At 69.3% G+C, this 48832-nt stretch carries 52 protein-coding genes, 4 tRNA genes and 2 pseudogenes; 24 read left to right on the top strand and 34 right to left on the bottom strand.

Going from position 1 to position 48832, the window contains the following annotated elements:
• Positions 1-351, top strand: a pseudogene (locus tag P0W64_RS18750) (LLM class F420-dependent oxidoreductase); the annotation flags it as partial.
• A gap of 16 nt (positions 352-367) precedes the next feature.
• On the opposite strand, the gene P0W64_RS18745 reads toward P0W64_RS18750, so the two are convergent.
• From P0W64_RS18745 to P0W64_RS18735, 3 genes are all read right to left on the bottom strand, one after another.
• Positions 368-928: a type 1 glutamine amidotransferase domain-containing protein gene (locus tag P0W64_RS18745; protein WP_275481684.1), complete on the bottom strand. Its 561-nt coding sequence runs from the start codon at positions 926-928 to the stop codon at positions 368-370.
• 35 nt (positions 929-963) lie between these two features.
• A complete protein-coding gene (locus P0W64_RS18740; protein WP_275481683.1) occupies positions 964-1536 on the bottom strand; it encodes a DNA starvation/stationary phase protection protein in 573 nt (190 codons plus the stop codon).
• A 222-nt stretch (positions 1537-1758) separates the two neighbouring features.
• Entirely contained in the window at positions 1759-2001 is a 243-nt protein-coding gene (locus P0W64_RS18735) for a CsbD family protein (RefSeq protein ID WP_275481682.1), read from the bottom strand.
• Positions 2002-2173: 172 nt separating this feature from the next.
• Between P0W64_RS18735 and P0W64_RS18730 the strand changes: the two genes are divergently transcribed.
• From P0W64_RS18730 to P0W64_RS18720, 3 genes are read left to right on the top strand one after another with little or no spacing between them, the layout of a single operon-like run.
• A complete protein-coding gene (locus P0W64_RS18730; RefSeq protein WP_275481681.1) occupies positions 2174-2392 on the top strand; it encodes a hypothetical protein in 219 nt (72 codons plus the stop codon).
• Entirely contained in the window at positions 2389-2805 is a 417-nt protein-coding gene (locus tag P0W64_RS18725) for a CBS domain-containing protein (protein ID WP_275481680.1), read from the top strand. Before P0W64_RS18730 ends, P0W64_RS18725 begins: the two co-directional genes overlap by 4 nt.
• Before the next feature lie 10 nt (positions 2806-2815).
• A complete protein-coding gene (locus P0W64_RS18720) occupies positions 2816-3070 on the top strand; it encodes a hypothetical protein (RefSeq protein ID WP_275481679.1) in 255 nt (84 codons plus the stop codon).
• Here the strand turns inward: P0W64_RS18720 and P0W64_RS18715 are convergent.
• From P0W64_RS18715 to P0W64_RS18650, 14 genes and pseudogenes are all read right to left on the bottom strand, one after another.
• Positions 3067-3519 carry a PPOX class F420-dependent oxidoreductase gene (locus tag P0W64_RS18715; protein ID WP_275481678.1) on the bottom strand — a complete coding sequence of 151 codons (453 nt, stop codon included), beginning with the start codon at positions 3517-3519 and terminating at the stop codon, positions 3067-3069. The genes P0W64_RS18720 and P0W64_RS18715 overlap by 4 nt on opposite strands.
• Positions 3520-3567: 48 nt before the next feature.
• Positions 3568-5028 (bottom strand): NAD-dependent succinate-semialdehyde dehydrogenase, encoded by a 1461-nt coding sequence (locus P0W64_RS18710; RefSeq protein ID WP_275481677.1) that lies wholly within the window; start codon positions 5026-5028, stop codon positions 3568-3570.
• Positions 5025-6323 (bottom strand): aminotransferase class III-fold pyridoxal phosphate-dependent enzyme, encoded by a 1299-nt coding sequence (locus P0W64_RS18705; RefSeq protein WP_275481676.1) that lies wholly within the window; start codon positions 6321-6323, stop codon positions 5025-5027. The genes P0W64_RS18710 and P0W64_RS18705 overlap by 4 nt, the downstream gene beginning before the upstream one ends.
• A gap of 61 nt (positions 6324-6384) precedes the next feature.
• Positions 6385-6657 (bottom strand): annotated as a pseudogene (locus P0W64_RS18700) (50S ribosomal protein L1); the annotation flags it as partial.
• Positions 6658-6744: 87 nt separating this feature from the next.
• Positions 6745-7176 (bottom strand): 50S ribosomal protein L11, encoded by a 432-nt coding sequence (rplK, locus tag P0W64_RS18695; RefSeq protein WP_126195094.1) that lies wholly within the window; start codon positions 7174-7176, stop codon positions 6745-6747.
• Between the two features lie 69 nt (positions 7177-7245).
• Positions 7246-8088 (bottom strand): transcription termination/antitermination protein NusG, encoded by an 843-nt coding sequence (gene nusG / locus P0W64_RS18690; RefSeq protein ID WP_275481675.1) that lies wholly within the window; start codon positions 8086-8088, stop codon positions 7246-7248.
• A gap of 64 nt (positions 8089-8152) precedes the next feature.
• Positions 8153-8548 carry a preprotein translocase subunit SecE gene (gene secE / locus P0W64_RS18685; protein WP_275481674.1) on the bottom strand — a complete coding sequence of 132 codons (396 nt, stop codon included), beginning with the start codon at positions 8546-8548 and terminating at the stop codon, positions 8153-8155.
• Positions 8549-8633: 85 nt separating this feature from the next.
• Positions 8634-8706 (bottom strand) — tRNA-Trp (locus P0W64_RS18680).
• A 135-nt stretch (positions 8707-8841) separates the two neighbouring features.
• Positions 8842-9267, bottom strand: a complete 426-nt coding sequence (gene hadB / locus P0W64_RS18675) for a (3R)-hydroxyacyl-ACP dehydratase subunit HadB (protein WP_275481673.1) — start codon at positions 9265-9267, stop codon at positions 8842-8844.
• A complete protein-coding gene (gene hadA, locus P0W64_RS18670) occupies positions 9254-9832 on the bottom strand; it encodes a (3R)-hydroxyacyl-ACP dehydratase subunit HadA (RefSeq protein WP_275481672.1) in 579 nt (192 codons plus the stop codon). The genes hadB and hadA overlap by 14 nt, the downstream gene beginning before the upstream one ends.
• A 136-nt stretch (positions 9833-9968) precedes the next feature.
• A complete protein-coding gene (gene rpmG, locus P0W64_RS18665; protein WP_275481671.1) occupies positions 9969-10136 on the bottom strand; it encodes a 50S ribosomal protein L33 in 168 nt (55 codons plus the stop codon).
• Positions 10137-10171: 35 nt separating this feature from the next.
• Positions 10172-10245 (bottom strand) — tRNA-Met (locus tag P0W64_RS18660).
• Between the two features lie 30 nt (positions 10246-10275).
• A tRNA-Thr gene (locus tag P0W64_RS18655) sits at positions 10276-10348 on the bottom strand.
• A 158-nt stretch (positions 10349-10506) separates the two neighbouring features.
• Positions 10507-10589 (bottom strand) — tRNA-Tyr (locus tag P0W64_RS18650).
• A gap of 148 nt (positions 10590-10737) precedes the next feature.
• On the opposite strand from P0W64_RS18650, the gene P0W64_RS18645 reads away from it, so the two are divergent.
• On the top strand, positions 10738-11229 hold the full coding sequence (locus P0W64_RS18645) for a YajQ family cyclic di-GMP-binding protein (RefSeq protein ID WP_275481670.1): 492 nt from the start codon (positions 10738-10740) through the stop codon (positions 11227-11229).
• Here P0W64_RS18645 and P0W64_RS18640 read toward each other — a convergent pair whose 3' ends face one another.
• Positions 11230-12291: an Lrp/AsnC family transcriptional regulator gene (locus tag P0W64_RS18640; protein ID WP_275481669.1), complete on the bottom strand. Its 1062-nt coding sequence runs from the start codon at positions 12289-12291 to the stop codon at positions 11230-11232.
• A 67-nt stretch (positions 12292-12358) separates the two neighbouring features.
• On the opposite strand from P0W64_RS18640, the gene P0W64_RS18635 reads away from it, so the two are divergent.
• Positions 12359-13762 carry an MFS transporter gene (locus P0W64_RS18635; RefSeq protein ID WP_275481668.1) on the top strand — a complete coding sequence of 468 codons (1404 nt, stop codon included), beginning with the start codon at positions 12359-12361 and terminating at the stop codon, positions 13760-13762.
• A 50-nt stretch (positions 13763-13812) separates the two neighbouring features.
• Here P0W64_RS18635 and P0W64_RS18630 read toward each other — a convergent pair whose 3' ends face one another.
• From P0W64_RS18630 to P0W64_RS18600, 7 genes are all read right to left on the bottom strand, one after another.
• Positions 13813-14685 (bottom strand): M48 family metalloprotease, encoded by an 873-nt coding sequence (locus P0W64_RS18630; RefSeq protein WP_275481667.1) that lies wholly within the window; start codon positions 14683-14685, stop codon positions 13813-13815.
• A gap of 18 nt (positions 14686-14703) precedes the next feature.
• The gene (locus P0W64_RS18625) at positions 14704-15645 is read right to left on the bottom strand and encodes a polyprenyl synthetase family protein (RefSeq protein ID WP_275481686.1); all 942 of its coding nucleotides are present in this window, start codon (positions 15643-15645) and stop codon (positions 14704-14706) included.
• Positions 15646-15749: 104 nt separating this feature from the next.
• Complete coding sequence (locus P0W64_RS18620; RefSeq protein ID WP_275481666.1) at positions 15750-16439, bottom strand: demethylmenaquinone methyltransferase; 690 nt, start codon at positions 16437-16439, stop codon at positions 15750-15752.
• 9 nt (positions 16440-16448) lie between these two features.
• Positions 16449-17603 carry a glycosyltransferase family 1 protein gene (locus P0W64_RS18615; protein WP_275481665.1) on the bottom strand — a complete coding sequence of 385 codons (1155 nt, stop codon included), beginning with the start codon at positions 17601-17603 and terminating at the stop codon, positions 16449-16451.
• A gap of 38 nt (positions 17604-17641) precedes the next feature.
• The gene (locus P0W64_RS18610; RefSeq protein ID WP_275481664.1) at positions 17642-18091 is read right to left on the bottom strand and encodes a DUF3592 domain-containing protein; all 450 of its coding nucleotides are present in this window, start codon (positions 18089-18091) and stop codon (positions 17642-17644) included.
• Positions 18088-19746, bottom strand: a complete 1659-nt coding sequence (gene menD, locus P0W64_RS18605) for a 2-succinyl-5-enolpyruvyl-6-hydroxy-3-cyclohexene-1-carboxylic-acid synthase (RefSeq protein WP_275481663.1) — start codon at positions 19744-19746, stop codon at positions 18088-18090. The genes P0W64_RS18610 and menD overlap by 4 nt, the downstream gene beginning before the upstream one ends.
• Positions 19747-19840: 94 nt before the next feature.
• Positions 19841-20263 carry a MarR family transcriptional regulator gene (locus P0W64_RS18600; RefSeq protein ID WP_275481662.1) on the bottom strand — a complete coding sequence of 141 codons (423 nt, stop codon included), beginning with the start codon at positions 20261-20263 and terminating at the stop codon, positions 19841-19843.
• Between the two features lie 74 nt (positions 20264-20337).
• On the opposite strand from P0W64_RS18600, the gene P0W64_RS18595 reads away from it, so the two are divergent.
• Together P0W64_RS18595 and P0W64_RS18590 are read left to right on the top strand one after the other, a co-directional pair.
• Positions 20338-21411 (top strand): AbrB family transcriptional regulator, encoded by a 1074-nt coding sequence (locus tag P0W64_RS18595; protein ID WP_275481661.1) that lies wholly within the window; start codon positions 20338-20340, stop codon positions 21409-21411.
• 61 nt (positions 21412-21472) lie between these two features.
• Positions 21473-22735: a saccharopine dehydrogenase NADP-binding domain-containing protein gene (locus tag P0W64_RS18590; protein ID WP_275481660.1), complete on the top strand. Its 1263-nt coding sequence runs from the start codon at positions 21473-21475 to the stop codon at positions 22733-22735.
• Between the two features lie 315 nt (positions 22736-23050).
• On the opposite strand, the gene P0W64_RS18585 is transcribed toward P0W64_RS18590, so the two are convergent.
• Both P0W64_RS18585 and P0W64_RS18580 read right to left on the bottom strand, forming a co-directional pair.
• Positions 23051-25453 carry an excinuclease ABC subunit UvrA gene (locus P0W64_RS18585; protein ID WP_275481659.1) on the bottom strand — a complete coding sequence of 801 codons (2403 nt, stop codon included), beginning with the start codon at positions 25451-25453 and terminating at the stop codon, positions 23051-23053.
• 65 nt (positions 25454-25518) lie between these two features.
• Positions 25519-26664: an enterochelin esterase domain-containing protein gene (locus P0W64_RS18580; RefSeq protein WP_275481658.1), complete on the bottom strand. Its 1146-nt coding sequence runs from the start codon at positions 26662-26664 to the stop codon at positions 25519-25521.
• 124 nt (positions 26665-26788) lie between these two features.
• Here P0W64_RS18580 and P0W64_RS18575 point away from each other — a divergent pair, with 124 nt between their 5' ends.
• Entirely contained in the window at positions 26789-27715 is a 927-nt protein-coding gene (locus P0W64_RS18575) for a 1,4-dihydroxy-2-naphthoyl-CoA synthase (protein ID WP_275481657.1), read from the top strand.
• Between the two features lie 94 nt (positions 27716-27809).
• Positions 27810-28664, top strand: coding sequence for a sensor domain-containing diguanylate cyclase (locus P0W64_RS18570; RefSeq protein ID WP_275481656.1), 855 nt, complete (start codon positions 27810-27812; stop codon positions 28662-28664).
• A 45-nt stretch (positions 28665-28709) separates the two neighbouring features.
• Here P0W64_RS18570 and P0W64_RS18565 read toward each other — a convergent pair whose 3' ends face one another.
• Entirely contained in the window at positions 28710-29129 is a 420-nt protein-coding gene (locus tag P0W64_RS18565) for an oxidoreductase (RefSeq protein ID WP_275481655.1), read from the bottom strand.
• A gap of 79 nt (positions 29130-29208) precedes the next feature.
• Positions 29209-30336 (bottom strand): BTAD domain-containing putative transcriptional regulator, encoded by a 1128-nt coding sequence (locus tag P0W64_RS18560; protein WP_275481654.1) that lies wholly within the window; start codon positions 30334-30336, stop codon positions 29209-29211.
• A 193-nt stretch (positions 30337-30529) separates the two neighbouring features.
• On the opposite strand from P0W64_RS18560, the gene P0W64_RS18555 reads away from it, so the two are divergent.
• The 5 genes from P0W64_RS18555 (at position 30530) to menE (ending at position 33996) form a co-directional block, all read left to right on the top strand.
• Positions 30530-31780 carry an inorganic phosphate transporter gene (locus P0W64_RS18555; RefSeq protein ID WP_275481653.1) on the top strand — a complete coding sequence of 417 codons (1251 nt, stop codon included), beginning with the start codon at positions 30530-30532 and terminating at the stop codon, positions 31778-31780.
• Positions 31781-31785: 5 nt separating this feature from the next.
• Complete coding sequence (locus tag P0W64_RS18550; RefSeq protein WP_275481652.1) at positions 31786-32088, top strand: hypothetical protein; 303 nt, start codon at positions 31786-31788, stop codon at positions 32086-32088.
• A gap of 7 nt (positions 32089-32095) precedes the next feature.
• Positions 32096-32407, top strand: coding sequence for a DUF3349 domain-containing protein (locus P0W64_RS18545; protein ID WP_275481651.1), 312 nt, complete (start codon positions 32096-32098; stop codon positions 32405-32407).
• 84 nt (positions 32408-32491) lie between these two features.
• Positions 32492-32869, top strand: coding sequence for a DUF3349 domain-containing protein (locus P0W64_RS18540; protein WP_275481650.1), 378 nt, complete (start codon positions 32492-32494; stop codon positions 32867-32869).
• Positions 32866-33996: an o-succinylbenzoate--CoA ligase gene (gene menE, locus P0W64_RS18535; RefSeq protein ID WP_275481649.1), complete on the top strand. Its 1131-nt coding sequence runs from the start codon at positions 32866-32868 to the stop codon at positions 33994-33996. Before P0W64_RS18540 ends, menE begins: the two co-directional genes overlap by 4 nt.
• Positions 33997-34000: 4 nt before the next feature.
• On the opposite strand, the gene P0W64_RS18530 is transcribed toward menE, so the two are convergent.
• Positions 34001-35332 carry an AarF/ABC1/UbiB kinase family protein gene (locus tag P0W64_RS18530; protein WP_275481648.1) on the bottom strand — a complete coding sequence of 444 codons (1332 nt, stop codon included), beginning with the start codon at positions 35330-35332 and terminating at the stop codon, positions 34001-34003.
• A 5-nt stretch (positions 35333-35337) separates the two neighbouring features.
• On the bottom strand, positions 35338-35970 hold the full coding sequence (locus P0W64_RS18525) for a TetR/AcrR family transcriptional regulator (RefSeq protein ID WP_275481647.1): 633 nt from the start codon (positions 35968-35970) through the stop codon (positions 35338-35340).
• 147 nt (positions 35971-36117) lie between these two features.
• On the opposite strand from P0W64_RS18525, the gene P0W64_RS18520 reads away from it, so the two are divergent.
• The 8 genes from P0W64_RS18520 (at position 36118) to P0W64_RS18485 (ending at position 45242) form a co-directional block, all read left to right on the top strand.
• Positions 36118-37650 (top strand): NAD(P)/FAD-dependent oxidoreductase, encoded by a 1533-nt coding sequence (locus P0W64_RS18520; protein WP_275481646.1) that lies wholly within the window; start codon positions 36118-36120, stop codon positions 37648-37650.
• Positions 37647-38546, top strand: a complete 900-nt coding sequence (locus tag P0W64_RS18515; RefSeq protein ID WP_275481645.1) for a metal-dependent hydrolase — start codon at positions 37647-37649, stop codon at positions 38544-38546. Before P0W64_RS18520 ends, P0W64_RS18515 begins: the two co-directional genes overlap by 4 nt.
• On the top strand, positions 38543-39451 hold the full coding sequence (locus P0W64_RS18510; RefSeq protein WP_275481644.1) for an SDR family NAD(P)-dependent oxidoreductase: 909 nt from the start codon (positions 38543-38545) through the stop codon (positions 39449-39451). The genes P0W64_RS18515 and P0W64_RS18510 overlap by 4 nt, the downstream gene beginning before the upstream one ends.
• A gap of 136 nt (positions 39452-39587) precedes the next feature.
• A complete protein-coding gene (locus P0W64_RS18505) occupies positions 39588-41396 on the top strand; it encodes an acyl-CoA dehydrogenase (RefSeq protein WP_275481643.1) in 1809 nt (602 codons plus the stop codon).
• A complete protein-coding gene (locus P0W64_RS18500; protein ID WP_275481642.1) occupies positions 41393-42202 on the top strand; it encodes a sulfurtransferase in 810 nt (269 codons plus the stop codon). Before P0W64_RS18505 ends, P0W64_RS18500 begins: the two co-directional genes overlap by 4 nt.
• A gap of 122 nt (positions 42203-42324) precedes the next feature.
• On the top strand, positions 42325-43179 hold the full coding sequence (gene panB / locus P0W64_RS18495) for a 3-methyl-2-oxobutanoate hydroxymethyltransferase (RefSeq protein WP_275481641.1): 855 nt from the start codon (positions 42325-42327) through the stop codon (positions 43177-43179).
• 55 nt (positions 43180-43234) lie between these two features.
• Entirely contained in the window at positions 43235-44104 is an 870-nt protein-coding gene (locus tag P0W64_RS18490; RefSeq protein WP_275481640.1) for a 1,4-dihydroxy-2-naphthoate polyprenyltransferase, read from the top strand.
• Positions 44105-44309: 205 nt separating this feature from the next.
• Complete coding sequence (locus P0W64_RS18485) at positions 44310-45242, top strand: PRC and DUF2382 domain-containing protein (RefSeq protein WP_275481639.1); 933 nt, start codon at positions 44310-44312, stop codon at positions 45240-45242.
• Positions 45243-45294: 52 nt separating this feature from the next.
• On the opposite strand, the gene P0W64_RS18480 is transcribed toward P0W64_RS18485, so the two are convergent.
• Entirely contained in the window at positions 45295-45696 is a 402-nt protein-coding gene (locus tag P0W64_RS18480) for a DUF4229 domain-containing protein (RefSeq protein ID WP_275481638.1), read from the bottom strand.
• Between the two features lie 333 nt (positions 45697-46029).
• On the opposite strand from P0W64_RS18480, the gene P0W64_RS18475 reads away from it, so the two are divergent.
• Positions 46030-46200 (top strand): BldC family transcriptional regulator, encoded by a 171-nt coding sequence (locus P0W64_RS18475; protein WP_275481685.1) that lies wholly within the window; start codon positions 46030-46032, stop codon positions 46198-46200.
• A gap of 120 nt (positions 46201-46320) precedes the next feature.
• Here P0W64_RS18475 and ccsB read toward each other — a convergent pair whose 3' ends face one another.
• The gene (gene ccsB / locus P0W64_RS18470; RefSeq protein WP_275481637.1) at positions 46321-47298 is read right to left on the bottom strand and encodes a c-type cytochrome biogenesis protein CcsB; all 978 of its coding nucleotides are present in this window, start codon (positions 47296-47298) and stop codon (positions 46321-46323) included.
• Between the two features lie 4 nt (positions 47299-47302).
• Positions 47303-48832, bottom strand: a 1530-nt coding sequence (locus P0W64_RS18465) for a cytochrome c biogenesis protein ResB (protein ID WP_275481636.1), incomplete at its 5' end; no start/stop codon positions are given.

Here is a 48832-nt window from a genome sequence, read left to right as displayed (position 1 = left end):
GCGGGCGGCGGGGCCCGGCTGCTTGCGGTGGAGCAGGCGTGCGTGATCGATCCCACCGCCGACGGCGACGAGTGGCGTCGCCGCGCGCACGATCACCTGAACGTCTACACAGGGCTTCCCAACTACCGCAGATCCTGGGTGCGCCAAGGCTTCTCGGAGGAGGACTTCGTGCGAGGGGGCAGCGATCGACTCAAGTCCGCGCTCGTCACCCACGGTCTCGACGCGACTGCCGCAAGGGTTCGAGATCACCTCGACGCAGGCGCCGACACGGTACTGCTCCAGGTGCTCGGGCCGTCGATGGACGTCGCACCCCGCGCAGACTGGCGCCTTGCCGCCGACGCCCTGCTGTAGTCGGCGGGCCGCAATGCTATTCCGCGCCCCGCAGTTCTGCGCGGAGCGTCGCGCAGAACTCCGGCAGGTCGTCCGGCATGCGACTCGAGATCAGCGTGTTAGGTCCCCTCGTGCAGGTGACCACGGCCTTGTCCGTCCAGTGCCCACCGGCGTTGCTGATATCTGTGCGCAAGCTCGGCCATGAGGTGAGGGAGCGTCCGTCCACGACTCCCGCCTCGACGAGGGTCCACGGCCCGTGGCAGATGACGGCGACCGGCTTGCCGAGTTCGAAGAACCGGCGCGTGAAGCCGACCGCACCCGGAATAGTGCGCAGGTAGTCGGGATTCGCCACCCCGCCAGGCAGGACGAGTGCGTCGAATCTGTCTGCAACGACGTCGTCCACCGTCATCTCGACCGGGAACGTGTCCGCGCGGTCGAGATGACGGTACGCCTGCACCGACCCCGCCTGTGTGGACACCAGGCACGGTGTGACGCCTATGCTCTCGACCGCACGCCAAGGCTCCGTCAACTCGACCTGCTCGACACCTTCGGGTGCGACCAGGAACGCGACCGTCTTGCCCTGCATGTCGTCTACCACGTGTCTCCTCCTTCTCGCTGTGCGGTAGCGGCGCCTCACGACTGCGCGCGTTGAGCGGCGGTCCGCTCCGTGTCCGCGCCAGCAGTCGTGAGGGTTCCGCTCGGACCCTCCAGATGCGCCCGCACGAACCAGTGGAACTGCTCGAGCCGGTGCGATTGCCCGATGAGCATGTCCTGAGTGACCGGGTCCGGGCCCTCCGTATCGGCGATCGCCCGCCGATGCGCCTCGATGACGCCCGCATAGACCACGTCGAGCGCGCCCATATGGGCGATGGCATCGGCTCGACCCAGGTCGTAGTCGTCCCAGCCACGCTGCGCCGCAAGCGCACCGGGAGTCCCGACCGGCACCCCACCCAGAGCGGCGATGCGCTCGGCGGTCTCGTCGGCCATCAGGCGCACGGCGTCGACCTGGGGATCGAGCATCGTGTGCACCGCGATGAACTGAGGCCCGACCACGTTCCAGTGGATGTGCTTGAGCGTCAACGCCAGATCGTTGAGCGCATTCAGCCGGTCCTGGAGGATGTCGACGACGGATCGTGCGTCGCCGTCCGCCATTCCAGGCACGGTGAACTCGATAGTGCCCGGGACGGGATGCTCTGTCGTGGTCATCTTGTGGTCCTTCCTGTCGCTCCGGTCGTCCACCCTGCCGGCTCGTGCCGACCGGGCAGCGCTTCCGAAAGGCCTACCCTGCTCGTCGTCAGCGCAAACCCGTACGGACGTCCACAACGTCTTCGCGGCCGCGTCGTCACGTCCCCCACGCCCAACGGGCACCCGCGCTCGACGTGCGGAGGTGGCGGATGCCCGACGGGCGCCCGCCACCTCGCCGGCCGGTCAGCGCTGCCGCTGCGCGTCGGCCTGCCCGGCCTCGGCGTTCTCGGCATCCATGCGCTTCTTCTCGGCCTTCGCCTCGTGCTCGGCCGCCTGACGCTGGTCGGCGGCCTTGTCCTGCTGGGCGCGGCCCTCGTCGACCAGGTCGTCCCGGCCGAACACGGTGCCGGCGGCTTCCTTGGCCTTGCCCTTCACGTCCTCGGTGAGACCCTTCGCTGCCTCCGCGGGGCCGGTGTTCTCTGCCATCGATATCCCTCCCTTTCATTTCGGGGTTTGACGGCTGGACGCCGGGTACCCACGAGTCCAGGCGCCAAACGTCCACGAATCCCACGGGACGGGGTTTGTCGCGCACGACCGCGGGTACCCGAAGGCCGACCCGGGACAGGCACCGGGCCGATCGCTCGGAAGGGAGCGCCACATGATCACACGCGGAACACGATTGAGTACCCCGTCGACCACGGGCCGGCGCGTGCAGTACCGCGTCGCGGCGATCCGCCGCGCGCCGTTCAGCTACGTCGAGCTCGAGCCGCTCGCCGGAGGTCCCAGGCGCACCGTCTCCATGCGGGTCGCCGAGAGTCTGCAGGCATCCGACGACTCCCGCCGACCGGTCCAGGCCGAGAGAGGAGAGACATCATGACGACAGCCCGCGAGATCATGCATCCGCGTGTCCAATGCGTCGACAGCACCGCCACCGCGCAGGATGCCGCACGCATCATGAACGAACAGCACGTCGGATCGTTGCCGGTGTGCGGCAAGGACGATCGCCTCGAGGGTGTCGTCACAGACCGCGACATAGTCACCAAGGTGATCGCCCGCGGGCACGATCCGGCCACCGTCCACGCCGGTGAACCGGCGCAGGGCGAGGCGGTCACCATCGGCGCCGACGACGACACGGGCGACCTGCTCGCCACCATGTGCCACCACCGGGTGCGGCGTATCCCCGTCATCGACGGTCACCGCCTCGTCGGCATCATCGCCCAGGCCGATGTCGCGCGAACGTTGTCCGAGCCGACCGTCGGTGACCTGATCACCGCTCTGTCATACGACTGAGGAGACGCGCATGACCACATGCCACACGTGCGGCAACGACTACGACGCCGCGTTCACGGTCATCCATAACGGAACCGCTTGGCAGTTCGACAGTTTCGAGTGCGCCATCACCGCTCTCGCCCCGACGTGTGCGTCGTGCGGATGCCGCGTCCTGGGGCACGGGGTGCAGGTCGACGCGGATGTGTTCTGCTGTGCCCACTGCGCGAGACGGGACGGCCACGGCGCCCTGAACGACCGCACCAGCCGGACTCGCGAGTCCGTCTAGCCCGTCTGTCGGCCCTCCGTCCGGGCGACACCGACGTCGCGGCTGCGCATACCGACGAGATGCGGCTCGGTGTCGAGGTCGCCCGGCAGCAGCGCGAGCGTGAGGATGCGCGCCGGATACACCCGAATGATCGGCCCGGCACCCGCGTGCCCCCTGGAGTCCTCGGGATCGGCGAGTGCCTCTCCGGTCCCCCGGATCTCGAGGAAGCGCACGCGCCACGGATCGGTCGAGTAGACGTCGTCGACCACGAACGCGACCCGCCCGTTGTCACGCACGTTGCGGAACTTGCGGCTCCGCTCCATGTTGTACCCCCCGATGTCGATGGTCCCGAGGGATTCGTTGACGCCGAACCCGACGGGGCTGACCTGTAGCGTCCCATCGGGTGCCGCGGTGGCGAGCCGCCCCAGGTGCTGGCCGGAGAGGTATTCGAGCTCGTAGTCGGTGAACATGCCGCCGACGCTACGACCTCGACTCGGGTTGAGGTCAAGGACGACGGGTCACCGGCGCCGCGCGATGTTGTAGAACCGCACGTTCTGATACTCCTCGAGCCCCTCGGCGCCTCCCTCTCGGCCCAGTCCCGACTGTTTGATGCCGCCGAAAGGCGCTGCGGCATTGGAGGGGACGCCCTGATTGATGCCCACGAGCCCCGTCTGAAGGCGGTCGGCGACGTCGAGTGCACGGTCCAGGTTCTCGGTGAAGACGTAACCGGCGAGGCCGTATTCGGTGTCGTTCGCCCGGCCGAGTACCTCCTCCTCTGTCGAGAACCGCTGCACCGCCGCGATCGGCCCGAAGATCTCGGAGCGCACGACGTCTGCGTCCCCCGGGACACGGTCGAGCACCGTCGGGACGAAGAAGCTGCCCTCGCCGCCCACCGCGGCACCGCCGGCCCGCAGTACCGCGCCGCGCGCGAGCGCGTCGTCGGTGAGGGCACTCATCTGTGCGACAGCGCGATCATCGATCAGGGGACCGACCGCGGTGCCCTCCGCGAAACCGCTGCCCACCTTCGTCTCGGCGAGGCGCGCAGCGAACGCGGCGACGAAATCGTCGGCTATACCGTCCTGCACGTAGATCCGGTTGGCGGCGATGCACGACTGACCGCCGTTCCGCAGCTTGGCCGCCACCGCGCCGGCGACCGCCCGCTCCAGGTCGGCGTCGTCGAAGACCAACAGAGGAGCATTGCCGCCCAACTCCATCGACGAACGCAGTACGTTCTCGGAGGCGAGGCGCATGAGGCGCTGGCCCACAGGGGTCGAGCCGGTGAACGACACCTTCCGGACCTGCTCCTGGCGCAGGACCGCCTCGCTGAAGGCACCCGAATCGGACGTCGTCACCACTTGGACGAGATCCTCCGGGATCCCTGCCTTCCGGGCCAGCTGGACCGCGTACAACGTCGTCAGCGGGGTAGCGGTCGCGGGCTTGACGACGGCTGGGCACCCGGCCGCCAGGGCAGGTGCGATCTTCCGAGTCGCCATGGCCAGAGGGAAGTTCCACGGAGTGATGAGTACCGCGAGACCGACCGGTGAGCGGCGCGTGAGGATGCTGGCTCCGCCGTCGGGGGCGTCGCGGTATCCGCCACCAGGGCGCACGGCCTCCTCGGCATACCAGCGCACGAAGTCGCTGCCGTACTTCACCTCGCCGCGCGCCTCGGCGAGCGGCTTGCCCATCTCGCGCGTGATGAGATGGGCGATGCTCTCGGCATCGTCGACCAGCAGTCGCCACCACGCGTACAGCGCATCGGACCGCTCGCGCGGTGTGGTCCGCGCCCACTCGGCCCCGGCTCGCGCGGCGGTATGGACGGCGGACAGCGCACCCGGCACATCGATATCCGGTACGCGCCCGATGACCTCCGACGTCGCGGGGTCGCGCACGTCTATGCCCGACGACGGCAGGCCGAGCGACTCCACCACGCCGTCGGCGATCGCCATCCCCTCACGGGCACCCACAGCTGTCACGGTCATCGATCCGCCTCCGCAACTGCGCGGCCGATCGCGTCGACGTAGCCGACGAGCTCGTCATCGCTGATGATGAACGGCGGGCTGATCTGCAATGTGTTGCCGCGCAACGGCCGCGAGATGAAGCCCGTCTCGATCAGGTCGTCGGCCACCCGCTCGGCCGACAGGCGGTCCGCCAGGGTCACTCCGCCGAGTAGTCCCGCAACGCGGACGTCCACGACCCCGTCGGTCCGCTCCGCCATGGACGCGAGCGACTGCTGCAGAACGGTTTCGAGCTCCCGAACACGCGGTACGAGCTCCTCTCGCTCGAGGATGTCGAGGTGCGCGAGCGCGACCGCCGCCGCGGTCGCGTGACCCGCATAGGTGGCGCCGTGCCGGAAGATCGGCGTCCCGGGCGCGTCCACATAGAAGGGTTCCCAGATCCGGGGCGCCACAAGCACCCCGCCGAGCGGGGCGTAGCCGGACGTGACACCTTTGGCGAACGTGACCATGTCCGGCCGCACACCGTATCGCTCGGCGGCGAACATCGTTCCCACCCGGCCGAATCCGGTGATCACCTCGTCGAGGATCAGCAGTATGTCGTTGTCGCGGCACAGCCGCTGCACGGCTTCCAGGTACCCGTCGGCGGGCGGGTTGACACCACCGGTGCCCTGCACGGGCTCGGTGATGAACGCCGCTATGTTGTCGGCACCGACCTCGTCGATGAGGCTCGCCAGCGCGTCTGCGTCGTGTACGGGGACGCGGGCGGTCTCCGGCACCAGCGACTCGGTGCCGTAACCCTCGCGGTTGAACGGCAGGCCGGCGATCGACGTCCCATAGGCGTGCAACCCGTGGTAGGCGAACTCGCGGCTGACGATCATCGTCTTGCCGGCGCGGCCCTCGCGCTGCCAGTGTCGGCGCGCCAGCTTGCACGCGACGTCGATGGCGTCGGATCCGCCGGAGCCCAGGATCACCTTCGCGCGCTCGATCGGCGCGATCGCCGCGAGCCGCTCCCCCAGGGCCAGCGCCTTGTCGTTCACGAAGCGTGCGAACGTGTGGTAGGTCTCGAGCCTGTTCATCTGGTCGAACGCGGCATGGGCGAGTTCCGGATGGCAGTGGCCGATGTTGGCGTGCCACAGCCCCGCGGTCCCGTCGAAGAGACGACGTCCGTCGGCGGTATAGACGTACGCGCCCTGCGCGCGGTCGATGACCAACTGGCGACCTAGCACCGTCGGGGTGTGGGCCTGCGCGGGCCACAGGGCAGGCCCGTCCAAGACGGCACCCGCGCCGCTCTCCGCGGCCTGTGAGTCGACGACGGTCATCTTGCCCTCCTCCGGTCGTGGTCTGGACGAGGGGGGGCGCGGGGGCCCCCCCGGGGGGGCCCCCCGCGGCCTTAGCCTCTTCGGCCTTGGCTCCGACGGCGAACACCACGACGCGCGCGGTCTTACCGGTGCCGTTCGGCAGGTTGACGGTGCCGCGGACCATCTGGTCCGCCTTGCGCGGGTCGACGCCCAGGCGCATGGCGACCTCGACGGTGGCGTCCTGCTTGGTGGAGGAGGTCTCCTTGGCCAGCTTCACAGCATCGAGCGGGCTGTACAGCTTGTCCTTGTCGATCTTCTCGGTAGCGGCCTTGAAGGCCTTGCTCTTCTTGCTCATCGTTGCTCTTTCGTATCTTGCCCGGCGTACCGAGCAGGGGTGTGGTTCTGCGGGCCAAGCGGGCCCTCCCACGAGGCGCGCGCCTCGTTACTCGACCGTGATGCCCATCGACCGAGCAGTACCGGCGATGATCTTCGCGGCCTGATCGATGTCGTTGGCGTTCAGGTCCTCCTTCTTGGTCTCGGCGATCTCGCGCACCTGATCCCAGGTCACCTTGGCGACCTTGTTCTTGTGCGGCTCGCCCGAGCCCTTCTGCACGCCCGCTGCCTTCAGCAGCAGCTTGGCGGCCGGAGGAGTCTTCAGCTTGAAGTCGAACGAGCGGTCCTCGTAGACCGTGATCTCGACCGGGATGACGTTGCCACGCTGCGACTCGGTCGCGGCGTTGTACGCCTTGCAGAACTCCATGATGTTGACGCCGTGCTGACCCAGCGCAGGACCCACGGGCGGGGCGGGGTTGGCCTGCCCGGCCTGGATCTGCAGCTTGATGAGCCCGGCGACCTTCTTCTTCTTCGGGGGCATCCTTGTTTCCTTTTATCCACCCCACACCCGTGTCTCTTTGTCGGGGCGTGGGAAGTCTGTGCGGAGGGACTAGCTGATCTTCTCGACCTGGTTGAACGCGAGTTCGACGGGAGTCTCGCGACCGAAGATCGACACCAGCACCTTGACCTTGCGCTGCTCGGCATTGATCTCACTGATCGACGCGGGCAGGGTCGCGAACGGGCCGTCCATGACGGTGACCGACTCGCCGACCTCGAAGTCCACCTCGACGGCGGGCCCCTGCGGCGCGGCTCCCGCCGCCGCGGCCGGTACATCCGCGCCCGCCGCGGTCTTCGCGGGCTTACGCCGCGCGCTCTCGGGGAGCAGGAACTTCACGACCTCGCCGATGGTCAACGGCGAGGGCTTGCTGGTGAGCCCGACGAAGCCGGTGACACCCGGCGTGTTGCGCACCGCACCCCACGACTCGTCGTTGAGGTCCATGCGTACCAGGATGTAGCCCGGCAGCACCTTGCGGTTGACTCGCTTCTGCTGGCCGTTCTTGATCTCGGTGACCTCTTCGGTCGGGACCTCGACCTGGAAGATGTAGTCGCCGACATCGAGGTTCTGGACGCGGGTCTCGAGATTGGCCTTCACCTTGTTCTCGTAACCGGCGTAGGTGTGGATGACGTACCACTCGCCCGGAGCGATGCGCAGCTGTGCCTTCAGCTCGGCCACGGGGTCGACCTCGTCGGCGGTCTCCTCGGCAGCATCGTCGTCCGCGGCGCTCTCTCCGATCGCCGCGTCGTCCACGGCGGTCTCGCCGGTCGCCACGTCGTCGGTCGATTCGCCGGCGGGCGCTTCCCCGGCCGCTACGGCCTCACCGTCCGCCGCGAGGTCGCTGTGCGCCTGCGGGGCGGCGTCCTGCTCTGCCTCGTCGTACTCCGGGGTGCTCACTGCGCCCACATTCCTTCCTTGTCGCTCACGCGCCCGTCGGCCGCGCGGGTCGTGCTTCCTCTTGTCAGCCGAAGGCCCAGAGGACGAGCTTTGCGAACCCGATGTCCAGGCCGGAGATGAACGCGGTCAGGACGACCACGAACACCAGCACGACCATCACGTAGGTGGCCGTCTGCCTGCGGTTCGGCCAGATGACCTTGCGCAGCTCGGCTACCACCTGCCGCAGGAACAACCACACGGCGGCGAACGGGTTCCGGCTCTGCGTCGCGGTGGCCTTGGCCGCCTTCGGCTTCGTCAGCGTGGCCGTCCCGCCACGCGAGGTGGACTCACCTGCGCCCGACTCGTCGAGTAGCGCCCGCCCGCGGCGTGAGCCGCGCTTACCCGAGGGACGAGCAGCGGCGTCGGCGTCGTCCGCGGCGCTCTTCGCGTCCTCGGTCACGTCGTCTCGCTCGTCGCTCACGCAAACACCCTCCACGTCGTTCGTTTCGTGCGGCCCGACGGGCCTGCCGGTGACCGCCGCCGTCGAAGGCTGCTACCCACCAGTGCAGGGGCGACAGGACTCGAACCTGCGACCTGCGGTTTTGGAGACCGCTGCTCTACCAACTGAGCTACACCCCTTCGGCCCTGCCCGTCTCCGGGAGGCCGTTCCGCGGCTCACATGCCATGCGCGCCGGATTCACGATCCAGCGCGCACTCGTCCACCACGGACACTTCAGTGTACGGCACCGTGCCGCCGCACCCAAAAACCGCTCGTCAGGCGAACTGAACTGTAGCGACCGGCTTACCGGCGACCTTGCGCTCCCCCTGGGTGACCGTCAGGAACACGACGCCGGTCTTGGTCTCGGGGTCGAGCGACTTGATCTTGCCGGAGTACTTCAGGACGGCCTTCTCGTCCGCCGGCACGAAGACCGGTTTGATGAACTTGATGGCGTAGTCCTTGATCGAGCCGGGATCGCCGAGCCAATCGGCGACGAAGTTCGAGCCCAGGCTCATCGTCAGCATCCCCTGCGCTATCACGTCGTCGAGCCCGGCGAGCTTGACCACGTGGTCGGACCAGTGGATCGGATTGGGGTCACCGGTGACGCCGGCGTAGTTGACCAGATCGCCGCGGGTGAGCTCGAAAGTCCGCTCGGGCAGCTCGTCGCCCACCTGGACGTCCGTGAAGTTACGCAGTGCCATGCATCATCACCTTCTCGAGAGCGTCCTCGAAGTCCGGGCCCGCCGTATCGTCCTCGCCACCACCGGAGTAGCCGACCAGAGTGGTCCACGAGCTGCACAGGTGATTGCCGTGCTGATCGTGGATCTCGTTCCGCGTCACGATCATGTCGACGCCGACGGCCTGCCGGAAGCTGTCGAAGTGAACATGGCAGGTGAGGACCTGACCGGCGACGATCGGCCGATGGAAGACCACCTTCTGCTCCGACTGCATGATCTGGCCCTTGCCGTAGCCGACGACGGCCTCGTCGAACAGCGGACGGTGCGCGATGATCCCGAACAGGCTGAAGAAGATCGGGGGCGCGACGATGTCCTCGTAGCCGGCCGCCCGGGCGGCCTCCACCTCGAAGTGGATCGGATCGGTCGCCTGCGTCGCCAACGCGAACTCGCGGATCTTCTCCCGGCCCACGAGGTACTTGTCCTTGTACTCGTAGTTGTAACCGACCGCGGCGCGCGTGCGCTCCGAGATCTCCTCCGGCGTCAGCTTCTCCTTGACGGAGCCGCCGGGCACCTCTATTTCGTTACTCACAGGGGGTCACCCTACCTATATCAGCCAGCGCCCCGCCCCCATCTTCGGCGGCGTGGTGCCGGGTTCCTTCCCGCCCGCGGGCTGCCGGGGGAAACACAAAAGGAGGGCACCTGACGGTGCCCTCCCCGTGGAAGCTCTAGCGCGACTCGCGGTGAGCCTGGTGCGTCCCGCAGTTCGGGCAGAACTTCTTCAGCTCCAGGCGATCCGGATCGTTGCGCCGGTTCTTCTTGGTGATGTAGTTGCGGTGCTTACACACGTCGCACGCCAAGGTGATCTTGGGGCGGACATCAGTAGACGAAGCCACAGTCTGCCTTCTTTCGGGTACTTCGATAGTTCTTGTAGCGGTGGGGGGGCTCGATCCCCCGACCTCACGATTATGAGTCGTGCGCTCTAACCAGCTGAGCTACACCGCCATGAGCTACACCCATCGCACTGGTCTAGCGAGCCCCCTGACGGAATCGAACCGTCGACCTTTTCCTTACCATGGAAACGCTCTGCCGACTGAGCTAAGGGGGCCTTCGGACGGACCGCATCGCGGCCTGCCCTGAAGCCTTAACGAGGTTACACACCGCCGGGCCGGAAGACCAAATCGCCTGGTCAAGGCTATTTTCGGCGCAATGCGCCAGGAGACACCACGACCCCCGAACTCGGCCGAGTCCGGGGGTCTGTAGGTGTGGCACGTGTAGGATTCGAACCTACGTAGGCGTAAGCCGACGGATTTACAGTCCGCTCCCATTGGCCGCTCGGGCAACGTGCCGTATCTCGGGCCGCTCCTCGCGGAGTGGCCGCGCCACCCCTCGCGGAGCAGCGGAACGTACAATACAACGTCGCCACCGGGGGTATGCAAACCAGCAGGTCATGCCGCCGCGCACCCCAGACCGCACCGAGCAGAGGAGCAGCTACAAGTGGCAGATTCGTCATTCGACGTCGTGAGCAAGGTCGACCGCCAGGAAGTCGCCAACGCCCTCAACCAGGCAGGCAAGGAACTCAGCCAGCGCTACGACTTCCGCGGGACCAACACCACGGTCGAGTTCTCGGGCGAGGACGGCATCCTCGTCACGTCCGATGCCGAGGAGCGCGCCAAGGCCGGCCTCGAGGTGTTCCAGGAGAAGCTGATCAAGCGCGGCATCTCGCTCAAGGCGTTCGACGCCGGCGATCCGGTCGCATCCGGTAAGCAGTTCAAGATCAGCGGCAAGATCGTCGAGGGCATCGCGTCCGATCAGGCCAAGAAGATCTCCAAGCTGATCCGCGACGAGGGCCCGAAGTCCGTGAAGGCCCAGATCCAGGGCGACGAGCTGCGCGTGAGCAGCAAGTCCCGCGACGATCTGCAGGCAGTCCAGTCCCTGCTGAAGGGCGCCGACCTGGACCTTGCCCTGCAGTTCGTCAACTACCGCTAGTCACCTGGTGACCCGCGCGGGCGGGACGGGTGACAAGCCCGCGCCGGCGTGGAACGAGCGGGCGAGCTTCACCGGACGCGTGACCGGTACCAGTTCCATCGACGTTATCCCGTGGATGCCGCCGAGCGTGCCCGTGACGAATTCGTGCACGTGCAGGTCGTCCCGGAACACCGCACTCGCGATCAGATTCGCCGGACCAGTCGCCATCCCGACGAACGGCACCTCTTCGGCGCGGGCGAGCGCGCGGCCCGCGCGGTCCACCGCCGACGGGGCGCAGGACAGATAGAGCTGCATGTACTGCCCGTAACCGAGGGCAGGCATGGACAGGTCGAGATCGAAGTGCAGCCGGCCGGCACGCACCATCGCCGCCACCCGTTGCGACACACGAGCAGGGCTGATCCCGACTGCGCGCGCGACCGCCGCGTAGGGCGTCCGCCCGTCCCGTTCCAGCTCGGCGACGATGCCCCTGTCGATGCCGTCGAGCGGCGCGGTCGCACCAGCGGGCGGCTGGTCGAGCAGGTCGACGACGCGGTGCGCCGGGTCCGCCAGCTCGCGCACCCGCGCCTCCTGCGCTTCGTCGAGGGCATCGTGAGTGCCGGGCATCCCCCTGTCGCACGGGTACCGGAAGACCAACGAGTGTGCCTGCAACTCGGCGACCGCCGCGGTGCGGGGCAGCCGATCGCGGAGCAGATCGTCGCGCGCCGACTCGGACTGCGGCCGGTAGATCGCGACGACCTCGGTACCGCCCGACACCTCACCGACCCAGCTGATGTCCTGGTGGGCGGCCAGCAGGTCGGCCAGGTGACGAGCCTCCCCCGGGCTCGGGCGCAGCCGCAGGTACCACCGCGGCAGGCCCACGACCTGCATATTCTCCATCACGAATACGCGTGCCATGCCAGACCGGACCATTGCGTCGTAGCGGCGCTTCACCGTCTGCTCCGAGATCGACAGCGCGTCCGCGAGAGCCGCGAACGAGAGGCGCGCGTCGTAGGTGAGCGCGCGAAGGATTCCGCGGTCGAGACGATCGAGGACAATGGATTTCTCACTGTGTCGCCGCTCCATAACCGGATCCTTGCGCATCTGGCGGCGACATGCGTGGGATTCGTCCATCCGCGAACACGCTGGACGTATGAAGAAATGGACTCCACTCATCGCATCGTGCCTGGGCACGTTCATGCTGCTGATCGACGTCACGATCGTCACCGTGGCGCTCCCGGACATCGCCGCCGCCACGGGCGCATCGTTCACCACCCTGCAGTGGGTGCTCGACGCCTACGCACTCGTGCTCGGCGCACTGGTGCTCGGCATGGGTGCCCTCGCCGACAATCTCGGGCACAAGCGGGTGTACATCGCCGGCACTCTCCTGTTCGCCGCGGCGTCGCTCACGTGTGGGCTCGCCGGATCGGGCGGCGTGCTCGTCGCCGCCCGGGCGGTGCAGGGCGTCGGCGGCGCGGCCATGTTCGCGACGACCATCGCCCTGCTGCACGCCACGTACTCGGGGCGGGAGCGCGGCATCGCCTTCGGCATCTGGGGCGCGGTGTCGGGCGCGTCCGCCGGGATCGGCGTGGTACTCGGCGGCGCGCTGACACAGTGGGCAGGGTGGCGCTGGGTATTCATGGTCAACGTCCCGGTGTCCGTGTGTGCCGTGGCCCTGTCTGTGGTGGCCTTCCGCGAGACCGCCCGCCGCCGCGTGCGCCTCGACATCGCGGGCGTCGTCCTGTTCTCGCTCGCGGCCGGCGCCCTCATCTTCGGGATCATCCGCGGCGGCGAGGCCGGCTGGGGACGCCCTGCCACGATGGCGTCCCTCGCGGTCGCCGCGCTGGCGCTGATCGCGTTCGGCGTCGTGGAGACCCGCGTCGCGAACCCGATGCTGCCCCTGTCGCTGCTGCGCAATCCCCGCTTCGCCGGTTCCCTCGTCGGCGGGATCGGCATGAACTTCGCCGCGTTCTCGGGCTCCGTGCTCCTGTCGATATGGCTGCAGGACGTGCTGCGCCTCTCGGCGATCGGCACGGGCCTCGCGATGCTGCCGATGGCTGCGGTCGCGTTCGTCACGGCGGGGGCGCTCGGCCACCGACTCGACGGCGCGCCGCCGCAGCGCACCGTCGGGATCGGCCTGCTGGTGATCGGCGTCGGCTCCGGCCTGCTCACCCTCGTCTCGGCGGGCTCGCACTGGTGGGCGGCCGCGCCCGGCCTCGCCGTGATCGGCATCGGCGTGGGGCTGGGCGCACCGGCCCTGGCATCGGTCGCGCTCGGAGCGGTGCCGCCGCAGCTCAGCGGCGTCGCCTCCGGTGCGGTGAACACAGCCCGCCAGATCGGCTTCGCGCTCGGTGTCGCCGTGCTCGGATGCGTCTTCTCATCGGTGGCGGGCTCGTCGCGCCCGACGGTGCGCGCGGACTTCGTGGCCGGGCTCGACGCGGCGATGGCCGTGGCGGGCGTCGTCGGGCTGCTGGCGGGTGCGGCTGCGATCGCGTTGTTCTCGCGCTCCCCGCGGAGCATCGACGAGGGGGCGGCGGCGACCCGGGTCACCGTGTAGCGCCTGGGGCACCCTGCGGCGTAGGGCCCCTCCGGCACGCTCCGCGGCAGTCAGCCGATCATCGCGCGCAACCGGGCCGTCCGCTCGGCTACCGGCGGGTGGAAGCTGAAGCGGCGGACGACGGCGTCGTCGGGGCGGAACGGCGGCACGATCATCAGGTGCGCCTGCGTGACCAGCTCCGGCTCGGGCGGCAGCGGCGCGGCGCGGGCCGCCGAGTCGAGCGTCTCGAGCGCACGGGCCAGACCCTCCGGGTCGGCACACAGCACGGCACCGCGCTCATCGGCGTGTAGCTCGCACGCGCGGGGTGCTGCGCACCGCACGATCAGGGCCGCCGGGGGCGCCAACAGGGCTAGCGCAGCGCGCACGCTGCGGGGCGTGCGGGGCGCACCGTCACCGGCGCCGCGCCGCACACCGTCGAACCCGGATACCAGGTAACCGAACCCGGACAGTCCGCACAGCACGGCGGCGAGGGCTCCGGCCACCGAGCCGACGAGGGTCTCGCGATGGTGCACGTGCGCGAGCTCATGAGCGACGACGGCGCGCAGGCCACGCTCGTCGAGCGCGTCCAGCAGCCCCGCGGTGCAACACAGCGACGCCGCGCCCGGGTTGTGACCGACTGCGAACGCGGTCGGCGCGCGGGTGGGCGAGACGTACAGCGTCGGCATAGGGTGCCGGGCCGTCGTGGACAGATCCCGTACCACCCGATACAGCGCCGGATGCTGCAGCTCGGACACGCGCCGGGCATGCATGGCGCGCAGGGCGAGGTTCCCGCTCATCAGGTACACGTACGCGGCGACGCCGATGCCGCCGACCATCGCCACCACCAGCACGATCCGGCCGAAGAACAGGCCGACCAGCATCATCGCGACCGGCGGGAGGCCGAGCAGTGCGACGGTGCGGCAGCGGTTCAGCGTGGCGTGCACTTGGACGTGGGCCGGCGCCTAGCCGACGCGCGCGACCGTGAAGGACACCAGCGACTCCAGCGTGGATCGCGCCTCGGACTCGGGCAGCTGCGCCAGCTCGGTCCGGGCGTCCTCGGCGTACTCCTCGAGCGTCACCTTGGCCCGCTTCATACCGTCGGACCGGTCGAGGAGTGTTATCGCCTCGGCGATCAGGGCGTCGTCGGTGACGGGCCCGATGAGGATCTCGCGGAGGCGGTCACCGTCGGGCCCGGAGTCCCGCAGGGCGTGCAGGACCGGCAACGTGTGGACGCCCTCGCGCAGGTCCGTGCCGGGCGTCTTGCCGGACTGCTGTGCCACCGAGCTGATGTCGATGATGTCGTCGCTGATCTGGAATGCCATGCCGACCGCCGACCCGATGCGGTAGAGCCGCTGGGCGTCCTCCTCCGAGCAGCCGCCGTGCAGCCCGCCGAGCAGGCCGCACGTCGCGATGAGGCTCGCAGTCTTGCCCCAGATGGTGTCGAGGTAGTGCTGGATCGGATCCCCGGCCTCGGCTCCCTTGAGCTCGAGCATCTGGCCGGTCACCAGTTCGCCGAAGCACTTGGCGATCACACCGACGGCGCGCGGACCGAGCTGGGCGCCGTAGCCCGAGGCCTTGGCGAACAGGAAGTCGCCCGCGAGGATCGCGATGCTGTTGCCCCACCGGGAGTTCGCCGACGGTGCCCCGCGACGCGTGTCCGCCTCGTCCATGACGTCGTCGTGGTAGAGCGTGGCGAGGTGGGTCGTCTCGAGCGCGGCTGCGGCGATCGCGACCTCGGTGTTCTTCGGGTCGGGCCCGACCCGCGCGGCCAGCAGCGTGAACATCGGCCGGAAGCGCTTACCGCCCGCCTCGAACAGGTGTAGGGCCTCCTCGATCACGCAGTCGTGCGCGGTCTCGATGCCCTCGCGGATAACCGTCTCGACCCGCGCCAGGTCGGCGCGCAGGTCCTCTGCGAACGCGTCGGACCCGAGGTCCAGGGACGTCACCGTGTTCTCCACGTCCGCCAGCCTAACTTCATTCCCAGGTTCCGCCCGCCGGGCGTCGCGGCTCACTCGGGCCGCCGAGCCCAATGCAGGGCCACGACACCACCGGTCAGGTCGGTCCAGCGCACCGATTCCCAGCCGCTGTCTCGGATCGTCTCCGCGAGGCCGCGCTGATCGGGCCACTGCTGGATCGACTCGGCGAGGTACGTGTACGCCTCGGGATTCGACGACGCACGGTCGGCGATGACCTGGATCGCCCGCAGCGCGACCCGCTCGTATGCGGTGCGGAAGGGCTTCCACGTGGGCGTCGAGAACTCGCACACGACGAGGCGCCCGCCCGGCCGCACGACGCGGGCCATCTCACGCAGCCCAGCCGCCGGGTCGGACACGTTGCGGAGCCCGAAGGAGATGGTGGCCGCGTCGAAGACGCCGTCGGCGAAGGGCAGCGCCATCGCGTCGCCCGCGGTCATGGGGACACGCCGGAACCGGCCCGACCGCAACATCCCGACCGAGAAGTCACACGCCGCCGCCCACGCTCCGGAGCGGGCGAGCTCGACGGTGGAGACGCCCGTCCCCGCCGCCAGATCCAGAACCTTCTCGCCCGGCTGCAACTCGAGCGCGGCGCGCGTCCTCCGCCGCCACGAACGGTCGAGCCCGGCGGTCATCAGGGTGTTCATTCGGTCGTACCGGCGGGCGACCCCGTCGAACATCGAGGCCACCTCGGCCGGCTTTTTATCCAACGAGGCGCGAGACATTCCTGCAAGCTACACGACGGTGCGGAGGCCACCGGAACGCCGCGGGGCGCCCTGCACATCCGCGTAGTGGGCGAACAGCTGCTCGCACAGCGCAGGCCATGTGCGGCCCAGCACGGACTTGCGCGCCGCGTCGCCGAACCGCGCCCGCAGGCCGGGGTCGCGCAGCGCGGACACCGCCCCGGGCAGCAACTCGGCGAACTCCTTCGGCGGGAGCAGGTAGCCGTTGCGGCAGTGTGCGACGAGGTCCCGCGGCCCACCCTGATCCGGCGCGATCGCAGGCACGCCCGAAGCGAGCGCCTCCTGAACGGCCTGGCAGAACGTCTCGTGTTCTCCCGGGTGGACGAACACGTCGAGCGATGCGTATGCGCGGCCCAGGTCGGCACCTCCGAGCTGGCCGGTGAACACCGCGCCCGGCATCAGCGCCTGTAGACGCGGACGCTCGGGTCCGTCGCCCACGACGACCAGCTGTACGTCGTCACGACCGTTCAGCGACGCCAGCCGGTCCACATGCTTCTCCGCCGCCAGCCGGCCGACGAAGCCGACGACCATCCGGTCGGTGTGCGCACCCAGCCAGTCCGCGCGCAGCTCGAGCGAGCGCCACGACGGAGCGAAGCGCTCGACGTCGACGCCCCGGCCCCACGTCCGAACGCGCGGGATGTGGTGCTCCTCCAGGTCGGCCACGGCCGCGCTGGATGGCGCGAGCGTCAGGTCGCACTGCCTGTGCATCTGCCGGGTCCACCACCATGCGGCGCGGGTGAGCGGGCCGAGTCCGTACGAGTCGGCGAAGCCCGCGACGTCGGTCTGGTAGATCGCCACCGTCGGGACGCCGAGACGCTTGGCGGCGGCGAGACCGCCGGCGCCGAGGTAGTAGGGGGAAGCGAGGTGCACGACGTCGGGAGCGAAGTCGCGCAGCACGTCGACGATGGCCATATGCGGCTGCCCGATGGGGAGCGACGAGATCTTGGGCACCATCATCGCGGGCACGCGATGCACCGGGAAACCCAGGTGACTGAGTTCGGCGGCAGGCTCACCACGCGGGGAATCCGGGGCGATGACCATAGCCTCGTGACCCGTCCGCGCGCAGTGCTCGAGCAGACGAAGCACCGAGTTGGTGACGCCGTTGACGTTGGGAAGGAACGATTCCGCGACGATGGCTACCCGCACGGTCGTCACTGTCCCGCAGCCGATCGACCTGGCTGCACCTACGAGCTGACCTCGTGCCGAACGTCCGGTGAACTGTTCCGCCGCCTGGTCTGGGCCAAGGCGACCATGACCGCCCCGATGACCAGCCACGTTCCGACGGCCACCGATGCCGCGGGCACGACGGCGACGGCCGCCGTACGTCCGGCGACGCGCACCAGCTCGGGCTGCTGCACGTCGTACTGCACCTGGATGCGGTCCCCGACGGTGAGCTCGCTCGGGTAGAGCACGCCGAGCGGCGGATTGTGGTTGACGCCATCGGATGTGTAGAAGCTGATGGTCGACCGTGTCGCGCCTGCGGAGAGTACGTCCGCGGTCGCCGTACCCATGTGGGCCTCGATCGCACGGTCGTCACGCCACGCCGCGACCACGAGCAGCGCGCACAGGACCGCTACGAGGACACCTGCCCACACGAGTGTGAGCTGCAGCCGCCGCAGTACCGCGGCGCTCACACGCGAATCCGTTCCCGCATCGAGCGGTGCAACGCACGCAGGACGGCGCGGTCGGTGCGGATCTCGACGACGCGGAGGCCGTCGGAGGCGAGGCCGGACGCGGTGAGGTCGGCAAGGCCGCCCGCCGCATAACGCGCACCGTACGCGCGACACAGGGATTCGATATCCGTGCCGTGCGGCGTGCCGAACACCCGCCGCGCAGCGCCGCGATACAGATCCGATGAGTAGCGCGGGTCGCCCTGCTCGAGCAGTTCGAAGATGCCGCCGCCGTTGTCGTTGGCGACCACGATCGTGAGGTTGTCGGGACGCGGCTCGTCGGGGCCGATCAGCAGCCCGGACGCGTCGTGGACGAACGTCAGGTCACCCATCAGCGCGATCGTCCGAGACTCGGGTCGGGCGAGCGCCGCGCCGATCGCGGTACTCACCGTGCCGTCGATCCCTGCGACGCCGCGGTTGGACAGGACCCGCACGCCCACGGGCAGATCGCCGGCGAGGGCGATGTCCCGAACCGGGTTCGATGCCCCGACGACGAGGGTGTCGCCCGGCCGGAGCGCCGCGCAGACCGCGCGGGCAACGTGTAGGCCGGTCGCCGGCCCCTCGTCGAGTCCCGCCGCGACCGACGCGCGCGCCGCGGCGTCGGCATCGGCACATGCCGCCATCCACTCCGGGTCCGGCGCACCGACCGGCACCACCCGCGTGCCCGTGGCGACGACGTTGCCGGACACGTCCGGCCAGCGCGGGCCGGTTGTGACGGCATAGACGGTCACGCCCGGATCCGCGAGCAGCGCGCTCACCTCGCGATGCAGCGTGGGGCGGCCGCAGATGATCGCCTGCCGCGGCTTGAGCAGCGGCAGCGCCCACGGGTGCAGCGGCAGGCCGCCCTGCCCTACGGGAGCCTGCGGCGCGGTGGGCTCGGCGACGGTCGGAAGGTTCGCGAGCTCGGGATTCGGCCCGGCGCCGTGCCCTGCGATGACCACGGTGTCCGGCGTCAGATCGATGGGCAGCGGAACGTCCAGCGTGCCGACGGGTGCAACCGTCCAGGCCCCGCCGTCCGGGCGACCGAGGGCGTCGGTGGGCTCGGGATCGTCAGGGACGAGTGGCTCGCGCAGAGGCACGTCGAACTGGACGGGGCCCGCGTTGCCCGATCGCGCGCCGCGAGCCGCGGCAAGGACGCGGCAGACCGCGCTGCGCCACTGCGAGTTGCGGTCCAGCCCGGGCTCCGCAAGCCCCAGGCTGATCGCCGCGCGGACCTGGGTACCGAAGATCCCGAACTGCTCGACAGTCTGGTTGGCGCCCGAACCCAGCAGCTCGTACGGGCGGTTCGCGCTGATCACCACGAGCGGCACCCGCGCGTAGTTGGCCTCGAACACCGCTGGGCTGAGATTGGCCACCGCGGTTCCGGACGTCATGATCACAGCGACCGGGCGGCGGGTGGCGGCGGCCATGCCGACCGCGAGGAAGCCGGCACCGCGCTCATCGATCCGCACGTGCAGCCGCAGCTCGCCGCGGGCGTCGGCGGCGTGCACCGCGAACGACAGGGGCGCGTTCCGCGATCCCGGGCACAGCACGACATCGGTGACGCCACCGCGGACCAGTTCGTCGACGAGCACCCGCGCCTGCAGGGTCGACGGATTACTCGGATGGGCTGCACTCACCCGGCCCAGGGTAATCCCCACCGACATGCCCCGGTCCTCAGCGCTGGGCGGCACACCGGCCCGGCTCGAGGGGCTCCGGCGCGGTGGCGGGCGGTCACGCCCCGACGTCTCCCGCGAGGGTGAGCAGCACCGGTACCGCGAGCCGGAGTACGCCGCGTTCGAGCTCAGTGAGCCGCTCGGCCATCGCCGTCTCGAGCCAGACGTCGCGGACGGCGCGGTCCTCGTCGACCAGAACGCGACCTGCATCGGTCAGCTCGACGAACTGACGGCGCCGATCGACGTCGTCCTGGCGCCTGCTCACCAGCCCCCGCTCGGTCAGCGTGTTCACCGAGAGGGTGAGCGACTGCCCCTTGACGCGGAAGTACTCGGCCAATCGGGCGGGCGTGGCCGGGCCGACCCGGTCGAGGTACCCGAGGATCGTGTACTGCGTCTGCGTGAGCCCCGCCGGTGATCGGTGGCTGCGCAGCTCACGGTTCAGGGCGTTGACCGCGATGCGTAGGTCGGTACTGTCAGACATAGCAAGACTGTACTTGGTATATCTTGCACCGCATCGATTTGACTGCCCAGAATATCAAGCTGATACTTGCTACTGTGCTAACCCGCCGCTGGCTCCCCCTCGTCGCCGTCTCGGTCGTGGCCGGCCTAGCACTCGACGTCATCGGCGTACCGAGCGGCATGCTTTTCGCGGCGCTCGCCTGCGCCGCCGGGTTCGCCCTCGCGGGCCGCGCACCGGATCGGCTACCGCGGCCGGCGTTGTTCGCCGCGCAGGGCGTGCTCGGAACCACGATCGGCACGATGGTGCAGTCCCACACCCTCGCCGCACTCGGGCCGCGCTGGCCCGCGGTCCTCGGCGTCGGGTTCGGCACGCTCGCCCTCTCGGTCGCGGCGGGCGCGCTCCTGGGGCGGCACCGCGCGACGGACCCGCTCACCGGGTCCCTCGCGTTGGTCGCAGGCGGAGCGTCCGGCCTCGTCGCGATAGCCCGCGAGCTGGGCGGCGACGAGCGCACGGTCGCTGTGGTGCAGTACCTGCGAGTGGGCCTCGTGACACTGACCCTCCCGCTGATCGCCGCGCTCTATCCGCATGTCGCCGGCGGTTCGACGATCGTCTCCGCGGGGCGGCAGCCGTGGTGGCTCGACGTGCTGTTCACCGTCGGATGCACCGTGGTCGGCGTGGCCGTCGGACGCCTGCTGCACCTGCCGGCAGGCGCGCTCCTCGGCCCGATGGTGCTGGCCAGCGCGTTCGAACTGACCGGAATCGTCCCGGGCGCGGCGGTGCCCGGGACGCTCGTCGCGCTCGGCTATCTTGCGATCGGCTGGCAAGCCGGACTCGGATTCACCCGCGACTCGATCAGGCATCTCGCACGGCTTCTGCCGTGGGCGGTGGCATTGATCGTGGCGATCGGCGCCGGATGCGCGGGACTGGGGGCTCTCCTGTCACTCGCCACCGGAACCAGCGCGCTGGACGGGTACCTCGCCACGACACCCGGCGGCGTGTACGCCGTGCTCGCGGTCGCATCGTCGTCGGGCGTGGACATCACCTTCGTCGTCGCCGCGCAGATGACGCGCGTGGTGCTGATGCTCGCCCTCGCCCCGTGGGCAGCCCGCATGTTCCAGCGGATCCGGCACCGCCGGGCGGACGGCCGCGCGGCCCCCGTCGGCCTCTGACCGCGCTGCTCCCGGTCGGCCTCTGCCCCCGAGCGCCTGCACATGGCCTAACCTGGGCGCCATGAGCGACGCACGGGAATTCGACGTCATCGTCTTCGGCGCCACCGGTTTCGTCGGGGAGCTGACCGCCCGACACCTCGCGCAGCACGCGCCGGACGACGTCCGGATCGCGCTCGCCGGCCGCACCGAGGCCAAGCTGGAGCAGGTGCGCTCGCGCCTCGGCGTCCGAGCCGCGCAGTGGCCGCTCGTGATCGCGGACGTCGACTCTCCCTCCTCGCTCGACGCCATGGCGGCGCGGACCGCGGTGCTGTGCAGCACCGTGGGGCCCTACGCGCAGTACGGCGAGGCCGTGGTGGGGGCGTGCGTCAACGCGGGTACCCACTACACGGACCTCACGGGCGAGGTGCTGTTCGCGCGGCGCAGCATCGACAAGTACCACGACCAGGCGGTCGCGGGCGGTGTGAAGATCGTGCACTCGTGCGGATTCGACTCCATCCCATCGGATCTCGGCACGTGGCTGCTGTACGACCGTGCGAAGACCGACGACGCCGGGACCCTCGGGCCGACCACACTGGTCGCCCATGTGAAGGGCGGCGCGAGCGGCGGCACCATCGCGTCGGCGATCGGCCTCATCGACGAGGTCACCACGGACCGGGAGGCGCGCCGCATCGCCACCCGCCCGCACTCGCTGACCACCGACGAGACTCAGGAGCGGCCGAAGCAGCCGTCCGACGTGGCGGTGGTGGCCGCCGCCGAGGTCGACCCGTCGCTGACCGGTTCGCTGGCCCCGTTCTTCATGGCGCCGTACAACACTCGCGTCGTGCGCCGCTCGAATGCCCTGCTGGATTGGGCGTATGGGCCGGACTTCACCTACCGCGAGACCATGTCGGTGGGCCGCAACCCTTGGCTTTCGACGGTCGGGTCGTACGCGGTGCTGGCCGGCATGGGTGTCGGGGTGGCGGCGATCGCGGCCAAGCCACTACGGCCCCTCCTCGACCGCATTCTGCCGGCTCCCGGCTCGGGTCCGAGCGAGAAGGCCCAGGCGGCAGGCAGATTCATGGCGGAGGTGTACACGCGTACCACCTCGGGACGCCGTTACCGCTCGCGTGTCGGCGCCCGCAAGGACCCCGGTTACTCCGGGACCGCGGTCATGCTCGGCGAGGCCTCCCTTGCGCTCGCCCTCGACGGCGACTCCGCCCGCGGCGGCGCGCCCCTCCCCGACCGACACGGCGTCCTCACCCCTGCTGTCGCACTCGACGGTGTGCTCGCCGACCGCCTGCGCGCACAGGGCTTCGTCGTCGAGGTGACCGAGCTGGATCAGTAGAGCGTTACGCGGCGAGCGCCGCCAACGTCTGCGCGCTGGTCATCGCCGCGAGCGCCGGGGGATTCTCGTTGGGCAGGCCGCCCGAGCGCATGTCCACGCGGTATTGATATTCGCCGTGGACGAACGACCACAGCAGCTCCCACAGGTCTCCTCAGTGCCCTCACGCGGTAGTTCGACGAAGGTCGCATACATGGCGTCCTGATCGGAGTGCCACAGCAACGCCGTCGGTTCGGCAGGAGTCGGCCGCGCCCTCCAGCAGGCCGACCTCCGGTGGGGCTCGGAGATCCCACCACACAGCCGGCGGCAGCACGACGATTACCGTTGATCGGCACCCACATACGCGGCGAGGTGCTCGCCGGTGAGCGTGGAACGGTCGGACACGAGATCCGCCGGCGTTCCCTCGAACACGATCCGGCCGCCGTCGTGCCCGGCACCCGGTCCGAGGTCGATGATCCAGTCCGCGTGGGCCATCACCGCCTGGTGGTGCTCGACCACGATCACCGACTTCCCCGAGTCGACGAGCCTGTCCAACAGCGCGAGCAGCTGCTCGACATCGGCGAGATGCAGACCCGATGTGGGCTCGTCCAGGACGTAGACTCCGCCCTTCTCCCCCATGTGCGTCGCCAGCTTGAGCCGCTGCCGCTCACCGCCGGACAGAGTGGTCAGGGGCTGACCGATCTTGATGTACCCCAGGCCGACATCGACGAGGTGCTCGAGGACCTTCTGCGCGGCAGGAAGCTTCGCGTCCGTGATCGCATCCGCGTCGTCCCCGTCCGCGCCGGCGGCCCCGGAGAAGAACCGCTCCGCCTCCGCCGCCGACATCCCGAGGACCTCGCTGATGTCCTTGCCCCCGAAGTGGTAGTCGAGCACGGCGGCCTGGAACCGCCTACCCTCGCACTCCTCGCATGTAGCGGCGACCCCGGCCATCATCGCGAGGTCGGTGTAGATCACCCCCACACCATTGCACGCCGGGCACGCGCCCTCCGAATTCGCGCTGAACAGTGCGGGTTTCACGCCGTTCGCCTTCGCGAACGCCTTACGGATCGGGTCGAGGAGCCCCGTATAGGTGGCGGGGTTGGAACGCCGCGAGCCCTTGATCGGGGTCTGGTCGACCACCACGACACCCTCGCGCCCCGCGACGGACCCACGGATGAGTGAACTCTTGCCCGATCCGGCCACCCCGGTGATACAGGTCAGCACCCCGAGCGGGATGTCGACGTCGACGTCGTGCAGGTTGTGCTCGGACGCGCCGCGGATCTCCCAGGCGCCGTCGGCCTTCCGTACATCGTCCTTCACCGCGGCCCGGTCGTCGAGGTGGCGTCCGGTGAGGGTATCGGCCTTCCGCAACGCGGCGACCGTGCCCTCGAACACGACCTCGCCACCGTCGGTGCCGGCCCGTGGCCCGAGATCCACCACGTGGTCCGCGACCACGATGGCCTCCGGCTTGTGCTCCACCACCAGGACGGTGTTGCCCTTGTCGCGCAACCGGAGCAGCAGATCGTTCATGCGCGCCACATCGTGCGGGTGAAGTCCCACGGTGGGCTCGTCGAAGACATAGGTGATATCGGTGAGCGACGAGTTGAGATGCCGGATCATCTTGGTACGCTGCGCCTCCCCGCCGGACAGCGTGCCCGCGGTGCGCTCGAGGGCCAGGTAGCCCAAGCCGATCTCCACGAACGAGTCGAGGGTCTGCTGCAGGGATTCGAGCAGCGGGGCGACCGTCGGCTCCTCGATGGCGCGAACCCATTCGGCGAGATCACTGATCTGCATGGCACACACGTCCGCGATGCCGACCCCGTCGATCTTCGACGACCGCGCCGACTCGCTCAACCGTGTGCCCCCACAGTCGGGGCAGACGCCGAACGTGATGGCGCGCTCCACGAATGCGCGGATATGGGGCTGCATCGCGTCGACGTCCTTGGACAGGAACGACTTCTGGATCCGCGGGATGAGGCCCTCATAGGTGACGTTGATGCCCTCGACCTTGATCCGCGTCGGCTCCTTGTAGAGCAGCGCCTCGGACTCGCGCCTGGTGAACTTCTTGATGGGCTTGTCGGGGTCGAAGAAGCCGCAACCCCGGAAGATCCGGCCGTACCAGCCGTCCATCGTGTAGCCCGGAATCGTCAAAGCGCCCTCGTTCAGCGATTTCTCGTCGTCGTACAGGGCGGCGAGATCGAAGTCGGATACGTTGCCCCGACCCTCGCAGCGCGAGCACATCCCGCCCGTTATGGAGAACTCGCGGCGCTCCTTCACCTGGCGGCCACCCTTCACAGAAGTCGCCGCCCCGGCGCCGCTCACCGACGCAACGTTGAAAGAGAATGCCTGCGGCGAACCGACATACGGCTTTCCCAGGCGGCTGAACAGGATCCGCAGCATGGCGTTGGCGTCGGTCGCCGTGCCCACCGTCGACCGCGGGTCCGACCCCATCCGCTCCTGCCCGACGATGATCGCGGTCGTCAATCCGTCGAGCACATCCACGTCGGGCCGCGCCAGTGTCGGCATGAAGCCCTGCACGAACGCGCTGTAGGTCTCGTTGATCAGGCGCTGAGACTCGGCCGCTATGGTGCCGAACACCAGCGAGCTCTTGCCCGAGCCGGACACGCCCGTGAACACCGTGAGGCGCCGCTTCGGCAGCTCGATGCTGACGTCCTTGAGGTTGTTCTCGCGCGCGCCGTGGACACGGATCTTCTCGTGACTGTCTGCCACATGGCTGCTCATGCATGCCAACCTAGCCCGCCGCGCGCCCGGCCCGCTTCTTCATTCCTGCGCGAAACCGCGGGGGGCTACCCGACCAACGTGTCGACCGCACGCAGCAGACCGGGGAACCACCAGGCCAGATCGTGCCCACCGCGCACGGCGAGGTAGTCGACTTCCGCTCCGGCACTGCGCATCTCGGAGGCGTAGCGCTCCGCCCGCTCGGCCATGGCGCGCCCCTCGTGCGTGCCGACCTGTACGACCACGCCACGCCCGGCACCGCCGGCCGGCACCACATAGGCCGGGATCGAGTCGTCGAGACGATCCCGCGCCGCCGGCCCGGAGGCGGAGTCGCCCGGTCGGAACCACAGCGACGGCGACTGCGCGATAGCGCCGCGCACCAGGTCCGGTCGTGCGGCCAGAACGGAAGCGGCAGCGAGGCCGCCGAGGCTCTGGCCTGCGACGATCGTCGGCGGCGTCGGCATGAGGCCGCGGCTACGGCCCCATGCGGCGACGGCGCGCTCGACCAGGCGAGCAGCGCGCTCCGGGTCGGTGAGGTCCGCGTGCCGCTCCTCGATGCCTCCGGTCGCGACGGTCACCACGTCGATATCCTGCGGGAGCGTCGCGCCGACCGGCAGGCGGCCCCAGACCTCTCCGTCGAACAGGACGAGTAACGCACGCGGCTCGCCCTCGGCGAGGCGGACGCGCCCGCGGCGGCCGGCGCCGAGGTCCTCGGGGCACCACCGCGCGGGATCCGGTCCCCACGCGGGCCATCGGGTCCATTCGGGCGCGTCCGGCATCGCGAGCACGGACGACTCGCCGCCCGCGAAATGCGGCACCCGAGGCAGTTTCGCGTCCCGATCCGCCCGCCCCCGACGATGCAGCGTCCGCCAGTCCGGCAGGGTCTCGTCCGGGTCGCAGTCGATGAATCGGTAGGAGACGACGGCGTCGTGCGGCAGAAGGGTGGTCCGCCACCACACCCCGCCACCCGCGTGGTGCATGAGCGACTGCCCGGGATCTGTACGGTCGGTGAACCCGTTCACGAACAACAGCGGCCAGCGCCGCGGCGCCGCGCGCCAGACGAAGGTGACCTCGCGGAGCAACTCGCCGTCGGGGCCGTCGACCACGCGCCCCAGGACCGGACCCGTGGCACCGGCGGCGACGACGTCGGGGACCTGCGGCTCCACCGCGATCCGCTGAAGGACGTGCCTGTCGACGTCCGCACGCAACCCCATCGCCCGCCGCTCCTTCCGCTCGCTCCGGCCATGCCACTCGCCAGCGCATAAGGCTAGCCTAGCCATTTGCCGAGTCCGCGGTGCGTCTCCGGATGGGCGGTGGCGCGGGCGTAATGTCGGGCGGGTGACGTTCAATCCGGACCTGTGGAACACCGTTGTCGGCTTCGAGGACCTGACAGACATCACGTATCACCGGCACCGCACGCAGGGCACCGTCCGCGTGGCATTCGACCGGCCCGAGGTACGCAATGCGTTCCGTCCGCACACCGTCGACGAGCTCTACCGCGTACTCGACCACGCACGCCGCTCCCCGGACGTGGGCGCCGTCCTGATCACCGGCAACGGACCGGCGCCCAAGGACGGCGTCTGGGCGTTCTGCTCGGGAGGCGACCAGCGGATCCGTGGGCGCTCCGGCTACCAGTACGCGACCAGCCACGACTCCGACGTCGCCGCCGCTACCGCAGGCGGCGTGGACGTAGCGCGCACCAAGGCCGAGGGCGGGCGCCTGCACATCCTCGAGGTGCAGCGGCTGATCCGGTTCATGCCGAAGATCGTGATCGCGGTGGTGAACGGGTGGGCCGCAGGCGGCGGGCACAGCCTGCACGTCGTATGCGACCTGACGCTGGCCTCACGCGAGCACGCGAAGTTCAAGCAGACCGACGCCGACGTGGGCTCGTTCGACGCCGGGTACGGCAGCGCCTATCTCGCGCAGATGGTGGGGCAGAAGTTCGCGCGCGAGATCTTCTTCCGCGGGAGGACGTACTCGGCGCAGGAGATGCACGAGATGGGCGCGGTCAACGACGTGATCGACCACGACCGCCTCGAGGACGTGGCACTCGAGTGGACCGCCGACATCCTGGGCAAGTCGCCGCAGGCCCAGCGCATGCTCAAGTACGCGTTCAACCTCGTCGACGACGGCCTCATGGGCCAGCAGCTGTTCGCGGGCGAGGCCACGCGCCTCGCGTACATGACCGACGAGGCGGTCGAGGGCCGCGACGCGTTCCTCGAGAAGCGCGCGCCGGACTGGTCCCCGTACCCGTACTACTACTAGGCGCCGGTTCGGAAGACGGAAGAAGACGTACGCCGGCGTCGGCCCCACAGGCGGTCCGCAGGCGGGGAGCGCCGGGCGTGGATACGATTCCACTATGCACCGTAGTGAATCGGGCCTGTCGTGCTCCCTATATCGCACCGCCTTCCAGCAGGCGCAGAGTCCGATGGTCCTGCACGACCTCAGCGGCCGCATCCTGGACGCGAACGAGGCGTACGCCCGACTGCTCGGTTACGACCGCGACGAACTCATCGGTCGGAGTGCCGCAGATGTCATCCACCCGGCCGACCTCACGCAGCGAAACGACGAGGCGGCGGAGGGTTTCTCAGGGCAGGGTGACGGAGCCGGCGTGAACCGACGCCTCATCCGGCGTGACGGATCAGTCGTACAGACCCGTGTCTGCAAGACCGTGCTCGATCGCGAGAGCGACACCGTCGTCCTCGGCGTCATCGACCCGCTCGGCGAGCGGGACGCGCTCGAGCACAGCGCTACTCACGACGACCTCACGGATCTGCTGAACCGGCGCGGGTTGCGTTCGCAGCTGGCGACGCACTACCCGTCGACCGACATGCTCGTAGCCATGATCGACGTGGATGACCTGAAGGGCGTCAACGACACTTTCGGGCACGCCGTGGGTGACAGCGTCTTGAGTGCGGTGGCGGCCGGCCTCAGCAGAGGCGCGCCGGCCGGCGCCGTCATCGGTCGTTGGTCGGGGGACGAATTCGTCGTGTGCGTTCCGGCGGATTCGTTCGCCGACGCCGCCCGCTTCGCCGCACGGCTCGCCGCCCCACTGGAGGCGACCCGCGCCCGCATGGGCGAGAACGTGCTGGTCCCCAGCGTCTCGGTCGGCGTCGCCACGCTGCGGTCCGGCAGCGAATCGCTCGATCGGGCGCTGCATCGCGCCGACGTGGCGATGTATCAGGCCAAGAACGGCCGCCCGTCGCACTGCTGACCTGCTATCCGACCCGAACCCTCTGATCGAGTACGAGGGCCGGAACTACGCACGATTGAGTGGTAGCCCGGCGGGGACCAGGCCGCGACTGGCCGAGTAGCGGCCCATCGCCTCGGTGGCCGTGCGGAAGTAGCGCGAGATCCGCGCGGCGGCATGAGCCGGGACGGCGGTGTCCTCGAGCGCGCGGTCGAACAGACGCAGGCAGATCTCGTCGAGCTCGTGGTGCTCACCGTTGCCGGCGTGCATGCGCTGTACGAGCGACTCGTCGCCGTAGCCCGCCGTGTAGAGCGGTGGGCCGCCGAGCGCCTCCGCCAGGTAGGCGGCGAGCCGCTCGTCGTGCTGCGGATGTTGTCCAGGGTGCGAGAACGGATGGGCTGCAACGGGATCCGCCAGGCACAGGTCGTGCCAGCGGCGGCACAGCGCAAGCAGGGCGTCGAACCCTCCGGCGTCGTCGTAGAGCGTCATGTATTCGAGGATGCCGCACACCTCACGCCGACGGCTTGGACGGATCGGCACACGACAGGCCCGGGTCCGGCAGCACTCCCTAGACGTCCACGGCGAACCGGAAGATCACACGCCCGACGCGGAGTTCGTCACCGTCGGCCAGCACAGCGGACCCCTCGACCCGTCGGTCGCCCACATACGTGCCGTTGGAAGACTGCAGGTCGCGGACCGTGAAACCCGCGACGGTGGGTGTGATGATCGCATGCTCGCGGGACACCTTGGTGTCGTCCACGGGGATGTCGTTGTCGGGCAGCCGGCCGAGCCGGACCTCACCCGCAACGGGGTACTCGGTGCCGTCCGGCGCTACGAGGCGCCCGCGCGCGAGCACCGCACCGTCGCCGACGTCGGTCTCCGTCTTCTCGAACGCCCGGGGATCGACCGTGCGCGCCACGGGCGATGCGGCGAGCGGCTCCTGCCGCAGCACCGACTGCTCCAGAGCGACCAGCGAGGGCGACGGATCGATCCCCAGCTCGTCGGCGAGTACCCGGCGCAGTTCCCGGCACGAGTCGAGCGCGTCGGCCTGCCGCCCCGACAGGTACAACGCGCTGATGAGCTGCGCCCACAACGGCTCGCGCAGGGGATTCTCCGTGACGAGCCGCCGCAGGTCGCCGACGACAGCCGACGCGCGTCCGGCCGCGATCTCCGCGTCGTACATAGCGGACTGCGCAGCCGCTCGCTCCTCCTCCATCCCGAGCGCGAACGTGTCGGCGAACTGCAGTCCACGGAGGTCTGCGACCGGGTCGCCGCGGAACTCCGCGAGAGCCTTCGCGTAGGCGAGCGACGCCTGCTCGTACCGGCCCGCTGCGGCGAGCTCGGCACCGCGGCGGCGGGACGCGTCGAAGCGCCCGATATCGGACTGTTCGGGGTCGAGATCGAGGCGATACGTCCGCCCGGCGGTGACGAGTCGGCCGTCGAAACCGGATCCGCCGTCAGGTCCGCGCAGCGCCTTGCGCAGGCCCGACACGAAGACCTGGAGACTCGCGACCGCCGACGCCGGCGGGTTGCCGTCCCACACCTGCTCACTCAGCGAGTCCACGGTGACCGCCCGGTTCCGGTTGAGCACGAGGATCGCCAACACGGACCGCGGCTTCACCCCGGACACCTCGTTAGGGGCGCCCCCTACCGACATCGACACCTGCCCGAGCACCCGGATGTCCAGTGAGGTCATGCGGTGATCCTAGACACGGGTCCGGGCGCACCGCGGACACGCGCGGTGCGCGGCCCGGGAGGCTACCCGGCCGACGGTTGATGAACATTGGGTGAACTGTCTCCATATAGGGGCGGAATCCCCAGGTCAATGGCACAATTCGGCCGTCGGCTCCGTTTGGTGCATTGAAGTGAAGGGCAGCAGAATCCACCTCATGAACAGCGAACTGATCATCTTGCTCTTGGTGATCGTCATTGCCTTGGCATTCGATTTCACCAACGGCTTCCACGACACCGGGAACGCGATGGCCACGTCCATCGCTACCGGTGCCCTCAAGCCCAAGACGGCGGTCACGCTGTCCGCGATCCTCAATCTCGTAGGCGCCTTCCTCTCCGTGGAGGTCGCCCTGACCGTCACCAACTCGGTCATCAAGATCCAGGACAAGTCCGGAGCGCCCAAGGCGGAGTTCACGGCGAACCACGGGCGAGCGCTTCTCGTGATCGTCATGGCCGGACTGGTCGGCGGCATCGTCTGGAACCTGCTCACCTGGCTGCTCGGTCTACCGAGCTCCAGTTCGCACGCGCTGTTCGGCGGCCTCATCGGTGCCGCTCTCGCCGCCCTCGGCATCTCCGGCGTCGTCTGGAACGGCCACGGCAAGCTCGACGGCGTATTCGGCAAGGTGATCCTCCCCGCGCTGTTCTCGCCGGTGATCGCCGGCGTCGTGGCTGCGATCGGTACGTTCGTCGTCTTCAAGATCGTCACCGGCATCGCCGAGCGGTTCACCGAGGAGGGCTTCCGCTGGGGCCAGATCGGCACCGCCTCGATGGTCTCGCTCGCACACGGCACCGGTGATGCGCAGAAGACCATGGGTGTCATCACCCTCGCGCTGATCGGCTACAGCGCCAGCACCCCGGACAGCACCGGGATGTTCGCCTGGCACTCCACCGAGGGGGTCCCCGTCTGGGTCAAGTTCGCCTGCGCCCTCGCGATCGCGCTCGGCACCTACATCGGCGGCTGGCGCATCATCCGCACGCTCGGCAAGGGGCTGATCGAGATCACCCCGCAGCAGGGTATGGCCGCCGAGGCCGCGTCCGCGACCGTCATCCTGGTCTCGAGCCACCTCGGCTTCGCACTGTCGACGACGCACGTCGCAACCGGCTCGATCCTCGGCGCCGGAGTCGGCAAGCCCGGCGCACAGGTCCGCTGGGGCGTCGCGCTGCGCATGGTCACGGCGTGGGTCATCACACTCCCGGCCGCCGCGGTCGTCGGCGCGATCATGTGGTTCATCGCCCACTACATCCCCGGGATCGCCGGCCCCCTGGTCGTGTTCGCGATCCTGCTCGGCCTCGCCGGCTACATGTACTACCGCGCCCAGCAGCAGAAGGTCGACGCTGGGAACGTCAACGCCGAGTGGGACGAGTCGGGCTCCATCGTCCCCGCCGACCAGAAGATTGCGAAGGTCTAACCGTCATGGATCAGGTCACCGTTCTTTTCAGCGCCATCTGGAAGATCCTCGTCATCGGCCTCATACTCGGCGCAGGGCTGCCGGCCCTGTTCGCGGTCGGCGTGCGCGGCATCGCCATGGGCAACGGCCACGAGGCCGCCGACGGGCAGGTGCACAAGCCGAACCCGCTGGGCAACGTCATCGCCGCGGTCGCCTTCATCGTCGTTGTCGTCGCAGTCGTGATCGGCCTCATGGTCATCGTGGCTCCCGGCTTCGGCATGAAGGTGAGCTTCGACAACATCTACCCCACGCTCGTGGACAAGAAGTAGGAGCGCCATGACCACGCAGAACACCCAGGACAACGTCTTCACGCAGGTGCTCGAGTGGCTGCGACAGGGCTACCCGGAGGGCGTGCCGCCGAAGGACTACTTCCCCCTGCTCGCCCTGCTGAAGCGCAACCTGTCGGACGACGAGCTGCACCAGGTGATCGGCCGCCTGCTCGCCTCCCGGCCCGAGGGCTCGCTGGACCGCAAGGAGATCGAGGACGCGATCACGAAGGTAACTCAAGCCGAGCCCAGCGCGGACGACCTGCGCACCGTGGCCGCCCGGCTCGCCGCCGGCGGCTGGCCGCTCACCGGCTTCAACTAGGGCCCGCCCGCACGGACACGACCGGATCAGCCCCTTATCCTGGTGGGATGAGGGGCTGATCCGGTTCAGCGAGAGGATGAGATCATGGCTCGAGGCCAGGGCTTCGTGACACGCATCGTGGACTGGCTGCGCGCCGGTTATCCGGACGGCGTGCCGCACACCGACTACCAGCCACTGCTCGCGCTGCTCGAACGGCAGCTCACGCAGGACGAGGTCAAGGCGGTCACCCGCCGTCTCATCGAGAACGCCACGGTCACCCCCGAGGGTATCGAGCCGATCAGCCGCGTCGACGCCGGCACCGAGATAGCCCAGCGCACGCATCAGCTGCCTTCCGAGAACGATGTCCGACGTGTCCGGGAGCGCCTCGAGCGCAAGGGGTGGCCGTTCGACGACGAGCCGCTGCGCCGTACCGGCAGCGACCCCGACGATCCGCACACCGACGGCCCGTACGGCGGCGCGTGAATCTCACTCCCCTGCCGATCGACACCGTCGAGTCGGCCCTGTCCGGCCTCACCGCACTCCTGGACGGCGCCGCGCCGGCGTTGCTGCCCGTCCCCGCTCGCGACCCGCGTGAGGCCGCCCGGCTCACGAACGCCCTCGGGGCCGGCTCGCCCATCGACGACCGCGCCGCTCTCGTCGTCGCGACGTCCGGCACGACCGGCACCCCGAAGGGCGCGATGCTCACGCACGAGGCCCTGCTCGCAAGCGCGTCCGGCACGCACGAACGGCTCGGCGGAGCCGGGCAGTGGCTGCTCGCCATGCCTCCGCACCACGTCGCGGGGGTGCAGGTCATGCTGCGCTCGCTCGGCGCCGGGTACACCCCCGTAGGAATCGATGTGGCCGAGGGCTTCGCACCGTCGTCGCTGGAGGACGGCATGACCCGCATGACGGCCCCCCGGCGGTACGTCTCCCTGGTCCCCACCCAGCTCATCAAGGTTCTCGCGGACCCGGCCGCGACGGCCGTCCTAGCGGAGTTCGACGGCGTACTCATCGGCGGCGCCGCATGCCCGCCGCCGGTCCGCGAGGCCGCGCTCGCCGCGGGCGTACGCATGGTCCGCACCTACGGTATGAGCGAGACGTGCGGTGGCTGCGTATACGACGGCCTCGCGCTGCCCGGCGTGCGCGTGGCCCTGGACGGCGATTCCCGCGTCTGGCTGGGCGGGGCCACCGTCGCCCTCGGCTACCGGGGCCGTCCCGATCACCCCGCGTTCGCACGGAGCGGCTGGTTCCGGACCGACGATGCGGGCGCGCTCAGCACCGAGGGGGTCCTGTCGGTGACGGGGCGGCTCGACGAGGCCATCTCGACCGGCGGCCTGACGGTGCTCCCCCAGGTCGTCGAGACCGCGCTTGCGGGTGCGCCCGGGGTGCGGGAGGTCGCGGTGTTCGGGCTGCCCGATCCGCGCCTGGGACAGCGGGTCGTAGCCGCCGTCGTCGGGTCGGCGACCCTCGACGAACTGCGGGAAACGGTGACCGCGACGCTCGATCGGACCGCCGCGCCTCGCGAGGTGTTCCACGTCGACGAGCTCCCGCGCCGTGGACCGGGCAAGATCGACAGGCGGGCCCTGGTCGAACGCTTCGGCGGCCGATAGCGGCTCAGCGCGCCGCCGCCCAGCGCTCGTGCTCGCGGCCCAGGACCGTACTCGGCGCATCGCCGTACACCCACTCGCGGCAGATCCGGTGCCAGTCGGCCGTCGCGTCCAGGCGGGCCACGAGCCCGAACGCCAGCACCTCCGCGCGGCGGGAGAACGTGTGCCCGGCAGGCAGCACGAGTGGCGGCTCCGACTCCGGTGGCCTGGTCGCTGCGGCGGCCGCACGGCGGACGGTTTCCGCGTCGATGTGCAGGATGTGATCGTCGAGATGCCACGGCCCCGCCGCACGGAAGTACTCCAGCAGCCGGGCCGGGTCGGGACCGCGGCCCGTGACCGCACCCACGCCGCGGAGCATCGCCAGCAGATCATCGGCGCGCCGCTCGGCCGCCGCCCGGAAACAGTCACGCTGGAACGCGACGTCGTCACGTCCGAGACGCTTGTACAGGCCGTAGTCGAGGAAGGCGAGCCTGCCGTCGTCGCACACCAGCACGTTGCCGGGGTGGGGGTCACCACAGAACTCGCCGTCCCGGAAGATACCGCCGACGTAGAAGCGATGCACGATCTCGGCCGCGCGATTCCGTTCGGCCTCGGGCGCGGATGCGAGCGTTCCGAAGCGCTCGCCCGGACAGTACTCGGTGACGAGCACCCGGCGCCCGGACAACTGCGGCAGCGGCGCCGGTACACGGATGAACGGGTGTCCGGCGTAGCGCCGAGCCGCCGACTCCTGTGCTGCGCACTCGGCGGGGTAGTCGAGCTCGCAGAGGATCGTCGCGTTGATCTCGGCGAGCACCTCCTCCGCCCGGAGCAGCTCCGCCCGGCGTCCACGCCACAGCCGCAGGAACAAGGCGAGATTCTTCAGGTCCGCGCGGATCAGCGTCTCGATGTCCGGATACTGCACCTTCAGTACGACCTCGCGGCCGTCCCGTGTGCGGCCGCGATGCACCTGCCCGATCGACGCCGCAGCGAACGGCTCGGGGTCGATGTCGGCGAACGCGCTTATCGGGCAGTCCTCCTCGAGGATGGGCAGGACGTCCTCGAAGGCCGCCGCCGGGGCGCGATCCGTGAGCTCCGCGAGCCTTGCGGCGAACTCGGGCTGGGCGTGTGGGGGCACCAGGCCGAGATCGACGGTGGCCAGCGTCTGGCCCAGCTTCATCGCCGCGCCGCGCATGTCGCCGAGGACGGCGACCAGACGACCTGCCGCGCGGATCGCGGCCCGGTCGTCCATGTCGGCTCCGCGTCCGCCGACGCCGTCGACGGCGTGCCGGGCGGCCGCCGCACCCAGTCGGGCCCCGCGTCGCAGACGCGTGGCGCGCTCGGCGTGGTCGTCGGAACCCACCGCCGTCAGCCGTCCTCGGAGCCGGCGGCGATCGACCCGAACACCAGGGTCGACACCGCCGCCGGGAACGTATCGACGATCTCCGGCGAGGAGAGCCCGTGCAGCGCGCCGGCGAGGATCATCCCGTTGATCGCGCGGGCCGTGTTCTGGGTATCGAGGTCGGGGCGGAGGAACCGGCGCTCGACGCCGTTCTCGAGATATTCGCGGGTCAGAGTCGCCGCCGTGTCCAGAAGACCCGTGAGCCGTTCCGTGAGCTCGCGATCGATGCCGGTGGACTCGAACAGCAGTATCCGGATCAGGCGGTGGTCCGCGAGGAAGATCTCCTGCAGCGCCCGGGCGATACGGTCGGACTGTTGCCGGTACTCGGCCAGCGTCGTCGCCTCATCGGGTGTCTCCTGCTCGGTCAACACCTCCGTGATCTTCTCCACGGTGTCGCTCACCACGTGGTCGAGGATGTCCCGCTTGTTCTCGAAGTACCGGTAGAACGTGCCGTGGCCGATTCCCAGGCGTCGCGCGATGTCGGCGATGGACGTGTTGTGGTAGCCGCGGTGCGCGAACTCGTCGAAGGCAGCGGAGACGATCGATTCCCGGAGTTCGGCCTTGCGCTCTGTCGCGGTCGTCGCCGTTGGGGTCGCCATGGGGCCCTAGCGTAGCCGCTCGGTTCCGCGCTATCGTCGGCGGAATGACACGTCATTCCGCGCCGTGGCGGCACGGAACGACGCGCCACGGGCGTCACCGAACGATGGGGTGCGCCTGCCGGCAACGACAAGGGAGTTCGAGACGGCATGACACATGACGTGATCATCATCGGGGCGGGATTCGGCGGTATGGGCGCCGCGATCGAGCTGAAGCGGATGGGTATCGATGATCTGGTGATCCTCGAGCGCGAGTCCGACCTGGGCGGCACCTGGCACGTGAACCACTACCCCGGGCTGTCCGTGGACATCGCATCGGTGACGTACTCGTATTCGTTCGAGCCGAACCCGGGCTGGTCACGGCTGTATGCGCCGGGCTCCGAGCTCAAGGCGTACGCCCTGCACGTCGCCGACGAATACGACCTGGTGCGACACATGCGGTTCGATGTCGAGGCGACGCGTGCCGTATGGGACGCCGACGCCTCCGAATGGGAGGTGACCGTGGCCGGCGGCGAGGTGCTCCGCACCCGGTACCTCATCACTGCGACCGGCTTCCTGTCGCAGCCCAAGCTGCCCGATATCGACGGCATCGAGACCTTCGCCGGCGACGTCGTGCACAGCGCACAGTGGGACGACACGGTCGAGCTCGACGGGAAGCGCATCGGCATCATCGGGACCGGCGCCACGGGTGTGCAGCTGATCCCCGAATTGGCGAAGCGCGCCGGCCACCTCACCGTGTTCCAGCGCACGCCGATCTGGGTCGTCCCCAAGGTCGACTTCCCCGTGCCCGGCGCGCTCCAGCGCCTGTTCTCGGCGCTGCCGATGACGCAGCGCGCCGCGCGCGCCGCGAACGGCACCGCACTGGAGGTGCTGTCCACGGTCGGAGTGCTCAACTACAAGTACGGCCGCGGATTCAACTCGATCGCGGCGCTACTAGCCAAGGCGCACATGTTCGCACAGGTCCGCGACGCCGAGACCAGGCGCGCCCTCACGCCGCACTACTCGTTCGGCTGTAAGCGACCGACGTTCTCGAACTCCTATTTCCCGACCTTCGCCCGCGAGTCCGTCACACTCGAGACCGAGACGATCACGGAGGTGCGTCCCGAGGGGATCGTCACCGGTGACGGCAGCGTCACCGAACTCGACGTGCTGGTACTCGCCACCGGTTTCTCGTTGTGGGAGAAGAACTTCCCCGCTATCGAGGTGATCGGTCGGGGTGGTCGCGATCTCGGCGCGTGGTGGCGCGACAACCGATTCCAGGCCTACGAGGGCCTCGCCATACCGCGGTTCCCCAACTTCTTCTCGCTGCACAGCCCGTACTCGTACACCGGGCTGTCCTACTTCTGGACGATCGAGGCGCAGATGGTGATGCTGCGCAGGCTGTTCACCGAGGCACGACGCCGCGGCGCCGACACGGTCGAGGTCACCGAGGCGGCGAACGAACGCTTCCTCGATCGCATGAGTCACCGGCTGGAACGCTCGGTGTTCCAGGTGGGCCGATGCGCAGGCAGCCACAGCTACTACTTCGATCCACACGGCGAGGCGACCCTGCTGCGACCGAGCTCGGTGGCCGGAGCGCAGCGCGATGCGCGGCGCTTCCCGCTCAGCGATTTCGCCTTCGAGTCCGCCAGCGCAGCCGACGGAAGCCCTGCGGAGGGCGCGACAGCGGGGACCGGCAGATGACCGCGGACGAGCAAGCACAGCGGCAGGCACTCGAGCCACTGGGCGTCGAACTGCACGCGCGTAACGTCACCTTCGACTGGTCGCGTACTCCACTGCACTGGATCGCCGGAGAGCCTGTCGCGTCGGACATCTGCTGCATCCTCCATCTCGTCCTGCCCGAGGGCGAGCGCTGGTTCTGCGAGGTCTTCAACGAGGCTCTGCCCTTCGTGAAGGACGAGGAACTCGCCACCGCGATGCGGGGCTTCATCGGCCAGGAGGCGATGCACGCGGAATCCCACGACAAGGCCGTGGGAGAGTTCCTCGAGGCCCGCGGGATCGACACCGGGCCGGCGCTGCGGCAGGTCGAGTACATCTTCCGCAAGATCCTCGCCCCGCGCTCGCAGAAGTCGGACAGGGCGCGGTACAACGACATGGTGCAGCGGCTGTGGTTGGTCGCCGCGATCGAGCACTACACGGCCATCCTGGGGGACTTCGTCCTCAACTGCGCTTGGGACGAGTACGACGTCGATCCGACCATGGCGGACATCTGCCGGTGGCACGGTGCGGAGGAGGTCGAGCACCGCAGCGTGGCCCACGACGTGGCCATGTACTTCGACCCCAGCTATCTGCATCGGTGTCGCGCGATGGTGATCGTCGTAGTCGCCCTGCTCGCGGTCCTACACCGGGCCGCGCGCTTCGTGTGCCACGAGGACCCGAACCTGTCGATGTCCTACCCCCGGCTGTGGTTCGAATACCTCAGGGGGAGTCACCGCAACATCCTGCCGAAGGTCAGATCGGTCGTGAGGTACACGCTGCTGTACTTCGATCCCCGGTTCGACCCGGCCACCGTCGGCTCGACGGCGCAGGCGGTCGCCTACCTGGCGACGTCACCCGCTGCACGAAGGGCCGCAGCGTGACTTATGTACTCGGCCGCGCGGCCGACACCGCGCGCGGCGTTCTCGCCCGCGCCCTTCCCGGCAACTCGATCCTGAGCTGGACCGATCCTGTTCGCGAACGGATCGCCCTGGTCACCGGCGCGGGGGCGGGGATCGGGAGGGCGACCGCCACGGAACTCGCGCGCCGCGGGGCGCACACGCTGGTCCTCGTGGACCTGGACACCGATCGGCTCACCGGCACCGTCGCTGCGGTAGAGGCGGCAGGGGCGCGGGCGGTACCCCGCGCGGTCGACGTCGCCGACCGGGGCGCGATGGTCGCCCTCGCCGACGAGGTCCGCACGCTCATCGGGACGGTCGACATCCTGGTCAACAACGCCGGTATCGGTATGGCCGGAAGGCTGTTCGAGACCGACGAGCAACACTGGGATCGGATCATCGACGTCAACCTGCGTTCGGTGATCGTCGGCACCACCCTCTTCGGCGCCCAGATGGTGGATCGCGGGAGCGGTGGGGTGATCCTGAACGTCGCGTCCGCGTCCGCGTTCCTGCCGAGCAAAGCGATGGTGGCCTACTCGACCACCAAATCGGCGGTCCTGGGGTTCACCGAGTCGGTACGTGCCGACCTGGCGGATCACCGGATCCGGGTGAGCGCCGTGTGTCCGGGGTTCGTGAACACCGACATCGCCACCTCGACCGTGTACGCCGGCGCCTCCGCGACCGAACAGGAGCGCTCGCGGCAGCGCGCCGCCCGGGCCTACTCCCTGCGCAATTACCCGCCGGAGCGTGCGGCGCGCGTCATCGTCGACAGCATCGGGGCGAACAGGCCCGTAGTACTGGTCGGCGCGGAATCGCGGCTCGGTTACCTGGCCTGGCACGTCGCGCCCGCGGTGGTCCGCCTCATAGCCCGATACGACGTGCGGCTCTAAGCGACCACATTCCTACACCCGTGCATCATTGGGTGATAGCTTCTTATTCGTCACCTATCGCTGGTCTCTCGCCCATCAGCGTGGGCGGGACCGGCCGGGTCCTACCAAAGTGGATGAACCATCCGTAAGGAGCACTGTGAAGCAGAACGTCCAGTCCCCCTACCCGCTTCTCGACGCGCGGGACATCGACTTCCTGCTGTACGACTGGCTACAGGTCGAGAAGCTCTGCGAGAGGCCCGAATTCGCCGAGCACTCGCGAGAGACGCTGGATGCGGCGCTCGATCTGGCCGCGGACATCGCAGCGAAGAAGCTGGCGAACCACTACAAGCTCGCCGACCAGCACGAGCCGACTGTGGCCGCGGACGGCACCGCGACCACACTGCCCGAGACCGCCGAGGGCCTGCGCGCCATCTTCGAATCCGGTCTGGTGTTCGGGGAGCTGCCCACGGACGGTGGCGGCATCGGCCTGCCCGCGACCGTCGCCAAGGCCGCATGGGCGTGGATGCACGCGGCGAACGTGCCCACGGCCGTATACGCGGGTCTCACGCTGGGCAACGCCAACGTGATCCGCTCGTTCGGGTCCGAGGAGCAGCAGCGGACGTTCGTCGGGCCGATGACCGAGGGCCGGTTCACCGGCACCATGTGCCTGTCGGAGCCCGAGGCGGGCTCGTCGTTGTCCGATATCACGACGCGGGCCGTACCCCGCCCCGACGGCAGCTACGGGATCACCGGCAACAAGATGTGGATCACCGGCGGCGACCACGAGATGACCGAGAACATCGTCCATCTCGTGCTGGCCAAGCTCCCCGATGCACCCGAGGGCGTGAAGGGCATCTCGCTGTTCGTCGTCCCCAAGTACCTGGTCCAGGAGGACGGATCCATAGGTGCTCGCAACGATGTGGCGCTGGTGTCGCTGAACCACAAGATGGGCAACAAGGGCACCACGAACTGCCTGCTGGCGCTCGGCGACGGCGCCTTCCCCCAGGAGGAGGGCGGCGCAACCGGCTACCTGATCGGCGCCGAGAACCGCGGCCTGATCCAGATGTTCCAGATGATGAACGAGGCGAGGATCGCAGTCGGCCTCGCCGCGTCGTCGATCGCCTACACCGCGCATCTCCAGTCCGTCGAGTACGCGAGAACCCGCGTGCAGGGTCGCCTCATCTCGGACCCGACGGGGCCCCAGGTGCCCCTCGTCCAGCACCCCGACGTACGACGGATGCTGTTGGCGCAGAAGGCCTACGCGCAGGGCGGTCTGGCGCTGGTGCTGTTCTGTTCGTCGCTGGTCGACGAGGCGCGCTCGGCACCCGACGAGGCCGACCGAGAGGCGGCCGGGCAGCTGCTGGACCTGCTCACGCCGATCACGAAGAGCTGGCCGGCCGAATGGGGCACCGTCGCCTGCGATCTCGCGATCCAGATCCACGGCGGCTACGGCTACACCCGGGACTACAACGTCGAGCAGCTCTATCGGGACAACCGCCTCAACGCCATCCACGAGGGCGCCAAGGCGATCCACGGGCTGGATCTGCTCGGCCGGAAGGTTCCGGCGAAGGGCGGGGCGACGTTCGGTGCTCTGCTCGGCCGGTTCGAGGCGACCGCCCAGCGCGCCGACACCGGAGATCGCGAGCTCGCCGAGGCCGCAGCGGATCTGCGGCGTGCGGCGAGTCGGATCGTCGAGGTGACCACCACACTCGGCGGCGCCGGAGACCCCGCGCTGTCGATGGCGAATGCAACGGCCTACCTGGACGGCGTCGGCCAGGTGGTACTCGCGTGGCTGTGGCTCGACCAGGCCCTCGCGACCGCCGGAGACGATTCCGCGTTCGCGCGCGGCAAGCGCATCACCGCCCGATACTTCTTCGTGTACGAACTCCCCAAGGCGCACACCCACTTCGACCTTCTGGCGCGACTCGATCGCACGACGCTCGAGCTCGACACCGACGTCCTGTGAGCGTCCTCGCGACGGTGCCGGACGTCGACTCGCTCACCGCGCCGGTGTTGCTCGACGTGCGCTGGCGGCTCGGGCGCTCGGACGGCCGCGAGCAATACCTCGCCGGGCACATCCCGGGCGCGGTGTTCGTCGACCTCGAGGCCGAGCTCGCGGCGCCACCGTCGGCGGGCGAGGGACGCCATCCCCTGCCGGACATCGCGGACCTGCAGGCGGCGGCCCGCCGCTGGGGTGTCCACGCGGGCGATGCCGTCGTGGCCTACGACGACAACGCCGGCCAGGCCGCGGCGCGGGCCTGGTGGCTGTTGCGCTGGGCGGGCGTCGCCGACGTGCGGATTCTGGACGGCGGCCTGGCCGCCTGGCGCACGGCGGGGCTACCACTGGCGACCGGCGAGGAGACCACGGAGCAAGGTGACGTCGTACTCGCGGCAGGCCATCTGGCCACCGTCGGGATCGACGACGTCGCCGACGTCCCCGTGCTGCTGGACGCCCGAGCGGCCGAGCGGTACCGGGGCGAGGTCGAACCGGTGGATCCACGCGCCGGGCACATACCGGGCGCACGTTCGGCACCGACTGCGTCGAACCTGTTGCCGGACAGCCGTTTCCGTCCGGCCAGCGAGCTGCGTGAGCACTACGCGGGCCTGGGCGCGGTGCCCGGGGCCGACGTCGCCGTGTACTGCGGATCCGGCGTCACAGCGGCGCACGACATCGCCGCCCTCGCGATCGCGGGAGTCGACGCCGCACTCTTCCCCGGCTCGTGGTCGCAGTGGTGCGGCGACCCGGCACGGCCCGCGGCGACCGGCGCCTGACACCCGCGTCGTGTCTATCAGCTCACACCCTCTCGCACGCGCATCCGCGGGAGACCTAGCCTGAATCCGTCCGGGGACTCCCAACTTGGGAGCTGCGAGACGACAGGAAAGGTAAGCAAGCGATGACGATCACCGAGGAGCGCGCACCCTACGGCACCGGAGCGCAGGAGCGGCCGGTAGCCACCAGCAGGGTTCGCACCCACCATCTACAGGATTTCAAGCGGCGCGGCGAGAAGTTCACAATGCTGACCGCCTACGACATGTACACAGCGGCGGTATTCGACGAAGCGGGCATCGATGTCCTGCTGGTCGGGGACTCCGCCGCGAACAACGTGTACGGATACGAGACGTCCCTACCGATCACCGTCGACGAGCTGATGCCGCTGGCGCGTGCCGTCGCCGCTGCGGCGCACCGCTCCCTGGTGATCGCCGACCTGCCGTTCGGTTCGTACCAGGCCTCACCGGAGCAGGCCTACCTCACAGCGGCGCGGTTCATGAAGGAGGCGCGGGTCGCAGGCGTCAAACTCGAGGGCGGCGCGGAGATGGCGCCGCAGATCGAGCGCCTCGTGAACGGCGGCATCCCGGTGTGCGCACACATCGGGTTCACGCCACAGTCGGAGCACACGCTCGGTGGCTATCGAGTGCAGGGCCGGGGCGACGCCGCCGACCGGCTCGTGGCGGACGCCCTCGCCGTCGAGGCGGCCGGCGCGTTCTGCGTCGTGATGGAGATGGTGCCGGGCGACGTCGCGCGCCGCATCACCACCGAGCTCGCGATCCCCACCGTGGGCATCGGCGCGGGGGCGGGTACCGACGGCCAGGTGCTCGTCTGGCAGGACGCCGTGGGCCTCAACACCGGCCGCACGCCCCGTTTCGTCAAACGCTTCGCCGACGCACACGGCATGATGCTCGCCGCCGCGCGCGACTACGCCGCCGAGGTCAAGGCCGGCACGTTCCCGGGGCCCGAACACACCTTCTGACCCGCACCGGGGCGGGCTCCATAGTGCATGTGGCTTGCTCGATAGGGTTGCCGGCATGGCAACCGCAGCGCAGTGGCTCGAAGGAGCCCGCCCCCGCACCCTCCCCAACGCGATCGCACCGGTGATCGCGGGCACCGGTGCGGCACAGTTCGCGGGTGGTGCGGTGTGGTGGAAGGCCCTCCTCGCGATGATCGTCGCGGTCGCCCTGATCGTCGGCGTGAACTTCGCCAACGACTACTCCGACGGCATCCGCGGCACCGACGACGAGCGCGTCGGTCCCCTGCGTCTCGTCGGTTCACGGGCGGCGACGCCGGGCGCCGTCAAGCGGGCGGCGTTCGCGTGCTTCGGGGTCGCCGGAGTGGCTGGCATCGCGCTGTCCCTCACCTCTGCGTGGTGGCTCATCCTGATCGGCCTGGTGTGCGTGGCCGGCGCATGGTTCTACACCGGCGGGTCGAGGCCCTACGGCTACTCGGGATTCGGCGAGATCGCCGTGTTCGTGTTCTTCGGCCTCGTGGCGGTCCTCGGCACGCAGTTCGTACAGGCGGGACGCATCGACGGCGCCGGCGTGCTCGTCGCGTGTGCCGTCGGGTGTTACAGCTCGGGGGTGCTCGTAGCCAACAACCTGCGCGACATCCCGACCGACGCAGAGTCGGGCAAGATCACCCTCGCCGTCCGACTCGGCGACCGCCGGACCCGGCAGTTCTTCGCGTTGCTCGTCGCCGTCCCGACGGTACTCACGTTCGTCCTGGCGCTCGTCGCCACACCCTGGGTGCTGCTGTCGCTGCTCGCGGTGCCTCTCGCGGTGCGCGCGGCGCTGCCCGTGGTCCGTGGCGCGAACGGCCCTGCTCTCATCCCGGCCCTCGCACAGACCGGGCTGGCCATGGTCGTGTGGGCACTGACCACGGCGATCGGCCTGTTCGCGTAGGCCGATGCACCGGATCGAAATTCGATAATCGCCATATTGCACTGAACCCTCGCGTGGGACCTTTATCACTGCTACGGTCGGACACGGTGTCGCACACTCGACCGTCTCCGTGATGATCGAGCAGGGAGCCGACACCGTTCTCCGGACCGCATTGAGCCAACGGTGCGTCCGCCATCACGCGATCCTGCAGTGAAAGGCGAGACTCATGACATTCGATATCGACCAGCTCAACCGCTCGACCATCGTCGGAGACCAGGGCGAGAAGATCGGATCAGTCGGCCAGATCTACGTCGACGATCGTTCTGGCACACCGACTTTCGTCACCATCAAGACGGGCCTGTTCGGGACCAAGGAAACCTTCGTTCCACTGCACAAGGCCGAGCAGACCAGCGACGGCATCCGCGTGCCGTACTCGAAGGACTTCGTCAAGGACGCCCCCAACATCGAGGCCGAGGGCAACCTCACGGAGGACGAGCAGCGCAATCTCTTCGAGTACTACGGCCTGTCGTCGAGCGGCGAGCAGCAGCACGATCCCGACGCCGCCGATCTGAACCAGAACGCACGCGGCTCCGACGGCGCGGGAGTAGGTACGGGAGCCGCTGCCGGTGCAGCAGCCGGTGCGGGCGCTGCCGGTGCAGCAGCCGGTGCCGCCGGCCGGGGGCAGCACGACCCACGCGGCCAGGCCGCAGGGCAGGGCGTCGCGGGACAGGGCCATGCAGCTCAGGGCCAGGCCGGTGGACAACGCCAGCAGGCCGCCGACAACGAGAACGATCTCGTCCTGCGCGAGGAGCAGCTCAATGTCAGCAAGGAGCGCGTCCAGACCGGCACGATCCGGCTGCGCAAGCACGTCGTCACCGAGCAGAAGACGATCACCGTGCCCGTCGAGCGCGAGGAGTTCGAGGTCGTCCGCGAGCCCATCTCGGGCGGAAAGACCGGCGGCTCCCTCGGCGAGGACGTCGCCGAGGTGACGCTGAGCGAGGAGCGCCCGGTGGTCGAGAAGGAGGTCGTCGACAAGGAGCGCGTCGGCCTGCAGACCAATACCGTCCGCGATGAGCGCCGGATCCAGGCCGAGGTCGGCCACGAAGAGGTCGACGTCGAGCAGGACGCCGCGCGCGGCGGCAAGCACCAGGGACACTGAGGCCGCCGCGAGGCCCCGCCTGCGGTACCGCCGCTGGCGGGGCCTCGCGCTGTCAGTCGACGCGGCCCTGCAGCCTCTTCCGGAACGCGTCACGGCGGTCCCGCCGGGCCTCTCCCAATACCGCGGCGTGACCCGTGATGCGCCGCCTGAGGCCGCGGGCGGTCACCATGGACACCGGCAGCGCGATGACGATGGCGAACAGCACAGCGACGATCACGGGCATCTGATCGGTCACCATGCGCCCGATCGCATACAGGATCGCGGCAAGCACCACGACGAGCGCGATGCGATAGATCGTGTACAGACCGACGTCGCGCACCAGGCCGCGCTTGGCCGCCTCCTGAGCCAGGGCGTCGGGCCGCGTGCCCTCCGGGATCAAGGACTCATCGGCGTTCACAGACTGTGCGCCGTCGCCCTTCGGCGCCGCGGCCGAGCCGCTTTCCGAATCACTCACCACACCAGGGTAGCGATGCACACGGGTCGTTCCGGCAAACACCGTTCACCTCCCATGACGACGCATACGACGTCCCCTAAGTCCGATTCACCCGGTTCTTTACGATCTCTTGGTGCGCGCATGGACGTTCGAATACTCGGAAATTTGCAGGCATACTGGGCACGTACTCGGACAAACAGGTGAAGGAAGTCGCCCGCGAGCCCGTGTCAGGCAGAGAACTCCGGAGGAGACACAATGACCGCAGCCACGCACCCCGCTTCTGGACAGGCCGCTTTCGCGCCGCGCCCAGCCGATACCCGCAGCAACGCCGCGCCGCGCCAGCCCGAGCGTCTGATGACCCCGGGTCAGGTGGCAGCGCTGTTCAACGTCAACCCCAAGACGGTGACCCGCTGGGCCGGCGCCGGCCTGCTCGGTGCCGTTCGCACCCCGGGTGGCCATCGCCGCTTCCGCGCGTCCGAGGTCCTGGCGCTACTCAACCAGAACTCCACCACCGCAACGCGCTGATCCGAGTGCCCGGCCGCCGTGAGGGCTGCCGGGCATTCCCGTGTCCAGAGCGGATCGTCGGGCGCCACGCCCGGCAGCGACCATCCGGCGGTGCCGGCGCCCTATGACGGGCTACCCGGCTCAGCCCGCGTAGCTGTGCAGGCCCGAGACGACGTAGTTGATGACGAACAGGTTGAAGATCATCGCCACGAATCCGGCGATGTTGATCCACGCGGCGCGGGAGTTCTTCCAGCCGGCGGTCGCGCGTGCGTGCAGGTACGCGGCGTAGACGACCCACGCGATGAAGGACACCGTCTCCTTCGGATCCCAGCCCCAGAACCGGCCCCAGGCCGACTCGGCCCAGATCGCGCCGCAGATGACGCCCGCTGAGAACAGCGGGAAGGCCACGATCACCGTGGCATAGGCGATGCGGTCCAACTGCTGCGTGGAGGGCAGGCGGGACAGCACGTTGCCGAGGATCCCGGACGGCAGCTCACGCCCGTCGTAGCGGCGGCGCCACAGGAACAGCAGACTGGCCGCGCCGGACACCAGGAAGATCCCGGACCCGATCGACACGATGGTCACGTGGATCGCCAGCCAGTACGACTTCAGGGACGGCACGACGGGCCCCGCATCGGTGTACAGCCACTTCCCCGCGATACCGAGCAGGATCAGCACGGGCGTCAGCACGAACACCAGGACCGGACGATTCTCCGGCTTGCGCAGCGCGATCAGTCCGACCACTACTGCGCCCGCGCACGTGATGGTGACGAACTCGTACATGTTGCCCCACGGCCAGCGGTGCGTGGCCATGCCGCGCAGCACGATGGACGAGATGTGCAGCAGCAGGCCGGCCACCAGCACGGCGTAGCCCATGCGGCCGAGCCGTTCGCCGATGGACCGGTCGCGGCGCTCATCGACGACGATGCCGGGCGACGAAGCGGTGGCGACGGGCCCGCCGGCGCCGACGAGTTCGCGCGCCTCGTCTTTGGCGACGAGCTTCTGCACCCGTGTCCCGGCCAGCTCGACCACGAGCAGCACCAGGCATACGGCGTACACCGCGCACGCGCTGGCGAAGAAGTGGTCGCTGTAATGCGACAGCGTGAGGTTGATGTCCATTTCGCTATTCCTTCTCCTGCGCCGCGGGAGGGATTCCCACGAGGCGGTCGGCCAGCTTGTCGAAGTCCTCGTTCCACCCGGCCTGGTCCGAGCGCGCGAGTCCGGCCACCTCGACGACGGTACGCCCGTCGCCGTCGGGGCACGGTGTGAGCCGCGCGAACACCCGCCGGCGATGCACCGTCAGCGACACCAGCAGCCCGAGCAGCATGGCGACGGCGGACACCAGCACCCAGTCCTGCGTCGGGTCATGGCTGACCTGCAGCGCGGCGAACTGCTTGACGCCGTCGAAAGCGACCTTGGTCCCGTCCGGGAGCGTGGTGGACTGACCGACGTCCAGGTTGACGCGTGCCTTCTTCACGAGACGCTTCGAGTCGATCTGGTCGCGGCTGAGCGAGTAGATGTTCTGCGGGCGCCCCGTGTCCAGGCCCGTGTCGCCCTGGTAGATGTCGATCGCGACGGCGGGATCGCGCAGCGCCGGGAACGACGACGACATCAGCGAGCCCTGCAGTGCCTTGGTAGGCGCGAACAGCCCCTCGATGCCCACCTGATGCTGGCGGCGCTCGGAGTCCGACGGGTACAGATCCGCCGGCGGGTCGACGCGGACAGCGCCCGAGGAGAGGTAGGTCATCGAGTCCTGCGGCGCGAACTGCACCGTCTGCGTTCGCTTCTCACCGTTCGGAAAGGTGACCGTGAACGTGGGCGCGTACCCGTGCCCCAGCATGTAGACGCGGACGCCCTCCATGCGCAGCGGCTTGTTCACGCGCAGGTCGTAGTGCTTCCACTGGCCGGTCTGCAGACCCGACTCGTCCTGATAGGAGATCGAGGAGAGGAATTGGTCCGGCTCACCGTTCGGGTGGTAGATCGCGTCCACCTTGTCCGCTTTGAGGCAGAACGGCGCGAGCCCGGTGCCGTCCACCATCGAACCCGCGCGGAAGTTGTCGTAGTTCGAGGTGGTGTTGCAGAAGCCGTCGTCGCCCTGGATGACCAGCCGCGAACCCTCGTACCCGTAGACCTTGCCGAGCGCGAGAGCGACCAGGATGCACAGCAGCGCGAAGTGGAACACCAGGTTGCCCGCCTCGCGCAGGTAGCCCTTCTCGGCCGAGACCTCGACCGTGCCGTCGGCCCGCGTCCGGGAGATCTTGCGCCAGCGTGGAAGGCCCGCGAGCACGCGCTCCGCTACTTCGTCGGGCGTGCCCGACGCGGTGCGCGTCGCGTACCGGGGCATGCGCGCCAGATTGCGCGGGGTGGGCACGGGCGGGGTGCGCAGGGCCTGGAAGTGCTCGATGATGCGCGGCGTCAGACAGCCGACGAGCGAGACGAACAGGAGCACGTAGATCGCGGTGAACCAGACGCTCTTGAACACGTCGAACAGCTCGAGCTTGTCCATAACGGTGCCGAGCACGCCGTGCGCGCTGATGTACGACAGCGTCTTCTGTTCGTTGAGCTCCCGCTGCGGCAGGAGTGCGCCGGGTACGGCCGCGAGGGCCAGCAGGAACAGCAGGACCAGCGCGGTGCGCATCGCGGTGAGCGCGCG

The organism is Tsukamurella sp. 8F, from assembly GCF_029167375.1.
Classification (GTDB): Bacteria; Actinomycetota; Actinomycetes; order Mycobacteriales; family Mycobacteriaceae; genus Tsukamurella.
Note: the sequence above shows the minus strand (reverse complement) of the source record. Positions and strands in the feature narration are given on the sequence as shown.

Coding starts and splice junctions, on each gene's coding strand:
- P0W64_RS18740 (WP_275481683.1), bottom strand. CDS start 1,536: ATGACCACGACAGAGCATCCCGTCCCGGGCACTATCGAGTTCACCGTG.
- P0W64_RS18735 (WP_275481682.1), bottom strand. CDS start 2,001: ATGGCAGAGAACACCGGCCCCGCGGAGGCAGCGAAGGGTCTCACCGAG.
- P0W64_RS18730 (WP_275481681.1), top strand. CDS start 2,174: ATGATCACACGCGGAACACGATTGAGTACCCCGTCGACCACGGGCCGG.
- P0W64_RS18725 (WP_275481680.1), top strand. CDS start 2,389: ATGACGACAGCCCGCGAGATCATGCATCCGCGTGTCCAATGCGTCGAC.
- P0W64_RS18720 (WP_275481679.1), top strand. CDS start 2,816: ATGACCACATGCCACACGTGCGGCAACGACTACGACGCCGCGTTCACG.
- P0W64_RS18715 (WP_275481678.1), bottom strand. CDS start 3,519: ATGTTCACCGACTACGAGCTCGAATACCTCTCCGGCCAGCACCTGGGG.
- P0W64_RS18710 (WP_275481677.1), bottom strand. CDS start 5,028: ATGACCGTGACAGCTGTGGGTGCCCGTGAGGGGATGGCGATCGCCGAC.
- P0W64_RS18705 (WP_275481676.1), bottom strand. CDS start 6,323: ATGACCGTCGTCGACTCACAGGCCGCGGAGAGCGGCGCGGGTGCCGTC.
- rplK (WP_126195094.1), bottom strand. CDS start 7,176: ATGCCCCCGAAGAAGAAGAAGGTCGCCGGGCTCATCAAGCTGCAGATC.
- hadB (WP_275481673.1), bottom strand. CDS start 9,267: ATGGCACTGCGTAACTTCACGGACGTCCAGGTGGGCGACGAGCTGCCC.
- P0W64_RS18640 (WP_275481669.1), bottom strand. CDS start 12,291: ATGGAGCGGCGACACAGTGAGAAATCCATTGTCCTCGATCGTCTCGAC.
- P0W64_RS18635 (WP_275481668.1), top strand. CDS start 12,359: ATGAAGAAATGGACTCCACTCATCGCATCGTGCCTGGGCACGTTCATG.
- P0W64_RS18620 (WP_275481666.1), bottom strand. CDS start 16,439: ATGTCTCGCGCCTCGTTGGATAAAAAGCCGGCCGAGGTGGCCTCGATG.
- P0W64_RS18600 (WP_275481662.1), bottom strand. CDS start 20,263: ATGTCTGACAGTACCGACCTACGCATCGCGGTCAACGCCCTGAACCGT.
- P0W64_RS18590 (WP_275481660.1), top strand. CDS start 21,473: ATGAGCGACGCACGGGAATTCGACGTCATCGTCTTCGGCGCCACCGGT.
- P0W64_RS18585 (WP_275481659.1), bottom strand. CDS start 25,453: ATGAGCAGCCATGTGGCAGACAGTCACGAGAAGATCCGTGTCCACGGC.
- P0W64_RS18580 (WP_275481658.1), bottom strand. CDS start 26,664: ATGGGGTTGCGTGCGGACGTCGACAGGCACGTCCTTCAGCGGATCGCG.
- P0W64_RS18570 (WP_275481656.1), top strand. CDS start 27,810: ATGCACCGTAGTGAATCGGGCCTGTCGTGCTCCCTATATCGCACCGCC.
- P0W64_RS18565 (WP_275481655.1), bottom strand. CDS start 29,129: ATGACGCTCTACGACGACGCCGGAGGGTTCGACGCCCTGCTTGCGCTG.
- P0W64_RS18560 (WP_275481654.1), bottom strand. CDS start 30,336: ATGACCTCACTGGACATCCGGGTGCTCGGGCAGGTGTCGATGTCGGTA.
- P0W64_RS18555 (WP_275481653.1), top strand. CDS start 30,530: ATGAACAGCGAACTGATCATCTTGCTCTTGGTGATCGTCATTGCCTTG.
- P0W64_RS18550 (WP_275481652.1), top strand. CDS start 31,786: ATGGATCAGGTCACCGTTCTTTTCAGCGCCATCTGGAAGATCCTCGTC.
- P0W64_RS18545 (WP_275481651.1), top strand. CDS start 32,096: ATGACCACGCAGAACACCCAGGACAACGTCTTCACGCAGGTGCTCGAG.
- P0W64_RS18540 (WP_275481650.1), top strand. CDS start 32,492: ATGGCTCGAGGCCAGGGCTTCGTGACACGCATCGTGGACTGGCTGCGC.
- P0W64_RS18525 (WP_275481647.1), bottom strand. CDS start 35,970: ATGGCGACCCCAACGGCGACGACCGCGACAGAGCGCAAGGCCGAACTC.
- P0W64_RS18520 (WP_275481646.1), top strand. CDS start 36,118: ATGACACATGACGTGATCATCATCGGGGCGGGATTCGGCGGTATGGGC.
- P0W64_RS18515 (WP_275481645.1), top strand. CDS start 37,647: ATGACCGCGGACGAGCAAGCACAGCGGCAGGCACTCGAGCCACTGGGC.
- panB (WP_275481641.1), top strand. CDS start 42,325: ATGACGATCACCGAGGAGCGCGCACCCTACGGCACCGGAGCGCAGGAG.
- P0W64_RS18490 (WP_275481640.1), top strand. CDS start 43,235: ATGGCAACCGCAGCGCAGTGGCTCGAAGGAGCCCGCCCCCGCACCCTC.
- P0W64_RS18485 (WP_275481639.1), top strand. CDS start 44,310: ATGACATTCGATATCGACCAGCTCAACCGCTCGACCATCGTCGGAGAC.
- P0W64_RS18475 (WP_275481685.1), top strand. CDS start 46,030: ATGACCCCGGGTCAGGTGGCAGCGCTGTTCAACGTCAACCCCAAGACG.
- ccsB (WP_275481637.1), bottom strand. CDS start 47,298: ATGGACATCAACCTCACGCTGTCGCATTACAGCGACCACTTCTTCGCC.